The sequence below is a fragment of the Burkholderia sp. HAN2018 genome (assembly GCF_024704855.1).
Classification (GTDB): domain Bacteria; phylum Pseudomonadota; class Gammaproteobacteria; order Burkholderiales; family Burkholderiaceae; genus Burkholderia; species Burkholderia cepacia.
This window is the reverse complement of sequence record NZ_QOBB01000027.1, coordinates 1-57489: the sequence shown is the minus strand read 5'-3', so window position 1 is coordinate 57489 and position 57489 is coordinate 1. Positions and strand designations below refer to the sequence as shown.

At 62.5% G+C, this 57489-nt stretch carries 51 protein-coding genes and 2 pseudogenes (1 of these 53 only partly in view); 32 read left to right on the top strand and 21 right to left on the bottom strand.

What is annotated here, in order from left to right; translation table 11 throughout:
- Positions 1-716 carry the 3' portion of a cation diffusion facilitator family transporter gene (locus DPV74_RS09435; RefSeq protein WP_308355534.1) on the top strand. 307 nt of this gene lie to the left of the window's left edge, so the window shows 716 of its 1023 coding nt (coding positions 308-1023); its start codon lies beyond the left edge, outside the window; it ends in the stop codon at positions 714-716.
- Here DPV74_RS09435 and DPV74_RS09430 read toward each other — a convergent pair.
- Together DPV74_RS09430 and DPV74_RS09425 are read right to left on the bottom strand one after the other, a co-directional pair.
- On the bottom strand, positions 682-1299 hold the full coding sequence (locus DPV74_RS09430) for a hypothetical protein (RefSeq protein ID WP_091925804.1): 618 nt from the start codon (positions 1297-1299) through the stop codon (positions 682-684). The two genes, DPV74_RS09435 and DPV74_RS09430, sit on opposite strands and share 35 nt — an antisense overlap.
- 32 nt (positions 1300-1331) lie before the next feature.
- Entirely contained in the window at positions 1332-1529 is a 198-nt protein-coding gene (locus tag DPV74_RS09425) for a hypothetical protein (RefSeq protein ID WP_091925807.1), read from the bottom strand.
- Between DPV74_RS09425 and DPV74_RS09420 the strand changes: the two genes are divergently transcribed.
- Positions 1528-3819, top strand: a complete 2292-nt coding sequence (locus tag DPV74_RS09420) for a heavy metal translocating P-type ATPase (protein WP_119337066.1) — start codon at positions 1528-1530, stop codon at positions 3817-3819. The two genes, DPV74_RS09425 and DPV74_RS09420, sit on opposite strands and share 2 nt — an antisense overlap.
- Before the next feature lie 12 nt (positions 3820-3831).
- Here DPV74_RS09420 and DPV74_RS09415 read toward each other — a convergent pair whose 3' ends face one another.
- Positions 3832-4782, bottom strand: a complete 951-nt coding sequence (locus DPV74_RS09415; protein WP_119337055.1) for a universal stress protein — start codon at positions 4780-4782, stop codon at positions 3832-3834.
- Here DPV74_RS09415 and DPV74_RS09410 point away from each other — a divergent pair.
- Positions 4781-4993: a hypothetical protein gene (locus DPV74_RS09410; protein WP_119337054.1), complete on the top strand. Its 213-nt coding sequence runs from the start codon at positions 4781-4783 to the stop codon at positions 4991-4993. The genes DPV74_RS09415 and DPV74_RS09410 overlap by 2 nt on opposite strands.
- Positions 4994-5108: 115 nt before the next feature.
- A complete protein-coding gene (locus DPV74_RS09405; protein WP_162923001.1) occupies positions 5109-5585 on the top strand; it encodes a hypothetical protein in 477 nt (158 codons plus the stop codon).
- A 52-nt stretch (positions 5586-5637) separates the two neighbouring features.
- On the opposite strand, the gene DPV74_RS09400 is transcribed toward DPV74_RS09405, so the two are convergent.
- The 3 genes from DPV74_RS09400 to DPV74_RS09390 form a co-directional block, all read right to left on the bottom strand.
- Positions 5638-6063 (bottom strand): NUDIX hydrolase, encoded by a 426-nt coding sequence (locus DPV74_RS09400; RefSeq protein WP_091925813.1) that lies wholly within the window; start codon positions 6061-6063, stop codon positions 5638-5640.
- A 204-nt stretch (positions 6064-6267) separates the two neighbouring features.
- Positions 6268-6834, bottom strand: a complete 567-nt coding sequence (locus DPV74_RS09395; protein ID WP_091925816.1) for a cytochrome b — start codon at positions 6832-6834, stop codon at positions 6268-6270.
- 43 nt (positions 6835-6877) lie between these two features.
- Positions 6878-7252 (bottom strand): cytochrome b562, encoded by a 375-nt coding sequence (locus DPV74_RS09390; protein ID WP_091925819.1) that lies wholly within the window; start codon positions 7250-7252, stop codon positions 6878-6880.
- Positions 7253-7415: 163 nt separating this feature from the next.
- On the opposite strand from DPV74_RS09390, the gene DPV74_RS09385 reads away from it, so the two are divergent.
- Positions 7416-8078: a response regulator transcription factor gene (locus tag DPV74_RS09385; protein ID WP_091925822.1), complete on the top strand. Its 663-nt coding sequence runs from the start codon at positions 7416-7418 to the stop codon at positions 8076-8078.
- Entirely contained in the window at positions 8078-9427 is a 1350-nt protein-coding gene (locus tag DPV74_RS09380) for an ATP-binding protein (RefSeq protein WP_091925825.1), read from the top strand. Before DPV74_RS09385 ends, DPV74_RS09380 begins: the two co-directional genes overlap by 1 nt.
- Before the next feature lie 113 nt (positions 9428-9540).
- On the opposite strand, the gene DPV74_RS09375 is transcribed toward DPV74_RS09380, so the two are convergent.
- A protein-coding gene (locus DPV74_RS09375) for an IS5 family transposase (protein WP_119337052.1) occupies positions 9541-10358 on the bottom strand; the annotation gives its coding sequence in 2 pieces (ribosomal slippage) (positions 9541-10010 and positions 10010-10358; 819 coding nt in all).
- Positions 10359-11315: 957 nt separating this feature from the next.
- On the opposite strand from DPV74_RS09375, the gene DPV74_RS09370 reads away from it, so the two are divergent.
- From DPV74_RS09370 to DPV74_RS09355, 4 genes are all read left to right on the top strand, one after another.
- A complete protein-coding gene (locus tag DPV74_RS09370) occupies positions 11316-12587 on the top strand; it encodes a nucleotidyltransferase (RefSeq protein WP_111017224.1) in 1272 nt (423 codons plus the stop codon).
- Positions 12588-13138: 551 nt separating this feature from the next.
- Positions 13139-14002 carry a nucleotidyltransferase gene (locus DPV74_RS09365; RefSeq protein ID WP_162631657.1) on the top strand — a complete coding sequence of 288 codons (864 nt, stop codon included), beginning with the start codon at positions 13139-13141 and terminating at the stop codon, positions 14000-14002.
- Positions 13995-14762, top strand: coding sequence for a hypothetical protein (locus tag DPV74_RS09360; RefSeq protein ID WP_162923000.1), 768 nt, complete (start codon positions 13995-13997; stop codon positions 14760-14762). Before DPV74_RS09365 ends, DPV74_RS09360 begins: the two co-directional genes overlap by 8 nt.
- Positions 14763-15093: 331 nt before the next feature.
- A complete protein-coding gene (locus DPV74_RS09355; RefSeq protein ID WP_119337051.1) occupies positions 15094-15870 on the top strand; it encodes a nucleotidyltransferase in 777 nt (258 codons plus the stop codon).
- A gap of 144 nt (positions 15871-16014) precedes the next feature.
- Here the strand turns inward: DPV74_RS09355 and DPV74_RS09350 are convergent, their stop codons facing one another.
- A complete protein-coding gene (locus tag DPV74_RS09350) occupies positions 16015-17415 on the bottom strand; it encodes a site-specific integrase (RefSeq protein WP_162631655.1) in 1401 nt (466 codons plus the stop codon).
- 348 nt (positions 17416-17763) lie between these two features.
- Between DPV74_RS09350 and DPV74_RS09345 the strand changes: the two genes are divergently transcribed.
- The 6 genes from DPV74_RS09345 (at position 17764) to DPV74_RS09320 (ending at position 22314) form a co-directional block, all read left to right on the top strand.
- Positions 17764-17928 (top strand): hypothetical protein, encoded by a 165-nt coding sequence (locus DPV74_RS09345; protein ID WP_162922999.1) that lies wholly within the window; start codon positions 17764-17766, stop codon positions 17926-17928.
- Positions 17929-18098: 170 nt separating this feature from the next.
- A complete protein-coding gene (locus tag DPV74_RS09340; RefSeq protein ID WP_155639102.1) occupies positions 18099-18335 on the top strand; it encodes a hypothetical protein in 237 nt (78 codons plus the stop codon).
- A gap of 192 nt (positions 18336-18527) precedes the next feature.
- Positions 18528-19571, top strand: coding sequence for a hypothetical protein (locus DPV74_RS09335; protein ID WP_162922998.1), 1044 nt, complete (start codon positions 18528-18530; stop codon positions 19569-19571).
- Between the two features lie 18 nt (positions 19572-19589).
- On the top strand, positions 19590-19874 hold the full coding sequence (locus DPV74_RS09330) for a PAAR domain-containing protein (protein WP_081066340.1): 285 nt from the start codon (positions 19590-19592) through the stop codon (positions 19872-19874).
- A 416-nt stretch (positions 19875-20290) separates the two neighbouring features.
- Positions 20291-21499, top strand: coding sequence for an outer membrane protein assembly factor BamC (gene bamC / locus DPV74_RS09325; RefSeq protein ID WP_059700059.1), 1209 nt, complete (start codon positions 20291-20293; stop codon positions 21497-21499).
- Positions 21500-22023: 524 nt separating this feature from the next.
- The gene (locus DPV74_RS09320; protein WP_027787696.1) at positions 22024-22314 is read left to right on the top strand and encodes a putative quinol monooxygenase; all 291 of its coding nucleotides are present in this window, start codon (positions 22024-22026) and stop codon (positions 22312-22314) included.
- 40 nt (positions 22315-22354) lie between these two features.
- Here the strand turns inward: DPV74_RS09320 and DPV74_RS09315 are convergent, their stop codons facing one another.
- From DPV74_RS09315 to DPV74_RS09305, 3 genes are all read right to left on the bottom strand, one after another.
- Positions 22355-22612 (bottom strand): hypothetical protein, encoded by a 258-nt coding sequence (locus DPV74_RS09315; RefSeq protein WP_021162409.1) that lies wholly within the window; start codon positions 22610-22612, stop codon positions 22355-22357.
- 135 nt (positions 22613-22747) lie between these two features.
- Positions 22748-23026 (bottom strand): hypothetical protein, encoded by a 279-nt coding sequence (locus tag DPV74_RS09310; RefSeq protein WP_011351789.1) that lies wholly within the window; start codon positions 23024-23026, stop codon positions 22748-22750.
- A gap of 224 nt (positions 23027-23250) precedes the next feature.
- The gene (locus tag DPV74_RS09305; protein WP_119337049.1) at positions 23251-23967 is read right to left on the bottom strand and encodes a YdcF family protein; all 717 of its coding nucleotides are present in this window, start codon (positions 23965-23967) and stop codon (positions 23251-23253) included.
- Between the two features lie 157 nt (positions 23968-24124).
- Here DPV74_RS09305 and DPV74_RS09300 point away from each other — a divergent pair, with 157 nt between their 5' ends.
- A complete protein-coding gene (locus DPV74_RS09300; RefSeq protein ID WP_011351791.1) occupies positions 24125-24442 on the top strand; it encodes a hypothetical protein in 318 nt (105 codons plus the stop codon).
- Positions 24443-24635: 193 nt separating this feature from the next.
- Here the strand turns inward: DPV74_RS09300 and DPV74_RS09295 are convergent, their stop codons facing one another.
- Positions 24636-24887 (bottom strand): hypothetical protein, encoded by a 252-nt coding sequence (locus DPV74_RS09295; RefSeq protein WP_027787693.1) that lies wholly within the window; start codon positions 24885-24887, stop codon positions 24636-24638.
- A gap of 197 nt (positions 24888-25084) precedes the next feature.
- Positions 25085-25480: pseudogene (locus DPV74_RS09290) on the bottom strand (transposase); the annotation flags it as partial.
- 430 nt (positions 25481-25910) lie between these two features.
- On the opposite strand from DPV74_RS09290, the gene DPV74_RS09285 reads away from it, so the two are divergent.
- From DPV74_RS09285 to truB, 9 genes are all read left to right on the top strand, one after another.
- Positions 25911-26813, top strand: coding sequence for a LysR family transcriptional regulator (locus DPV74_RS09285; protein WP_119337048.1), 903 nt, complete (start codon positions 25911-25913; stop codon positions 26811-26813).
- A gap of 74 nt (positions 26814-26887) precedes the next feature.
- Complete coding sequence (locus DPV74_RS09280; RefSeq protein ID WP_119337047.1) at positions 26888-28090, top strand: pyridoxal phosphate-dependent aminotransferase; 1203 nt, start codon at positions 26888-26890, stop codon at positions 28088-28090.
- A 272-nt stretch (positions 28091-28362) separates the two neighbouring features.
- Entirely contained in the window at positions 28363-29394 is a 1032-nt protein-coding gene (gene scpB / locus DPV74_RS09275; RefSeq protein ID WP_060196552.1) for an SMC-Scp complex subunit ScpB, read from the top strand.
- A gap of 60 nt (positions 29395-29454) precedes the next feature.
- Entirely contained in the window at positions 29455-31233 is a 1779-nt protein-coding gene (gene rluB, locus DPV74_RS09270) for a 23S rRNA pseudouridine(2605) synthase RluB (protein ID WP_119337046.1), read from the top strand.
- A 459-nt stretch (positions 31234-31692) separates the two neighbouring features.
- Positions 31693-32151, top strand: a complete 459-nt coding sequence (gene rimP, locus DPV74_RS09265; protein ID WP_014897219.1) for a ribosome maturation factor RimP — start codon at positions 31693-31695, stop codon at positions 32149-32151.
- A complete protein-coding gene (gene nusA, locus DPV74_RS09260) occupies positions 32151-33626 on the top strand; it encodes a transcription termination factor NusA (protein ID WP_006476166.1) in 1476 nt (491 codons plus the stop codon). The genes rimP and nusA overlap by 1 nt, the downstream gene beginning before the upstream one ends.
- Positions 33627-33717: 91 nt before the next feature.
- Entirely contained in the window at positions 33718-36645 is a 2928-nt protein-coding gene (gene infB / locus DPV74_RS09255; protein WP_027787688.1) for a translation initiation factor IF-2, read from the top strand.
- A 114-nt stretch (positions 36646-36759) separates the two neighbouring features.
- Positions 36760-37158 carry a 30S ribosome-binding factor RbfA gene (rbfA, locus tag DPV74_RS09250; protein ID WP_119337045.1) on the top strand — a complete coding sequence of 133 codons (399 nt, stop codon included), beginning with the start codon at positions 36760-36762 and terminating at the stop codon, positions 37156-37158.
- A gap of 13 nt (positions 37159-37171) precedes the next feature.
- The gene (gene truB / locus DPV74_RS09245; protein WP_059700075.1) at positions 37172-38104 is read left to right on the top strand and encodes a tRNA pseudouridine(55) synthase TruB; all 933 of its coding nucleotides are present in this window, start codon (positions 37172-37174) and stop codon (positions 38102-38104) included.
- Positions 38105-38189: 85 nt separating this feature from the next.
- Here truB and DPV74_RS09240 read toward each other — a convergent pair whose 3' ends face one another.
- The 4 genes from DPV74_RS09240 to DPV74_RS09225 all read right to left on the bottom strand — a co-directional run bounded on the left by DPV74_RS09240 (position 38190) and on the right by DPV74_RS09225 (position 43120).
- Complete coding sequence (locus DPV74_RS09240) at positions 38190-39749, bottom strand: DHA2 family efflux MFS transporter permease subunit (RefSeq protein ID WP_021162400.1); 1560 nt, start codon at positions 39747-39749, stop codon at positions 38190-38192.
- Between the two features lie 28 nt (positions 39750-39777).
- On the bottom strand, positions 39778-40992 hold the full coding sequence (locus tag DPV74_RS09235; RefSeq protein ID WP_060205595.1) for an efflux RND transporter periplasmic adaptor subunit: 1215 nt from the start codon (positions 40990-40992) through the stop codon (positions 39778-39780).
- A 52-nt stretch (positions 40993-41044) separates the two neighbouring features.
- On the bottom strand, positions 41045-42541 hold the full coding sequence (locus tag DPV74_RS09230; RefSeq protein ID WP_060084789.1) for an efflux transporter outer membrane subunit: 1497 nt from the start codon (positions 42539-42541) through the stop codon (positions 41045-41047).
- 87 nt (positions 42542-42628) lie between these two features.
- Positions 42629-43120, bottom strand: coding sequence for a MarR family winged helix-turn-helix transcriptional regulator (locus DPV74_RS09225; RefSeq protein ID WP_027787684.1), 492 nt, complete (start codon positions 43118-43120; stop codon positions 42629-42631).
- 326 nt (positions 43121-43446) lie between these two features.
- On the opposite strand from DPV74_RS09225, the gene typA reads away from it, so the two are divergent.
- The 6 genes from typA to DPV74_RS09195 all read left to right on the top strand — a co-directional run bounded on the left by typA (position 43447) and on the right by DPV74_RS09195 (position 53128).
- Positions 43447-45273 carry a translational GTPase TypA gene (typA, locus tag DPV74_RS09220; protein ID WP_027787683.1) on the top strand — a complete coding sequence of 609 codons (1827 nt, stop codon included), beginning with the start codon at positions 43447-43449 and terminating at the stop codon, positions 45271-45273.
- Between the two features lie 317 nt (positions 45274-45590).
- Positions 45591-48455: a 2-oxoglutarate dehydrogenase E1 component gene (locus DPV74_RS09215; protein ID WP_027787682.1), complete on the top strand. Its 2865-nt coding sequence runs from the start codon at positions 45591-45593 to the stop codon at positions 48453-48455.
- Positions 48456-48590: 135 nt separating this feature from the next.
- A complete protein-coding gene (gene odhB / locus DPV74_RS09210) occupies positions 48591-49865 on the top strand; it encodes a 2-oxoglutarate dehydrogenase complex dihydrolipoyllysine-residue succinyltransferase (protein ID WP_042977010.1) in 1275 nt (424 codons plus the stop codon).
- An 81-nt stretch (positions 49866-49946) separates the two neighbouring features.
- Complete coding sequence (gene lpdA / locus DPV74_RS09205; RefSeq protein ID WP_048020748.1) at positions 49947-51377, top strand: dihydrolipoyl dehydrogenase; 1431 nt, start codon at positions 49947-49949, stop codon at positions 51375-51377.
- Between the two features lie 98 nt (positions 51378-51475).
- The gene (gene zapE / locus DPV74_RS09200) at positions 51476-52573 is read left to right on the top strand and encodes a cell division protein ZapE (RefSeq protein WP_027787679.1); all 1098 of its coding nucleotides are present in this window, start codon (positions 51476-51478) and stop codon (positions 52571-52573) included.
- 144 nt (positions 52574-52717) lie between these two features.
- Entirely contained in the window at positions 52718-53128 is a 411-nt protein-coding gene (locus tag DPV74_RS09195; RefSeq protein ID WP_060084791.1) for a transposase, read from the top strand.
- Between the two features lie 116 nt (positions 53129-53244).
- On the opposite strand, the gene DPV74_RS09190 is transcribed toward DPV74_RS09195, so the two are convergent.
- The 4 genes and pseudogenes from DPV74_RS09190 to DPV74_RS09175 form a co-directional block, all read right to left on the bottom strand.
- Positions 53245-53706, bottom strand: a complete 462-nt coding sequence (locus DPV74_RS09190; RefSeq protein WP_119337044.1) for a DUF2147 domain-containing protein — start codon at positions 53704-53706, stop codon at positions 53245-53247.
- 166 nt (positions 53707-53872) lie between these two features.
- Complete coding sequence (locus DPV74_RS09185; protein WP_119337043.1) at positions 53873-55561, bottom strand: ShlB/FhaC/HecB family hemolysin secretion/activation protein; 1689 nt, start codon at positions 55559-55561, stop codon at positions 53873-53875.
- A gap of 145 nt (positions 55562-55706) precedes the next feature.
- Positions 55707-57128 carry a collagen-like triple helix repeat-containing protein gene (locus DPV74_RS09180; protein WP_119337042.1) on the bottom strand — a complete coding sequence of 474 codons (1422 nt, stop codon included), beginning with the start codon at positions 57126-57128 and terminating at the stop codon, positions 55707-55709.
- 40 nt (positions 57129-57168) lie between these two features.
- Positions 57169-57489, bottom strand: a pseudogene (locus tag DPV74_RS09175) (collagen-like triple helix repeat-containing lipoprotein); the annotation flags it as partial.

Sequence of the window (57489 nt, the reverse complement as noted above, 5' to 3'; positions counted from 1 at the left end):
CAATCCTGCTGGTGGTGGGGGGCGGGATGCTGTGGTCCGCGATCCAGAAGCTCGAGCATCCGGAGACGATCGCGCGCGTCCATGTCACGGCGCTATGGGTGGCGATCCTTGCGCTCGTCGCGAAGGAGAGTCTGTTCCGTTACATGCTAGCGGTCGCAACGCGGGTGAAGTCGAGCATGCTGGTCGCAAATGCATGGCACGCGCGTTCCGATGCCGCATCTTCGCTGGTGGTTGCGTGCGGCATCGTCGGCAACCTGTTCGGCTACCCGCTGCTCGATCCCGTCGCCGCGCTGATCGTCGGCGGGATGATTGTGAAAATGGGCGCCACGTTCGGCTGGGACGCATTGCATGATCTGATGGACCGGGCGGCCGACGCTGAAGAAGTGCAGGCGATCCGGGCAACGCTGGTTGCGACACGGGGCGTGCTCGACGTGCATGACCTGCGCACGCGCAAGACCGGCGATTTGATCCTCGTGGACGTGCATCTCGACATCGACGCCGATCTCACTGTCGCGCAAGGGCACGACATCGCGGTGGACGCGCGTGCGCGCGTGATGAAGCATCACCGTGTCCTGAATGTCATGACCCACGTCGATCCACGGAGCCGCGAGAGCCTCCCCGCGGTCGCATCCGGGATCGGCTGGCCGATGCACCCGATCGAAAGATCGCGTGCGCCGTGTGTCAATCGGAGCCGCGCGGATGATGGCCGCGTCTGAACGTCAGCCGGCGTTCGTTGACGAGCGCACGCCAATCGAGCTTCATCAACGCGAAGACGAGGCCGAGCAGGACCAGTTGCGTGACGACGAAGTAGCCGCCGAGATACGTGCCTTCGAGTTCCGATTCCACGTCCAGCCGGGTCGATGCAAAGCGACCGAGATGTGCCCAGATCGCATAGGTCGTTGCACGGCCGATAAAGAATGCCACCGCGATGATTCTGAGTGGCAACCCGGAAAGCCCGTATGCAATGAAGAGGTAGTTCGACGGCAGCGGGCTCAAGGCATAGAAGAAGAACGCGCCGGCGGTGAGCGTCCGATGCTGTCGCAGCCAGCGCGTGGCGACGTCGATATTTTCGCGGTCGGATTCCCGCATCCAGCGGGAGCGGACGAGCGATCTCGCGAAGGTTGCCAGAATGACACGGCCGGTCGTCGCCGCGCCGGCCGCCACAACGGCAAAGATGAACGGATTGCCGTCGGGCAGGTTGAACCCGACCCATGACATCGCCATCCATGTGGGTGGGGCGAACGCCGGCATGAGATTCAGCAGAAGAATCAGCACGAAGAGTACAGCCAGCGTCAGCACGATATCGACTCCAGGCCATCCGGTGTCACGGCTCAATTTTGCTGAGGAAAGGGGCCGATGGCTTGACTCACGTCAAGCAACGCGGCGTGCCGGTCGTTCACGGGAGGCACGCCGTCCTGACCCATGTCAATGCTCAAAGCGCGGCGCTTCTTAGACTGATGCCACGCCGTCCGCAACCGAAACCGGATGCGGCGAACACCACCATGCACGGCGATCGGAGCAATGGCCATGTCCCGAGTCCCCTGGTCGATCGATCTCGTGTTGCTGATTCTGGCGGCCGCCACGCTCGCCGGCGGCGGCGTATGCGTGGCGTTCGGCCAGCCGTCGCTCGCACGATTCGCCTGGCTGCTGGGGACGTTGCCGGTCCTGCTCGCGTTGACGGTCTCGCTGGTCAAGGCCGTGATGAGGCGGCAGGCCGGCATTGACGTGCTCGCGTGGCTCGCGATCGCGCTGGCGGTCGTGCTCGACGAGACGCTTGCGGCGGCGGTGATTGCGTTGATGCTGGCGAGCGGACGGACGCTGGAGCGGTATGCGCAGGATCGCGCGCAACGCGAGATGAGCGCACTGCTCGGCCGCGCCCCCCGGCAGGCAACCCGTTTCGAGAACGGGGAATGGCGCTCGGTTGCGCCGGACACCCTAGTCCCCGGCGACAGGCTGCTGGTGCGGAGCGGCGAGTTCGTGCCCGTCGACGGCACATTGACCGGCGACGCGGAACTGGACGAGTCCATGCTGACGGGCGAATCGTCCACCCTGCGACGCCGTTCCGGGGAAAACGCATGCAGCGGCGTGGTCAACGCAGGCGCCCCGTTCGAAATGATTGCCCGCACGACGGCGAGCGACAGCACGTTTGCCGGCATCGTCCGTATGGTCGAGCGTGCGCAACGCGAGCGCAGCCCGTCCGTGCGTCTCGCGGATCGCTACGCCGCATTCTTCGTGCTCGCATCGCTGCTCGCCGCGGGAATCGCATGGCTGTTGACCGGCGACGTCACACGTGCGCTTGCCGTGCTCGTCGTGGCCTCGCCGTGTCCATTGATCCTCGCCGTGCCGGTCGCCATCGTATCCGGCATGTCGCGTTGTTCGAAACGCGGCATTCTGGTCAAAGGCGGGGGTGCGCTGGAGCGTCTTGCACAAGCGACAACTCTGTTCTTCGACAAGACCGGAACGTTGACGGGAGGACGGGCACGCATCGTTGCGATCGAGTGCGGCGCGGACGTCGCAGCGGACGATGTGTTGCGTTTCGCTGCGTCGTTGGCCCAAGCGTCGGGCCACGTCATCTCGGACGCGCTGACGGTCGCGGCGCACGAACGTTGCATCGACCTGTCGCTGCCGTCGGCCGTCATCGAAACGGCCGGCGAAGGCGTGACGGGCCGGGTCGACAACAGGACCGTTGCGATCGGCAAGTTCGAATACGTGTCAGCATTCGCGACGAATGCGCCGTGGAGCGGCGCATTCCTGGCACGCGTCGTCAGCGAGGGCGGGGCTGCCGTATTCGTCGGCGTGGATGGCGTCATGATCGGCGCGATTCAAATGGCCGACCAGGTGCGGCTGGAAACACCGCGGGCATTGCGGCTGCTCAAGCGCGAAGGCGTCGAGCGCCTCGTCATGCTGACCGGCGACCGGCGCGATATTGCCCAGGCCGTCGGTGAACTGCTGGGTGTCACCGACGTGCGTGCCGAGCAGACGCCCACGGACAAGCTCGTCGCGATTCAGGCCGCGCGCAAGGAGGGCGTGACGATCATGGTCGGCGACGGCGTGAACGACGCGCCGGCGCTGGCTGCAGCCGACGTCGGCATCGCGATGGGTGCGCGGGGAGCGGCCGCGTCATCCGAAGCCGCCGACGTGGTCTTGCTGGTCGATCGGCTGGATCGACTCGTGGACGCGATACGTATCGCGCGTCGATCGCGCCGGATCGCGCTCGAGAGCGTGGTGATCGGCATGTCGTTGTCGGTCGTCGCGATGACGATTGCGGCGGCGGGATTCCTGCCGCCGATTGCCGGCGCGGTGATTCAGGAAGTCGTCGACGTCGTCGTCATCGTCAATGCGCTGCGCGTGTTGATGATGCGCCCGAGGCCGACGGGCGCCGGGTTGGCGGATATCGACGTCGAGCAACTCAGGCGCGAGCACACGGCATTGTCACCGTTGCTGGACCAGATCAGGGATCTCGCGGATCGTCTGCCGGGACTATCTGGGGCCGCCATCGCCAGCGAGCTGGTCCACATGATCGATTCGCTCGACGAACGGCTGCTGCCGCACGAACGGGCTGACGATCTGGAGGTCTATGCGCGTCTTGCGCCGCTGCTCGGCGGTGAAGATCCGCTGGCGGCGATGAGCGGCGCACACCGAGAGATCTTCAGGATGGTCCGATCGCTCAGGCAGATGGTCGCCGACCTGCCGCGCGACGGAACGAACACCATGCAGGTTCAGGCGATACAACGCCTGCTGTACGGGCTGGAGGCGATCGTGCGCCTGCATTGCGCCCAGGAGGAGGAGCTGTTCCACGCCGTGGGTGCGGATGCGTGACGACGAAGCGCGTCACGCACGCGACGCATGGACGAGCAGGACCGGCGTCTTCGTGATGCGCGCCACGCGCCCGGCCACGCTGCCGACGAGCCAGCCCGTGACGCCTCGCCGCCCGTGAGTGCCCATGACGATCATGTCCGCATTCCATTCGAGTGCGTCGCGCACGATCAGATGGGAAACGTCCCCGCCGGTTCGATCTGCGTGAATGAGTTGCGACTGCGCATGTCTGGCCGTGCGTTCGAGTATGGCCGTGGCACCCTGGAGCACATGATTTCCTTCGCCGATCAATGCTTCTTCCAGTGCCCCGCCAAGGACGAAGTCGCCCAGCATTGGGGGGGGATCAACCACGTATATCGCACGGAATTCGGTGTCGGCCCGCGAGAATGTCAACCCTGTCCGCAATGCGTCGAGTGCAATCTCGCTTCCGTCGACGGCGAACAGCATCCGCCGTGGCAGATGCTCGGCAACCGACGCGAAACCTTCCGGAACAATGAGCAGCGGGCATCCGATGAGTTTGCCGAGCGGGCCGGAAACCGTCCCTTCGACCCATCCGAGCAAGCCATGATGCTGACGTGCGCCGACGATCAGGAGTTCGGCCTGCCAGGTTTGCGCGCTGTCGGCCAGTGCATTCACGACATCCCCGCCTCGTGTGGCGAGGTCGATGACTTCCGTGTCGATGACGAGATCGTCGCGATCCATTGCGGCTTTGGCGCGCGACACCGCATCAGATGCATCCCTGAGCAACTCGACGCGCGCGGATTCGAGGAACGCCATGGTTTTCGATCCGAGCGGGACGAGCGTTCTCGGATTATCCGCAACGCTGATGATGTGCACCGCCGCATTCGATGGGAGGAACGCTTTGGCATACGCGAGTGCATGCACGGATGCGGTCGAACCGTCGACGGCGACCAGCACCCGCCGCAGAGCGGGGACGGCCTGGACGGGTGAAGTGGTGGTGCTCATGAATGTCCCCCAGTGGCAACCGACGATCTCGTACACGGCAATTTTTCGCGCGGTCAGCATTTACCTGGTTGACCTTCGTCAACTACGTTCCCTTCTCGATGCCGGGCGAGAAGGCGGCTCGATCGCGATATGCCAGTTCCAGTTCGTCGACCAACAGGAGACGTTCGTTCGCAGGCCGCTCGATCGCATGGCCGCCGCCGCGTTGACATGAGTCAAACGGGGGACGGCCGGACGGCAGCAGCATTCAAGCGAGGCTGCGACGTTCGGGAAAGGCTTGGCGTCTGCACAACCGCAATGCGTTCCGCTACCTGAAGGGAGAAATGATCATGCGAAAGCTGGCAATGTTGATCGTGCTTGCGCAGATGTTGTTCGCCGCAACGACGAGTGTGGCGGCCGCCGACTCGTCCAGCCGGAGCGTGACGACGCACGGCCTGACCGTTCACTTCGGCATCGTGCCAGCAGAGAAGGCACCGCGCGTGCCGGAAGAGGGGAGTGCTCCAGGAGATACTAAAGCCGCACAGAATCTGGCCAGCTATCACCTCGTGGTTGCACTGTTCGACGCCAGGACCGGCGCGCGTATCGACAACGCGATGGTCATCGCCAGGATGACCGCACCGGCATCGAAGGCCAGGCCGAAGATTCAGGTCAAGCGTTTGCCGGTGTTGAAGGTCAACGGCATGGCGACGTACGGCAACTACTTCGATATGCCGTGGGCGGGCCAGTATCACATCGATCTGTCGGTAAGACGCCGAGACAGTGCCGACACGGTTCACGTTCGACTGAATTACGAGCACACATCCTGAATACGTTTGGTGAACTGCTATCGCACGAATTCGTCTGGTGATGAATTCCGGGTTAAATGCCGCTTGCAAGCGAATCGGTCGCGTTCGCGCAAGAATGGTAATAGAGACGTTCGACAATCTTTGGCGTGGGCGTGCTGGTTGGAAGTGACTGGACGTCGACATACCGGAACCACTGACACAAATTGATTTCTTTGCTAGGCCGCGGATCGGATTGAGTGGGAACGTCGGTGACGAAGACATGATGAAGCTTCGACGACCCAACGAACTGAAAAGCGTAGGTCAGCTTCAACCCGATCAAGCCGGTTTCTTCCTCGAGTTCACGACTCGCCGCCTCCGCAGGGGATTCGTCTGACTTGATAATGCCGCCCGGCAGCGTCCATCGTGATGCAGTTCGTGCTACCAGCAATACGCTTTCCTGGGAGCGACAAATAATGGTGGCACGTTCCGTGATGCCAGCGGAGTTCAATCGGGGACGCATTAAGTCGGGTAGCGTTGACCAGTATGAATGTAAGGGTGGCCGCCGAGCGTATCTCAGGTCTTGGGAAGATTTCGCGTGAATGGCTCACCTTTTGCAAAACAAGCGGAAATATCGACACTGCCGCATGCATTTGCGCAATGCATGTGCGAATGATGTCGCTTGCTACGACGTGCGTGAGCATCCGCTGACCGTTGTGTATGTCGCTCAGTTGCGGTCACCAGAAGAAAGCGTGTGTCGCGCGGCGCGCGTGGGCAAGGGCAGAATGCGCGACAACACGTTCTCGGACTTGAAAAGCTTGTGTGCGAGCGCGCCTAGCACGTGCAAGCCAACCAGTGCAGCCAGGCCGTAAGCCGTCAGCGCGTGCAGTTCTCCCAACCAGTGCGACAGTTCGTGGCTTTTGGGTACCAGCGTCGGCAGCGAGACGAGTCCGAAGCAACTGGCGGTGTGTCCAGCCGCATTTGTCTTCATCCACCCGAGCACGGGAATGGCGAGCATCAGCACATAGAGCAATCCGTGGACGCAGCGTTCTGCAAGATGATTCAGTGTGCCGGCCGGATTGACCGACGGCGGCAGCTGGCGACGCATGCGCAGGCGATTCACGATGCGAACCGCCACGAGTACGAGAATGGCGACGCCGATCGACTTGTGCAGGCCGACGAGGTCCTCGTTGTCGTCCAGCAGCAAGCCGATGATCAGGTTGCCGATCAGCGCGGCGGCCAGCAGCCAGTGCAGCAGGCTGATCGACAGCGGATAACGGGTAGCGGTGTTCATGACGGGAATGCCTGTTGAGTGTCGAAAGCGTGCCAGGCCCAGGTTAGCCGAGCAGGTCGTGATAGTGTTTTTTCGAACCGTTGATTCGCCGCAACGCTTGCTTTGCGTCCGGTAGATCATTTGCTTCGATGGCCCGGTCGACGACGGTCAGTTCATCGCGTAACGTGCGCATGCCTTCATCGTAGGTCGGCTGGTCATTGCGATAGTGCTGGCGGCTCGCCTGTTGCACATCGCTTTCTAGCCGGGTCACGTAGCCGGACATTTCCGGAATCGTCCGACTGTTCATCGCACCCTGCATCGCATGCTTCATGTCCCGCATCAGCGTCTTGATTTCGCCGGCGTGGGCGGGGGCGGCTGCCACGGAAAGCAGCACGCCCAGCGTTGCGCAGAAACGGAGTCTGAATGACAGGCTGTTCATGGTTGTCGGCTCGATTGCGTATGTTGATGACCGCGACCTTATGGCGCCGACGTTAACGGATTCTTAAGGGCCTGATTTTTCCCGCCCCGCTTGATGCGGGCCCGCGCCTGCGGTTATCGTGCGGCAATGGACGTCATGTCCGGACCAACAGGAATGCAACGTCATGCGGGTGTTACTCGTGGAAGACAATAAGCTGATCGGAAGCGGGGTGGAGGACGGCCTAATTGAGGCCGGCATGGCGGTTGACTGGGCGCACGATGGCAGGCATGCGCAACTCGCGCTCGAAACCACGCCGTACGACCTCGTCGTGCTCGATCTTGGCCTGCCGCGCATGTCCGGAACCGAACTGCTCAAGTGGATTCGCAAGCGCCGCGACCATACGCCGGTGCTGGTGATGACGGCCCGCGACACGGTGGCTGACCGTGTGAGCGGCTTGAGTGCGGGCGCCGACGACTACCTCGGCAAGCCGTTCGACCTGACCGAGCTGATTGCCCGCTGCTGTGCGCTCGTACGGCGCTCGCAGGGCCGCGGCACAGACACAATCGAATACGGCGACTTGTCGGTCGATCCCGCGCTGATGACGGCCACGCGCGGCACCGACCGGATCGCACTGACGTCGCGAGAATGCGCGTTGCTGGTCGAGTTGCTGGCGAACCAGGGCCGTCCGCTCTCTCGCGCACAGCTCCAGGATTGCCTCTATGGCTGGAATGAAGAGATCGAAAGCAACGCGATCGAAGTACACGTGTCGAATCTGCGCAAGAAGCTAGGCGCCGACCTGATCCGGACGATTCGTGGCGTCGGGTACGTGGTGGAGAAGGAATCGTGATGCGTTCGATCCGACAACGGCTCACCTTGCTCGTACTGTCGGGTGTCGTGGTGATCTGGGCTTACTCGCTGGTGTCGAGCTACCGTCAGGCAATTCACGAAGCGGAGGAGTGGGACGAGACCCGCATCCAGCAGATCGCCCGGGCGTTCGCCGCGCTCAATGCTTCCGATCTCCCGGCCTTTGCGGACATCGCGCTCGGTTCGTCAGAAGACGACGATGGCGACGACGATGCCTCGCCGCGGATGCTGTATCAGGTCAGCGACGCCGGCGGACGAATCCTGGCCGCGAGTCCCGGGCTGGCCTCGCTCGATCTGCCGGTGTTGCCGGCTGCGGCATCGAGCCCGATCCGACTTGGCAATCCGAAGTGGCACGCCTACGTGCTGACCGATGCCGCGCGTGGCCGTACGGTGCGCATCTTTGAGCAACGTACGCGTCGTTCGGATCTGTCCGCCGAGGTCGCGCGTCGCGTCGCACGGCCGCTCGCATTCGCGTTGCCCGTGCTGGCAGTACTGATCTGGCTGGCCATTGGCCGCAGCCTGACGCCGCTGCGCACGTTGTCTGAAGCGATCGACGCACGTTCGCCCGGCAGCCTCGACGCCATCGGCACGATCGGCATTCCCGACGAAGTGCGGCCGTTGGTCGCCGCGCTCAACACGTTGTTGCAGCGTTTGCGTGACTCGATCGATCGCGAACGCGCGTTCACCAGCGACGCAGCGCACGAGCTCAAGACCCCGCTCGCCGCGCTCAAGGTCCAGGCGCAGGTTGCCCTCACGGCACGCGATCCGGATCGGCAGCGACGCGCGATGCAACGGGTCGTCGAGGGCGTTGACCGCAGCACGCATCTGGCGGACCAGTTGCTCGCCCTGGCGCGACTCGACGAGACCGTGCAGTTGCCCAGCGAGGACGTCGATCTCGCGCGCGTGGTGCAGACCTGCCTTGACGACTACCAGACGCGTGCAGACCACAAGCGGATGTCGCTGATATCCGTCGTCGACGGTCCGGTCGTCGCCCATGCACCGCCGACGTTGGTCCGCGTATTGCTCGATAACCTCGTCGAGAATGCGATCAAGTACGGTTGTGAACAGGGCACCGTCGAAATCGCATCGTGGCAGGGTGCCGGCTCGGTTAGCCTTCAGGTGCGGGACGACGGCCCTGGCGTCCCGGATGAAGATCTGTGCCGACTGCAGGATCGCTTCTTTCGCGGCGCGGACCACGATGAAAGCGGCAGCGGCTTGGGCCTGTCCATCGTCGCGCGCATCGTGGCAAAACTGGGCGGGAGCCTGAGATATACCGGCGGGTTGAACGGCGGAGGGTTCGGCGTTCGTGTCACGTTACCTGTGTCGGCTTGACCTGAGTTTGCCGTCACTCGGCGTGGACGATCGAAAGTTGATTCGCGCCATCCGCGCTATCTCCCATGTATTAGATTCGCATGCGACGTTCAAGGCATCCCTTAGAGGCCAGTTCAAAAAGGCTGCTCGATACGCCTGAGGATGTTCCAACAGACAAGCGAGCAACCGAGTTTGAGGAATGCTTCGTGAATGTCAGAGCGTCGCTCGAAGCGAGTACGTAGGCGACGGAAATTGTGGAGCCAGGAGTGCGTGCGTTCGACCACCCAACGATACTGGCCAAGTCCGCTACCGTGTTCGGCGCGGCGCTTTGCGATCATCGGCTGGATGCCGCGATTGCGCAGGGCTTGGCGATGCCGCTCGGAGTCGTAGCCGCGATCGGCGTAAACCACGCGAGGCCGTTGAATCGGGTGGCCGCGCAGGCCGCGAATCGGCGGAATCGCGTCGATCAGCGGCAGCAACTGCGTCACATCGTTGACGTTCGCGGCAGTCAGGATCGCGGCCAGAGGTGTGCCGTTGGCGTCGGTGACGATGTGGTGCTTGGAGCCAGGTCGCGCGCGATCCGTGGCGTTCGGGCCAGTTTTTGGCCCGCCCCAACAGCCCGTACCGATGATGAGTCGACGGCCGCACGTGAGAAATCGATCTGGTCGGCCGCCCGCAATTTGGCGAGCAATAGTTCGTGGAGGCGATCCCACACGCCGACTTCGTGCCAGTCGCGAAGTCGGCGCCAACAGGTCGCCCCCGAACCGAAGCCGAGCTGGGTTGGCAGATGGTTCCATCGAATACCGGTCTTGAGCACGAACAGGATGCCGTTCAATGCTGCCCGGTCCGGAACCGGAAACCGCCCTGGATTCTTCGAGCGTCGCGGTTTCGGCGGCGGGAGCAATGATTCGATGAGTACCAACAATTCGTCATCAACGATCGGCGCTTGCATTCCTCATGATCCGGTTGCTCAGATGCTTGAGGTTAACAGCTCGCCGGTGAAGTTAACAGCCCCTCGAGGGCCTTTTTGAACTGGCCTCTTAAGTAAAAACTCAATATATTCGGATTTCGAATTAATTTTACATAATTAACACTGGCGTATTTTTTAATGTCATACCCGGATTCATATGCCGTACCGTCTGGAGCGCACCAGCAGTACCGGAATGGACGCCGGGAAGCCCTCCACGTTGATCCGTTCACATTGAAATCCAGCACGAATGAGCTGAAATCGAACACTTCGCGGTGATCGCCGCGAACGGCGGAAGGGAAAATATGTCCGGCCGGACAGCAATTCAACGGCCTTCTAGCCGTCGATACACGGGCTGAGCGGCTCCATCAAGCTGTTGCATCGACCGGTTGAATTCGCAGCCATGAGGCACCGGTCGCCTATGCCGGCACCCAAGCGCTTATATATCTTGACGGTTACTGCAAATCAGGTGCAGCTCTTGTCGCTGCTGCCGCTTCGTCGCCTGCTGCTTTGGATGCGATAGCTGCCCAATCATGCTGCTATCTTTGCGTGCCGGGAATGTCTTGTGACGGACCACTTGCCCGGTGCCATTTTGGTCAGCCTGACGGACATCGTCAGCGGCCTCCTTTTCACTCTGCTTCCGGGTTACTAGCCTCGCTGACGCTTAGCCCCTGTTCCGCAAAGGAATTGGATTTTTGTTCGCCCGGAGAGACAAAGATCAATCTGGAAATGGAGGCTTCCGGTGCTGCTCCGAACAAGAAAATACGCGCTACCATGCGCAAACGATTGCGTGTTGTTTTGTTACAAAAAAGTCTGATGCTCGTGTTTGGTTGGATTGGTGTCACGTAAAAATGGCACTACACTTGGGGTGAATCAGCCTAGTCGACACTATATCTAGTATTTCGTTTGGGTGCCGGCTCTTTTTAAGCAAATGGGGAAAAGATGGCCGAACCTACTGCAATTCCCGATCCGTTGACGGCGCGATTTCGCCGCCCCTCGACGTCTGATCTGTCCCGTCGCTTTTTCTTTCTGGTTGATGCGATCGCACGTGATCATGAGCCCACCGCCACCCAGCTTGAGCGATTGGCGTCTTCTTATGAGGGTACCGCCGACTTCCTCGCGAATCGGAAGGAATTTGCCGACCTGCTCATCAAAATCCATCCGCATGGTTCTCGACAGCTCGGCACTATGGTGCGTCCGCTGCGAACCTCGACCGATGGTTTCGACGTCGATCTGATCGCGTTGCTGAGTTCGGAGGCTCGTGGTCACTACATGACGCACGGCGGCGCTGCTGCACTCATCAACGACTTTTACTGGGCCTTAAAAGGATATGCCGACTACCATGGCCTGAGTATTCGGCGGTGGGAGCGGTGTGTCACGTTGGGATACGCGGACGGCATGAGCGCAGATATCGCACCGGTGATTGAGGCGCCGCTTTTGTCGGCACCGTTTGGCGAAACTCATGCACTGATCCCGGATCGTGCGGTGATGACGTTCGAATCGACGAATCCGCTGGGATATGCCAAACATTTCGATCGAGCCGCAGCGGTTTCGCCAGTTTTCCGCGAGCGCATCGTGGTCGCGAAAGCAATGGACGCCGCCGATCGCGCTGAGGTTGTGCCGTTGGCAGATGCCGATGAAGTGTTCAATCGCCTGCTTTGTCGCTTTGTGCAACTGCTCAAGCTGCACCGGAACAGCAAATTCTCGGTCAGCGAAGCGCTAAAGAAGCTTGCCCCGACCTCGGTCTTCGTCACGACCTTGGCGGCGTTGGCCTATGCTCGGCTTGCGCCGATTCAGCACGATAGTCCGCTGGACCTGCTCGCCGATATGGTTAAGTTGATGCCGAGTTTGGTTCATCGAACCATGTTGCCGAGTGGTTTGGAGGAATGGAATTTGCCGAATCCGTCGGCCCCTAAGGACAACTTGGCGAGTGCCATGAACGAGGAAGGCAGGCAAGAGGCGTTCGAAGGTTGGATTGGCGTTCTGGCGCGCGATCTTGGCAAGCTGCAAGAGGCGGTCGAACACAACTTGGGCAACGATGTGCTGATCAGCATCGTCGAGGGCGCGTTCGGCGCGCGGTCTGCGAGCACGTTGAAAGTGGAGCTGTCGAATACGCGCGAGAGCAATCGCGCTGCTAGTCGGGTTGCTCTGGTGACGTCGACGGCCGCGACGAGGACGTTGCCGGCGCGCGCTCACAATTTCCATGGTGATTGATGCGACCAGGACAGGTGATTATCCCGACGCTTCCCCAGAGGCAACTGGAGCTTGAGCGGCTTGCGTTGCCGGGAGCGGTCGCCAGAATTTTTTCCGGGCGAGAATTGAGATACAGCTTTTCGGTTGCGCCGGGCGATTTTTCACGACTCTATCAGTGTTTGCTGAAGGTTCGGAAGGGGTATGTTGCGCCGGACGTCTTCGTGTTGCATCCGGATTTGTCGATCTTGGCTTCGGGGCGACGGTTACCCCACACCTATCGACACAAAGGTCACGGTACCCATCTATGTCTGTTTTCGCCGCAGTACCGCGAATGGGCGCCTCAGATGGACTTGGTCGGATCTCAACTTGCGTGGACGGTAGAGTGGCTTGGATATTTCGAAGATTGGCTGCTGACAGGGGAGTGGAGCGGCGGAGGTACCCATCCGGATAGAACTACGCACTCTCGACAAATATGCGCGCGCTTATCGATCGATCGCGAGTGGCGTATGCGGGCGGCATCGAGTGGGCGGTCATAGCGGAAATGTGTGTGATCAGACCAAGATGGGGAAAGCGTGGCATACACGGTTGACAGTGCGTTTTTGGAGTTCTATCAGAGAATCAATCTTTCTGGTGATTTCCGTGCATTGGCAGCGATTCGACGAAACCACATTGTCGGATTGCTTGGAAATCGGTTTGATGTGATTGATGGCTTCGCGGGCGGATCGATTCCAAAATTCACGTCTTTAAAAACGGCGGATCTTGACATATTCGTTGTGCTCCACTTCGGAAAACACTGCTGCAACAAGCCGCCGTCACAGGTTCTTCTTGCGGTTCGTCAGGCATTGAATGCAAAACCTAGCGTTCGGCGAAACGGTCAGGCGGTTACGCTGAAATATAGCTCGTTTCCTGATGTCGACGTGGTGCCGGTATTCTTTACCAGCCATGATGGGGTGAGATACGATGAGGCTTTGTTCCTAAATGTTCCGGATATGAACACCGAAACATGGATAAGATCTCGTCCAAAGGATCACGTTGGTGCCATCGATACGCAGGCAGCGGTTTGTGGGCCAAATTTTAGAAAGGTTATAAAAATTCTAAAGCATTGGAACTCTCTTCACGGGAACCTGCTTCGTAATTATCATATTGAGTGCGTAGCACTGCAGCAACTTACGTCTGTCGACGTTGCGGCGCTGCCACAGGCGGTGTTTGTTTTCTTTCGCGTGCTGGCGAGTGCTGTTCTGGGGCCGTATTCTTACGATGGCGATCAAGTCGATAACTATCTCGCTGTAGGGGAACGGTTGACTCTATACAGAAAGCTTGTGCAGGCTCGGGATGCTGCCAATACCGCTTGGTTTATGGGCATGTTGGGGGCTGGCGAGCAAGCAATAAATCAATGGCGTGGTATTTTTGGAAATCAATTTCCATCGTATGGCTAACGTAAATAGGCATGATCCCATTCGGGAGCGATATTATAGTCCTCTGGAAGCGGCGGAGTTTTGGGGGAATGTGATATTTATTGTGGCGACTGGAATTTCGGTTTTTCTCGTCACGGTAAGTCGAGAGAGTAGTGTGAAGCTATACAATTTTCTTCAGTTGGCACTCGTAGTTTTGGCATTTGTCAGTTTTGCGATTGGTGTGGTTGCAAGGCTTTATTTGTTTCCTCGGGCGACACAGGCGCGAGCAGCAGATCAGCTTTCGAATAGCTTCGGGGTGCCGCTGGCCCAGCATGCAACCAAGGGGTATTACAATAATCCTCTACCTAATGGGCATAGTAGATTGGCGGCAACTACGCTTGAGAATTGTTTCTTTAGTATGGAAATTGCGAAGGAGATGTGTCTTTGGACGCGAATCCAGGCTTTGCTGGCAATTATCGTTTTTATTTTTATGCTCCGAGAGGAAGATTTGGCTTTCGCGGCGATTGCAGCGGCCACCATCTTTGGTGAGCAGATCGTCGTTCGTTGTATTCGACTTGAGTATTTCAGATCTCGATGCGAATCGGTCTATGAGCGGCTTTATTCTCTATTTTTGAATAAGCCTGAAGAGATGATTTTTAACGCATCCGCGGTGGAGCAATTTAGCGTGTACGAGTCGACGAAGGCTGTTGCGGCGATTACTCTTTCCAGTCGAATCTTCAAAAAGAAGAACGATGATTTGACGAATGAATGGGATGAGAGGCGGCGGGCTCTGAATATTTAATGTTTCAAGGTGCGTTGCCGTGCATAAGGACAGCGAACAGTGCGATGATCAGAGTGACAACAGACGCAGCTTCCGTTGGCGGGGTGGTCGTCTCCGAGCGGGCCTCACTCAAGAGCGACGTCGCCTCCAGTGGTGTGGATAATGCTCGCGACCTGAGAGGCAAGATTGTGCCATCCCTGCGCACGAAGTTCCTTAGCTAGCGGGGTTAAACCGCTATCTCAGGGCGACGAACAGAGCAGCTGATGTGTCGAGCACTTCCGCAGGTGAGACGGCGCCAAGCAGTTAAATCGACCACACATCGGCGTAAGGCCTTTATATCGAGGTTTCTTAGATGTCAGTGCTGAGCTTTTTGAACGACACCGCCAGCAAGGCCGTGCTTTCGCCGAGAGAGCTATCATCAATTTCTACTTCTATTTCGACTCTGAAGTCCAGGCTGGCCACTCATTTTGAGGGCGAGGTAATCAAGAAGCATTTTTGCTTCGGCTCTTCGACGCGAGGGACAATCTTGCCACGGTCAATGGATAGAAAATCTGACATTGACTACATGGTTGTCTTCGGTGATGGTGGATTTCTTCCGCAGACTTACTTGAACCGTTTGAAAATTTTCGTCGAAGACAATTACCGTACCTCTGAAATTTTCCAGTCTTCTCCGACGATTGTTCTCGAGCTCAACCATATCAAGTTCGATCTGGTGCCTGCGACGCTGAGTTGGCTCGGCGGGCTGCGTATCCCGCATGGGCCTGGTCACTGGCAGAGTACCTATCCCAACGACTTCAACCGTACTCTTGAGACCCGGAACAAGGATCATTGTTCGTTGATCAAACCTACAATCCGATTGTTCAAGTATTGGAATGCCACTAGTGGGTATCCTTTCCCGTCGTTTTCTATGGAGAAATGGGTGTGTCAGCAGGGTTTCTGGTGGAGAACTGGTCTAAAGGATTACTTCTTTTCCGTCATTGACAGTCTGAGCACAAGTTCGTCACAGCCGAAATGGGTTAATGACGAAATCAAGCGTGCGAAGAAGATCGTTGCTAACACGAAGTATTACGAGCTGGGCGCAATGGGGCAGGAAGCCGAAACCGAAATCAGAAGGCTCTTTCGGCTGTAGACGCTTCCGTGAGTAAGGCGGGCATCGAGCGGGATTCTTGCGCGAGGTAAGCGCATCTGTGCAGGCTAGACAGGGCAGTGGGTTCCGCCGGCGGGGCCGAGGCTAGCCCAAATTTCCGTCCCAGTCTTAGCTGGAAAATCCCGACTACCCCCCCGGCTCCGATGTCGAGACGTCGATCGCGGCAGTCTGCATGGCGTGTTCCCTCATTTCCGTGCCCCCGTTATGCTCAATTCGCTCAGCAGATCGATCCAGAGCCGTCAGTTGTTCCAGTCGTGCCCCCAGCAGGTGCCATGCGGCGCGCTTCTCGACCGTATATGGATACCGCTGATAGATGCGTTTCATGCGGTTCTGCTCGCGGTGGTTCATACATTTGTCGATCACGGTGGGCAATACTCCCATCGACTGCATCAAGGTGGCGGCTGTTCGGCGTAGGTCGTGCGGAGTCCATTTCTCGTCGCCGAGAACGAGGGAGTTCGCTTTAGCGGTTCGGTTCGAATGTGCGCCACGCTTGTAGAAGACTAGCTGGCGGTCAGCTACTTGCTTGGTGATATTTTTAAGGTCAATGTGCGTTTCCGGTTTGTCCTTGTGCCGGCGGGCCGGTAGCAGCCATTCCTTACTGTTGGACAGTTGGAGGAGTGCGCTCATGTGCGTTGTGGCGTAGTCAGACAAAAATATAACGTGTGCATCCCCGTTCTTCGCGTTCTCAACCGGGACGCGCCAAGTCCGAAGTTCAAGGTTGATGTCGCGCTTGCGTGCCTTAATGATCTCGCCCACGCGTGCGTTGGTCGCCAAGATCAACATCAATACGTGCTTTGTCATCTCCGGCACGTTCGCGGACTCCAGTGCTTTCGGAAAGGCGCCGATCTCGTGATCGGAAAGGGTTCGTTCTCGTTCGGCGTCTGTCCCGCCGACATCCTTCTTTGAGACCATCATCAGAGGATTGGCGGAAACGTACTCCCGCGCCTGGCACCATTTGATGAATTGTTTGAGATCGGTGAGAGTCCGATTGGCGAGCCGGTTCGCGCCTCGCGCGACAATCGCGTCCAGTGACGACATGATGTCAGAGCGGCGGACGTCTTCCATCGCGATGTCGCCGATCAATGGAAGGACATCCTTTTTGAATGCTCGACGGACTTCTTGTCCGTTGTCTGCCCGCTTCCGCAGGGCGGAGTCGGCCCACTCGTTGAATCGCTGTTTGAACGTCCTACGCGCGAGCTTGTCCTCGAGGGTGCGGACTTCTGCGCTCACGTCGACTAGTCTTTTCAGCCTTTCGATGCGTCTCTGTTCCAGCGGATCTTCTCCGGAACTAATGCGTGCACGCGCACGGTCGCGGGCATCTCTGATCTGGCGCAGGCTCGCCTTCGGAAACGTACCGAGACGGATCTCGCGGACGCCGCCGCTCGCTCGATAGCGCAATGAAAATTGAACCGATATGCCCTTCACCCCGGCACGGACCACACCAAAAACACCGTGTCCATCGGACAGACGACGGCCATTGTCAGCCGGGATTAGCCCTTGCAATTCCTTCGTGGTGAGCGTGCTCATTGCAGCCTCCGGGGAAAATTGCCCCCACATTTGCCCCCACAGATCAGGAAGCTTGGGTCGTATTGTAATGGAATTGCCAGGGCAAGTTTTTGCATAAATATCCATTAAAATCAATGAATTATGGTGTTTCCGCGGACGCCAGGGGAACTCGACGGAAGCAACAAAAACGTGCATGGGGTGCAGGTGGTCGGAGGTTCAAATCCTCTCGCCCCGACCAGGAATCAAGGCCTGGAAGGCTTGTCAGTAAAGGGTTTCCTTATCTGGCGTAGCTTTCCAGGCCTTTCCTTTTTCCGGGTGTGTCAATTTGGTGTGTCGATCCCGCCGTGCAGCTATGCGGAGATGACTGACTTGGCAACGCTTCCCACTGGCGTCTATTTGCGCCCCGGCTCGTCCGTGTTCCACCTCCGGATCGGCGTGCCCAAAGACCTGCAACAACACGTCCGCAATCCCAAGACCGGTACGCCCAAGACCGACGCATTCCGGGGGAAGCCTCAGGACAAGCAATCGAGCTGAGGCGGCACGAGGGCGCACGAGATCATTGCGGATTGGCAGCGGCGGTTTGAGGCTCTCGGGGCCAAGAACAAGCCCGCCCCATTCGTGACGCTTAGCCGTCAGTTTGCCTCCGCCGTGCAGAACATTTGATGCGGCAGCAGTGGGGCGCAGAAGTCGTCCCGAAGTGTCCCGTGTATATCGAAGCCAGTGCCAACATGGACGATGCCGGCTTAGGCAAACCCATCGCCCCAGGCTCTCAAGGCCATGGCTACTTTCAATGGACGCCCCGGGTAGCCAGCGGATTCGATCTCGTGAAGCAGTGGGAAGAGGCAACAAATGAAAAGAAGAAGGCATCGCTTGCATTCAATCATCTTTGGATGATGGCTCAACATGAGCAGGGTGAGGTGCTGCAAGATTTTGATCTATAACGACAAGGCCTTTATTTGTCGCCTTCAGGTTCAACGTTTCTCTGGTGCGGATCACTGATCCCGATCGATGGTGGAACTACCCACTGCATCCGTTCAATGCCATGATTCCGCCATTGCAACTGAGCTTTGTCTCGAAGAACGAAACTTCTGATATGTGGTATCGATCGAATGCTCCAAAGGATCTTATTCTTGATGACTATCCTCAGCGGATGGCGTGGATTAAGAGGGCTGGAAAATTATTTCACTTTTAATGCAAAAAAGCGTGAATATATGCTTGGTGGGTTGAGGCGGATTGCTGCGATGGGGGTGATTAAGTCAATGTGGGTCACGGTAAAATCGAGTAAATTACTCTGGTCGTTTTTCGCGGCGATCGCTCTGTGCGCTGCGTTTCTCGCGTTACGGACCAAGCAATACGAGAGAAATGAGAAAATGTCGGCTCAAGTCGTAACGATAAAGTTCGGAGCCGAAGGTAAGTCAGATGCCGCGGCTCAGGGGTTTTCCTTGATGAATCATCCATCTGGTGTATATGCATATAAGACTCATTGGGATGATCCGCATAAGCTTGGGTTGGTGAAATACGTGCAAGGAAAATATTCTTTCGACCTAGGCAATGCCCTGATCGTGACAGGTCTAGGGGATAAGGATGGTACCGAGAGTGGGGTTGATAATTGGGATGTTAGTTTTAATCCATCTTCATCGCGAATAATCTCATATGAAGAGGCTCGAGATAAGATCGCTACCCTGCTTGGTAAATTGCGATCCGCGGGGTGGGTGCGATACATAGACACTTCAGATCCTCGTCTGATCGGAAAGGAGGCTATGTCTTACGCATTAACAAAGTCTGGTTCTCTTTACTCGATAGATTCAACCTATACGCCAAGCATTGAGGAATGGAAGGGTTTGGTGGCTGTTGAGCCGAGGTGGTGTTTTTATGCGGATGGTATATTTCTAACCTTGTCGGTGTCATATCAGTCATCCGGGGCTGATGGTATGGGGTATTATTTGTCTGATCTTCAGGTTAGTACCGCATCCGACAATTACAGCCCATATTTTTCAGACAGTATTGAACGCAGAAGGCACTGGGAAAAATATCTGTCCGATGAACTGAAGTCGGCGGTAGAAGAGCGATCGAAGCGCGAGGCTGAACTGAAGGCCCAGGGCTACACGATCGACACGACGTATCAGGCTCCGCCGTTCGAGGCTCCGGACTTCTCGGCTAAGGCTGCTGCTCATTGATCTGGGGGGGGGCAATCGATGCAACGAGCAAACTTGCACGGGCGGGCGCAAATTGTGGTTGGTGATGCGACGAGCCACGGCGGCAAAGTGATTTCGGGTAGTCCGTCTTCAACCTGGGGCACGGCGAAGGTTCCAATTGCCCGCAAGGGGGATCAAGTGACTTGCCCACTTTGTGCGCCGCGTCTGTTTGAAATTGCTGAAGGGATGGACGGGTGTCAGGATTTTGGGCAGCCGATGGCGCTGGAGGGTCATAAAACAACTTGCGGTGCGGTCCTGATCGCGCAGCCAGCGCCGAACGATTGACGGTCTTCAGTTTGGTTTGCACACGTAGTGGCCCTGTTTTTCTCGACATTGTTTGCGCTTGGGGACTCTTAGGGGGGGGCAGGAGCGGGACGCCGCGCCCTTGAGATGGCGAACACTCTGAAACGCGCAAGGTGGCCGTCACGGTTTTATGTGCTTGCTCGTGCCACACTGCCTCGAATTGTGTCAATCGGCACGGCGGTTTTGACCTACACGCTACCCCGGAAAGCCTTATTCCACCGTGGGCTCGAAGAGGTTCAAATCCTCTCGCCCCGACCAGACAAGAACCCGCGTCAGCTTGGGCTGACGCGGGTTTTTTCTTGCCGGTCGCTTTTTTGCACATCGCGGCGCGGCCCCGGTAAAATGCAAGGTTGATCCACGGAAAGCGCCGTGATTTAGCGGAAGAGGATTCCCCGAACATGACTGATCTTCGTCTTACCATGCGGTTCGCTGCAGTGCTCGCCACCGGCGCGCTCGTCGCCGGTTGCGGTACGTCGTCGCCCACGAAAGTGGACTACAAGAGCGATTCGAAATCGAAGGAAGCGTCGCTCGCAGTGCCGCCCAACATGCTCGACGAGACGGCCGATCAGCGTTCGCTGCCGCCCCAGGGCGGCGCGACTTCCCTGTCCGCGCTTCAGCAGGTCCAGCAGGCGGCGCCTGCGCTGGACACCGTTGCTCCGGCCGTGGCCGGCATGCATATCCAGCGCGACGGCACCGAGAGCTGGCTCGTGATCGACGGCAAGCAGCCGGCCGACGTCTGGACGCAGGTCCGCCGCTTCTGGCAGGAGCAGGGTTTCCTGCTCGTCGTCGACCAGCGCGACAAGGGCGTGATGGAAACCGACTGGAACGAAACCCATCCGCAGATCAACGACGGCCTGATCCGCAGCGTGATCTCGAAGGCGATGGGCAACTCGTACGTGACGGCCGAGCGCAACAAGTACCGTACGCGTCTCGATGCGGCGCCGAATGGCGGCACCTACGTGTTCATCAGCCAGAAGGGGATGCGCGAAGCGATCACGGGCGCGAACAACGATTCGAGCAAGTGGGAACCGAAGCCGAACGATCCGGCGCTCGAGACCGAATACCTGAAGCGGTTGATGGCCGTGCTCGCACAGAACGAGCAGCGCGCGAAGAACGGCGAGCCGCCGATCGCGAACATCAAGGACAACACGATCCCGAAGGACAAGAAGGCGGACACCGACGCGTCGTCGAAGGCGGCTGCCGCGATTGCCGCGCAAAACGTCTCCCGCACGTCGGCGCAAGGCAACGATGCGGCCGACGCGGCCGTGCCGTCGGAAGTCACGCTTGGCGAGCCGTACGACCGGTCGTGGTTGCACGTCGGTCTCGCGCTCGATCGTGCGAACTTCACGGTCGATGATCGCGATCGCACGAAGGGCCTGTATTTCGTGCGTTATGTCGATCCGAAGGATCTGACTTCGGCCGAGCAGGGCTTCTGGAGCCAGCTGTTCCACGGCAAGAAGGAAAAGCAGGCGAAGCAGTACCGTGTCAACGTGAAGGCGCTCACGGCCGACCAGACGCGCGTGGCGGTCGTTGACGATTCGGGTGCGATCGACACATCGTCGCCGGCTCGCCAGATCATGGGGTTGCTCGTGAATCAGCTCCGCTGATTTCCGCGGTTTCTCCGCACCGATGAAAAGCCCGCCACTTGGCGGGCTTTTTCATGGCCGCTCGCCGGCGCACACATGAGAGAGGTGTTCGGTCCCTTCTCGTGACGTTACGTAACATCCGCGCGTTACGGCGGCAGAACACATACCGTATTGTCGTCTGCAAAAATTTTGTCCTTATAAATCAACGAGGTGGTTCGCATGTGATGGCTGGCACGCAACCTGCTTTATATGTTGGAATCGTTGAAACAGGGAGGATGGCGTCAGATACCGGGGGTGCGCTGCGAGCGCCCGATCAACGGTATCGACGTCTTCGAATGCCGATGCGACAAGTGTCGGCGCAACTGATGATGATCCGCGCCAGCGTGCGGATCCCGATGGCCCCGTCGCCTATCCTCGTAGGGCGACGGTTTCGCCCGCGCTTCTCTGAAGCGCGGGCTATTTTTTTGGCCGTCGTGCGGGGCCGTGCCGGCGCAGCCGATACACGATTCGCGTATTCTCGGACTTTTCGAGATGAGGGGGAAGGAATGGCGGAAATTGCAGTCGTGGCGCTGATCGTGGCGAAACCGGGCGCCGAGGAGAAGTTGCGCGTCCAGCTCGAAGGGATCGTCGAGCCGACCCGCAACGAAGCAGGCGCGCTGCAGTACGACCTGCATCGGGATCTGAAGGAGCCCGCGCGGTTCGTATTCGTCGAGCGTTGGGAAAGCGAGGAGGCGCTTGCTGCCCATGCGCGTTCCGCGCACATTCTTGCTTATCGCGAAGCGGCCGCGGACTGGATCGAGCGTTCCGAAATCCGCGTGCTGTCGAAGCTCGTCTGAGCCGGGTGGGGCGACCGGACGTGTCCGGTCGCGGGGTGCGTCAGTGCGACGTGTTGGGGACGTCGAGGATCAGGATGATCGTCCAGTCGGCGTCGCCGTCGTGATGATACTGGCGCTCGGCGACGATGAACGGTTGCTGTTTGCCTTGCGGGCCGAGGAAGAGCACGTCGCCCTCCATCGGCAGGCACTCGATCGGCGGCAGCGCGAGGAATGCGTCGGCCGAGCCGCGGGGCATCAGTTGCTTGATCTGGCGAGTGGCGGCTTCGGTCCACTCGATGTCGAGTTGAATGTTGCTCATGCTGTCCTCCGCACCGGGGTGCGCACGGGTGGAAAAATTCGGTGCGCGACTTTAGCACAGCGCACGCGTGCCGCAATCAAAAAAGCCGAACCCGGTTGCCCGGATTCGGCTTTTTCTTGTGCGGTACCGCCGAACTTACTGGCTGGCAGCGTCTGCGGCCTTGGCAGCCTTCTTGCCGGCCTTCTTCGCGGCAGCCTTGTGGTGAGCAGCCTTCTTGCCGTGGTGATGCTCTTCCTGCATCGCCGGCTGTGCGGCTTCGGCCGCTTGCTGCTGCTGCAGCGCCTGTGCGCGCTGCTCGATCTCGGAGATCTTGGCCGGATCGGTAATCGTCTTGATTTCCGTGCTCTCTTGCGCATACGCTGCGCCAGTCAGCGCCGACATCGCTACCAGGATAGCCAGGGACGTCTTCTTCATTGCTTTACCTCCGCTAAGTGGTGATGAACCCGAGTGTTGCCGTTTTGTCTGGCGACTGCAATCGAGTGCGTGTCGAGTGTAACAAAAGTGACGGATCAATGTGCATCGGATCGTGGCGGGACGCAAGGCCCCGTTGAAGTCGCGCAACACTTCGCACACTTCGTCACGCGCCTGCCATCATCGCCGCCGCATTCATTCCCGCTCGGGTTTCCCGCAGCCGTCAGTCAGAACCACCCGAGCCATCGATAGACGTGGAACTGCGCGATGCCGACCAGTTCATGCAGCGCCTGTTCGGCGTTGGCCAGGTTGCGCCAGCGCGGCAGCCAGCCGGTTTGCGCGCGCCGGCGATTCGCATAAACGGCCTGCGGGTCGATCCCGAAGTGGCGGAAATCGAGCAATGCGCGGCGCATCTGATATGACGAAGTGACGAGAATGCGCGCGTCGTCATGCTGTGAGCGTAGTATAGGCGCAGTGAATTTCGCGTTTTCGTAGGTTGTGCGGCTATCTGGTTCCAGAACGAGGTCCGCGGGAGCAATGCCTTCCGCGACGAGCTGGCGTCCGTAGACGGCCGCTTCGGTTTCTCCGTGATGCTGCGGGTCGCCGCCCGACATCACCACGGTGCAGTGTGCGGCCTGCTGCCGGCACGCGTGGTAGAGCGCCGCGACCTTGTGGATGCGGGCGGCTCCGTCAGGAGGGGGCTGCAGCCCGGCGTCGGTGCGCCGTGTCCCGGCGCCGATGAGAATCAGTGTGATCCGCCCATGCATGTCCGGGTGCTCGACAGGTACGACTCCCGCCTCGGTCCACGCGATCAGCGGCGCGGTGAGCCAGCCTGTCGCGAGCAGCCAGAACAGCGCAGCGGCGGCCATCGAGATGATTTGCCGCCGCTTGCGGCAGAGCATGAAACAGATGAAGAGAAGTACAAATGAATCGAACAGAATCAATTTGATTGGGGTATGGTGTCTTTTTATGGACGGCTGACGATCCAGCCCTGACGCGACGCCGAACGTCGGCCTCCAGAATCGGTGGCGGTATCGGTGGGTGGAGACCCCGCCCGGCGCGCCGCTTCGCATTGTCGCTGCACTTTAAGAAAGAATCGAGATGGCCACGTATTCCAACGAAGCGGTGCTCGACGCATTGAGACGAGTGCAGTACCGCCAGGTACCGTGGGCGCGCCGCCCGGGCGTGTTCGAGTATCTCCGTTCGCTTGGGCTGATGGACACGGTCAGGCAGAAAACCGTTGCCCCCGCGCCGGGCTTTCACGCACCGGTCGACATTGCCGTGCTGACCGAAAGCGGCCGAGCCGAGTTCTCGCGCCTCGAGCGCGACGAGAAATTACTTTCCTGGACCGATCGCCGCATGGCCGACTACGCATTGAGCGAAGCGAGTGCCGTGGCGATTCTCGAAAGCCGCCTGTAGCGGCCGATCATTTCTCCAAACGCATCGCCGAGCGGCAGGTGATGCAAAAAAAAGCCCGTATCGCGAGGATACGGGCGTACCGGATACTTTTGCTGTTGCCACGCTGTGCTCATGGCAACGTTGTGACTCGCCGCATGCGGCGCAGTTCCCGGCAGCGGGCATTTTCTTTGGTGAAATCCTGAAATTGGCAGGACTACGGATGACGCGGTACGTCCGACGGCTGCGAGCCGATGCGCGCTCGCGCATTGCTGGCGATGTCGCCGCGCAGGTCGCCGCGCGGCACGGTCTGCCGGCCGGACGCGTTGGCGGAGGGTGGCTGGCGGAGCGTGTTCCGGTGATCCTGCTGGCGATGGGGCGGCTTCGCGCGATCGTCGGCGCGGGCTGGAGCGGACAACGCCAGGGAAATGACAATGCCGCATGCAACGAGCAGTGACATTGGTTTCATGGCGGGGCTCCCCTCAAGCCACGCGGCTTGTTGATATGTCGCTAAGGTAAGCGCGGGAGTGCAGGCTTGCTGTAAATATTGGTAAATAGATGTATCGCGCCACGACAACGGTAATCGACGGCACCGCAGGCGTCGCGAACAGATCGAGTTGCGGAAAGAAACCGGGCGGCCGAAGCCGCCCGATCGAGCATTCGTTACGCCATCTTGACGGGCGCGCGCCAGGATTCCGGATTGGTCCAGAAGGCGCCGCGCAGCCGGTCGCGGCTCGGCGGGGCGGGCGGCTTCGCAGCACTCGCGCCGATGCGCCCGCGCAGGGAGATCTGCCGGCCGCTCGTGCCGAGTCGCTTCACGATTTCGGCGAGCGTGCCGTCTGCCTGCCATTCGTCGAAGCGGCGGCGGCAAGTCGGCGGCGACGGATAGCGGCCTGGCAGCTTCGACCAGCCTTCGCCCGTCGACAGCACCCACAGCACGGCGTTCACCACCGAGCGGGCTTCCACGCGGGGGCGGCCGCGCCGCTCACTCCGTGCGGGTTCCGAGCAAAACAGACCTTCGACCAGCGCCCACTCGTTATCTCTCAAATCGTCGAACAGCATCATGTCCTCACCTCAGCGAAGCTAACTCCGGTGCGCTGCCCTGCGCCGCGCACTCTTCAAGCACTCGATCGTCGAGTGCCGGGTGGGGGCGTCCGGTTGGCCGGCAGCGGCGTTTCTGCTCTTCCGTCCGACGAAACCTGCGCCCTGTGCGCCAGGTGATGCACGAAGCGTGCCATGTCGGAGGTAATTCCCTCGAGAGCCGCTTGGCAGCGAGCTAACGGCTAAGTCAGCTAGGGGCGTATAAGACGCCAAAATAACCCGCCAGCAAATCGGGACAATCACCAATCTTGTGCAGTTCGCCCGCACCGCGTGCGTTCGCGTAGGTATTGCACCGCAGCGAAACATGGGGGCAAGCGCCTGATTCGTACATCGACGCCGGAATCGCGCATTAAAATCGCGCATCGATATCGACGATTGATGAGGTCAGGAAATGAACGTCACGCTGCGCCAGCTTCGCGTCTTCATCGAGGTAGCGCGGCTCAGTAGCTTCAGTCGCGCGGGCGACGAAATCGGGCTCACGCAGTCCGCGGTCAGCCGCTGCGTGCGCGAGCTCGAGGCCGAGCTCGGGTTGAAGCTGATCGACCGCACGACGCGCGACGTGCAGTTGACCGATGTCGGCGCGAACCTGATCGCGAGTGTGTCTCGCCTGCTCGACGATCTCGACGACACGCTGCGCGAGATTCGCGAAATCGGCGAGCAGCGCCGGGGTCGCGTGATCGTCGCGGCCAGCCCGACGATCGCATGCCGGCTGATGCCGCGCGTGGTTGCGTCGTGCGAGCGCCAGTTCCCGTTCGTGACGCTGGGCTTGCGCGACGACGTGCAGAGCGATGTGTTGCGCAAGGTGAAGTCGAGCGAGGTCGATTTCGGCGTCGTGATCGGGCCGCTCACGGTTGGCGATCTCGTCTGCGAACCGCTGATGACCGATTCGTTCTGCCTTGTCGCGCGCGCCGACCATCCGCTCGCGGCGCGCGCCGAGGTGCCCTGGACGGCGCTGGACGGCGAGCGCCTCGTGCTCCTCGATCATGCGTCGGGAAGCCGGCCGCTGATCGATGCCGCGCTGGCCGCCCATCGTGTCAACGCGACGGTCATGCAGGAGCTCGGGCATTCGGCGACCGTGTTCGGCCTCGTCGAGGCCGGCGTCGGTGTGAGTGTGCAGCCGTGGCTGTCGCTGCCGCTGCCGGCCGGCTCGACGCTCGTTGCGCGGCCGCTCACGCCGCGCACCGAACGCACGGTCGAGCTGGTGCGCCGCCGCGACAGGTCGTTGTCGCCTGCCGCTCAGGCGATCTGGGAGCTTGTGCAGCAGATGCCGGCGAGGGCGGAGGACCTCGACTGACGCGTGCCGACGTGCGTCGATCCGGCTTGGGGCCGGTACACTACGCGGATCGTGTTCCTCGATGGTGGTGCTCGATGGCGCATTCTGCAGGTTCTCTTTCGGTGTCTGGCGCGCTGGCGGCGCGCGATGTGGTGCACGTGCTGCGTCCGTCGCTGATCCGGGAAGTGGCAAACGCCGGCTTCGGCGTGCCGGACATGCTGCCGTTCTGGTTCGGCGAATCCGATCGCGTGACGCCGGACTTCATCCGCGACGCCGCGGCGGCGGCGCTGCGCGACGGCGAAACCTTCTACACGCACAACCTCGGTACCGCGCCGTTGCGCGACGCGATCGCGGCCTACGTCAGCGCCCGTCACGGTGCGACCGCGGCCGACACCGTGGCCGTGACGAGTTCGGGCGTGAGTGCGCTGATGCTGGCCGCGCAGCTGCTGGTCGGTCCGGGCGAGCGCGTCGTCGCGGTCACGCCACTGTGGCCGAATCTCGTCGAGATTCCGAAGATTCTTGGGGCGCGGGTCGAATGCGTACCGCTCGGCTATGGCGAGGCAGGCTGGCAGCTCGAGATCGGGCGGCTGCTTGCGGCGCTGACACCCGATACGCGGATGCTGCTGATCAACTCGCCGAACAATCCGACCGGCTGGACGATGTCGCGTGACGACCAGCGGGCCGTGCTCGCCCATTGCCGCCGCCACGGCATCTGGCTGGTTGCCGACGAGGTGTACGAGCGGCTCGCGTTCGGCGCGGACGGCGCGCCGTCGTTCCTCGACATCGCGTCGCGCGAAGAGCGGGTCGTTGTCGTGAATTCGTTTTCGAAAGCGTGGGCGATGACGGGCTGGCGCCTGGGATGGCTCATCGCGCCGGCAGCGGTGATGGGCGACCTGTCGAAGCTCGTCGAATACAACACGTCGTGCGCGCCGGGTTTCGTGCAGGCCGCGGGTGAGGTCGCACTGCGCGATGGCGAGCTGTTCGTGCGGTCGTTCGTCGCGGCGCTGCGTGACGCGCGCGATCACCTGGTTGCCGCGCTGCGCACGCTGCCGGGCGTCGAGGTGCCGCCGCCACCGGGCGCGATGTACTTGTTCCTGCGCCTGCCGGGCGCGGCCGACAGTCTGGCGTTCTGCAAGACGCTGGTGCGTGAAGCAGGGCTCGGCCTTGCGCCCGGGCGTGCATTCGGCCCGGAAGGCGAAGGGTTCGTGCGCTGGTGCTACGCATGCGATCCGGCACGACTCGACGCGGGCGTCGAGCGGTTGCGCAGCTTCCTCGCGCGCGGAGCGGCCACCCGCTGAAGCGGGGCCGGAGCGGATTCGGCGCGTTGGCGGCAGCCGGTTCGGCTCATCTTTACGCACCGGGCAATTTTGCGTAATATGGCGCTCAGTCACGCGGTTCCGTCGTTGAGCCGTGCTGTTCCGTCCGGTTTGGGCCTGGCCTGAAGTTGGTTCGCCGCCCCCGGTTCGTGCTCCCATCAATATGACCGATCAGAATCGGGCGAGCGCGTCTTCCGTTCCTTTCGTCTGTTTGTTGATCCGGTTCGTTTGACCACAGGGTCTGGCCTAGCTGCATGAATACCCAAGAGGCGAAGATCGTCCTCGAGACTGCTTTGATCTGCGCGCAGGAACCGCTGAAGCTCGGCGATTTGCGCAAGCTCTTTGCCGACGGCGTGTCGGCTGACACGGTCCGCACGTTGCTCGAAGATCTGAAACAGGATTGGTCCGGCCGCGGCGTCGAACTGGTGGCGCTGGCGACCGGATGGCGCTTCCAGAGCAAGCCGGCGATGCGTCACTATCTGGATCGCCTGCATCCCGAGAAGCCGCCGAAATATTCGCGCGCGGTGCTCGAGACGCTCGCGATCATCGCGTACCGGCAACCCGTCACGCGCGGCGACATCGAAGAGATTCGCGGTGTCACGGTCAATACGCAGGTGGTCAAGCAACTCGAGGATCGCGGCTGGATCGAAGTGATCGGTCATCGTGACGTGCCGGGGCGCCCGGCGCTGTATGCGACGACCAAGCAGTTTCTCGACGACCTCGGCCTGAAGGCGCTCGATGATCTGCCGGCGCTCGAAGAGCCGGCCGCGAACATCGAGGCTGCGCTGCTGGCGCAGCAGGCGATGGATTTCGACGGAGACGTGTCGATTGCCGACGACGCTGCGGGCGACGCCCCGCAGGCGGACGAGGCATCCGCCGGCCAGCCGGCGGGATTGCCGGGCGATTCCGCGGTGGACGTCGTGCCGACGCAGGAAATCGCGAGCCGCGATACGCTCGAAGCTGATCGCGGGCAAGCGGAACAACTGGAACAGGCTGGCGCCGAAGTAGTGCCGGCCGGTGTGCAGCCCGAGCCGCTGCGCGCGGATTGGAGCGAGGAAGATCGCAAGCCGGCCGCCGAAGCGGTTGCCGGAGACGGAACGGAAGCGGCCGGCGACATGCCCGGCGAGGCTGGTCAGGCCGACGCCTCCCGTTCCCGTCCCGCGGACGGCGAGATGCTGGACGACACGTCCGACAGTCTCGCCGATGCCGTACGAAGCGCCAGTGCACCCATCGGTGTCGACGCGCTGCCGGACGACGAAGCAGAACCCGAACAGCGTCGCGCCTGAACGCGGCCAACTTCTTGCCGCGCCCGCGCCGGGCGCGAGACCTGACATTTTGAGGTTGTTTTGACAGATATCCACGATATTGAATCGTCCGCGCCTGCCGTGCAGGCAGCGCGTGCCGACGATGCACCGGAGCAGGGCGCTCCGGCCGAGGGTGGCGACGAGCGTCCCCGCCGCGGTCTGCGGCGAGGCCCGCGCAGCCTGATCGCGCGACGTCGCGCGGCGGCCAAGTCGAAGGGCGCCGAAGGCGAGCCGCAGGGTGGCGAAGACGCTGACGCTCAGCCGGCCGAAGCCGCCGAAGCGCAGCAGCCGGCGCGTGCGCCGCGCAAGGAAGGCGCGGCCAAGGGCGGTCGCAAGCCGGCCGGCAAGCGCGAAAGCGCGGCCAAGGCCCAGGGCGGTCAGGGCCGTCGCGGCGGCGCATCGAAGGCTGAAGGTGGTGCGGCGAAGACGGAAGGCGATGCGTCCCAGGACGAACTGTTTGCCTACGTGACGTCGCCGGCATTCGACGCCGACAATTCCGCGGGCGGTAGCGGCGTGCGTGCGCCGATGCTGCGTCGTGGCCGCAACCAGCCGGCGAACAAGCGCGTGCTGTCGCCGGACGACGACGCGCCGAAGCTTCACAAGGTGCTGGCGGAAGCGGGCATGGGCTCGCGCCGTGAGATGGAAGAGCTGATCGTCGCCGGCCGCGTGTCGGTGAACGGCGAGCCTGCACACATCGGCCAGCGCATCATGCCGACCGACCAGGTGCGGATCAACGGCAAGCCGGTCAAGCGCAAGCTGCCGAACAAGCCGCCGCGGGTGCTGCTGTACCACAAGCCGACGGGCGAGATCGTCAGTCACGCGGATCCGGAGGGCCGTCCGTCGGTGTTCGACCGACTGCCGCCGATGAAGACGGCGAAGTGGCTCGCGGTCGGCCGCCTCGACTTCAATACCGAAGGTCTGCTGATGCTGACGACTTCGGGCGACCTCGCAAACCGCTTCATGCATCCGCGCTACAGCGTCGAGCGCGAATACGCGGTGCGCGTCGTCGGCGAACTGGCCGAAGGCATGCGTCAGAAGCTGCTGCATGGTGTCGAGCTCGATGACGGCCCGGCAAACTTCCTGCGCATCCGCGACGGCGGCGGCGAGGGTACGAACCACTGGTATCACGTCGCGCTGGCCGAAGGCCGCAACCGCGAAGTGCGCCGGATGTTCGAGGCGGTCGGCCTGATGGTGAGCCGCCTGATCCGTACGCGTCACGGTCCGATTCCGCTGCCGCGCGGTCTGAAGCGCGGCCGCTGGGAGGAGCTCGACGACACGCAGGTGCGCAAGCTGATGGCGACCGTCGGCCTGAAGGCGCCGTCCGAGGAGAAGGGCAAGCGCGGCGGTGCCGGCCAGGCCGAGCGTCGCCAGCCCGATCCGATGCAGACATCGATGGGCTTCATCAGCCGCGAGCCGGTGCTGACGGCTCACGGGCAGCTGGATCAGCCGCGTCGCGGCGGCGGTCGGCGCGGCGGGCCGGGTTTGCCGGGCCTGAGCGGCTACGGCAGCCTGCCGGTTGCGCCGTCGGGTTACGGCAATCGTGCCGGCGGCGGCCGCGATGGCAACCGCGCGGGCGGTGGTCGCGACGGCAATCGAGCGGGTGGCGGCCGTGATGTCGACGGCAACCGTGCGTCGTACGGCGCGGGCCCCAAGCGCGAAGGCGCGGGCCCCAAGCGCGAAGGCGCGGGCGCCAAGCGCGGCGGCAGCAAGGGTGGCGGCAATCGCAATCCGAACGGCAACCGGGCTGACGGTGCCGGCAACGGCGGCGGTCCGCGCGGCGGCGGCCAGCGTCAGCAGCGCAGTCGTACGCGCAGCCGCTAAACACATGTTGGCGCACGGCGGCGCAAAGCCGCCGGCGTGCCGGCCCGATCGGCATCCCGCCGATTTTGCCGGCACGGCGTATTGCGCCGATCGCTTTCGACTGTATATATATTGCGTGCCGCTGCGTCGCAGCCGGCATGACCGATCTCCGGCCTGGCAGGATGGTGCTGGCTGATCGGATAACCCGATTTCGCATTTTTGGGTCGGTAAAGGCGGGCGACACGCTGCTTTTACCGGCTGGCTTGGCGTTTGCGCCAAAAATCGCTATAATCGCGGAGTCGCTGGGCGTACGGATTCAATGTGCGGCTCAGGTGCGACCACCAGTAAGAAGATGGGCGTTCCGCCCATTTTTTTTTGCTGAAACGGTTAGGCATCTCGGGTAGCGCTTCCTGCGCCGGCTAAGGCGCGCGCCCGCGGGTGAATTCGCGAGCGGCGGGCGCGAACACCTGAGAGGACACTGTGCAACTGACGGAACTGATAGAAACCACGGTCACCGGGCTCGGTTACGAGCTGGTGGATCTCGAGCGCACTGGGCGCGGCATGCTTTGCATCTATATCGATCAGCCTGCCGGCATCTCGCTCGAAGATTGCGAAAAGGTCACGCGTCAGCTCCAGCACGTCTTGACGGTCGAAAACATCGATTACGAACGGCTCGAAGTCTCGTCCCCGGGGCTCGACCGCCCGTTGAAGAAGCTGGCCGACTTCGAGCGCTTCGCCGGCAGCGAAGTTTCCGTGACCTTGAAAAAGCCGCTGGACGGGCGCAAGACGTACCGGGGCATTCTGCACGCGCCGAATGGCGAAACGATCGGTTTGGAATTTGAGAGGAAGAAGGGCGAGGCGGCCATGCTGGATTTCACGCTGGCCGATATCGACAAAGCCCGCCTGATTCCGCAAGTTGACTTTAGGAGCCGCAAATAATGAGTCGCGAAGTGTTGATGCTGGTGGATGCGCTGGCGCGCGAGAAAAACGTCGACAAGGATGTGGTGCTGGGCGCCCTCGAGGCCGCGCTCGCATCTGCTTCCAAGAAGCTGTTCGACGAAGGCGCCGAAATCCGCGTCCATATCGATCGCGAAAGCGGCGAGCACGAAACCTTCCGTCGCTGGCTCGTCGTGCCCGACGAGGCAGGCTTGCAGGAGCCGGATCGCGAGATCCTGCTGTTCGAAGCGCGTGAGCAGAAGCCCGACGTCGAAGTCGGCGAATATGTCGAGGAACCCGTTCCGTCGATCGAGTTCGGTCGCATCGGCGCGCAGGCCGCGAAGCAGGTGATCCTGCAGAAGGTGCGCGACGCCGAGCGCGAGCAGATCCTGAACGATTACCTCGAACGTGGCGAAAAGATCATGACGGGTACGGTGAAGCGCCTCGACAAGGGCAACTTCATCGTCGAATCGGGCCGTGTCGAGGCGCTGCTGCGCCGCGATCAGCTGATCCCGAAGGAAAACCTGCGCGTGGGCGACCGCGTGCGTGCGTACATCGCGAAGGTCGACCGCACCGCGCGCGGCCCGCAGATCGAACTGTCGCGTACGGCGCCCGAGTTCCTGATGAAGCTGTTCGAGATGGAAGTGCCGGAAATCGAGCAGGGCCTGCTCGAGATCAAGGCGGCTGCCCGCGACCCGGGCGTGCGCGCCAAGATCGGCGTCATCGCGTACGACAAGCGGATCGATCCGATCGGCACCTGCGTCGGTATCCGCGGTTCCCGAGTGCAGGCCGTGCGCAACGAGCTCGGTGGCGAAAACATCGACATCGTGCTATGGTCGGAGGATCCCGCCCAGTTCGTGATCGGCGCGCTCGCGCCGGCAGCTGTCCAGTCGATTGTCGTCGATGAAGAAAAGCACTCGATGGACGTCGTCGTCGACGAGAACGAGCTGGCTGTCGCGATCGGCCGCAGCGGTCAGAACGTTCGTCTTGCTGGCGAACTGACCGGCTGGCAGATCAACATCATGACGCCGGACGAATCCGCCCTGAAGCAGGGGGAAGAGCGCGACCGGCTGCGTGCGCTGTTCATGGCGCGTCTCGACGTCGACGAAGAAGTTGCCGACATCCTGATCGACGAAGGCTTCACGAGTCTGGAAGAGATCGCGTACGTGCCGCTCAACGAAATGCTCGAAATCGAGGCGTTCGACGAGGACACCGTGCACGAACTGCGCAACCGCGCACGCGACGCGCTGTTGACGATGGCGATCGCGAACGAAGAAAAGGTCGAGAACGCAGCGCTGGATCTCAAGAGCCTCGACGGCATTACGCCGGAGCTGCTCGCGAAGCTGGCCGAACACGGCGTGCAGACGCGCGACGATCTCGCCGAGCTGGCTGTGGATGAACTGGTCGACATGACCGGGATGGAAGAGGATGCCGCTAAGGCGTTGATCATGAAAGCACGTGAACACTGGTTCCAGTGAGAAATGACCATGGCGCACTGATTTGATGGCGGCCGTATGGCCTGACCCGATGCTAACCGCAAGGAATCGGTCCTTGCACTAAGAGGAATGAATGGCGAGTAACAACGTAGCCCAATTTGCCGCGGAACTGAAAATGCCTGCTGGTGTGCTGCTCGAACAGCTGCAGGCAGCGGGCGTCCAGAAAGCGAGTGAAGACGATGCGCTGTCCGAAACGGACAAGGCGCGTCTGCTCGATCATTTGCGCAAGTCGCACGGCGCAACCGACGGCGACAAGCGCAAGATCACGCTGACCCGCAAGCATACGTCGGAGATCAAGCAATCTGACGCGACGGGCAAGGCTCGCACCATTCAGGTCGAGGTCCGCAAGAAGCGTACGTTCGTCAAGCGCGACGACGTGGCCGAAGGTGCGGAACAGGGTCAGGCGCAGGTCGCCGAAGCGGACGACGATGCAGAACTGAAGCGTCGCGAGGAAGAAGCGCGCCGCGAGGCCGAGCTGCTCGAGAAGCAGGCGCAGGAACTGCGCGAGCGTCAGGAGCGCCTCGAGCGCGAGGAAGCGGAACGTCGTGCCCGCGAGGAAGCGGCCGAAGCCGAGCGTCGTCGCGCCGAGGAAGAAGCGGCGGCGAAGCGTGCCGCGGCCGAAGCTGCGGCGGCACAGCAGCAGGCAGCCGCACAGCAGGCTGCTGCAGCCGAACAGGAAGCGGAGACTCCGCAATCGGCGCAGTCCGCGCAGGACGAGGCGCGCGCAGCCGCCGAACGTGCGGCGCAGCGCGAAGCGGCGAAGAAGGCTGAAGACGCTGCCCGCGAGGCAGCGGACAAGGCGCGCGCCGAGCAGGAAGAGATCAGCAAGCGCCGTGCGGCGGCAGAAGCCGAAGCACGTGCGATTCGCGAGATGATGAACACGCCGCGCAAGGCCGTCGTCAAGGCAGTCGAGCCGCCGAAGCCGGTCGAGCCGCCGAAGCCGGCCGAAGCGAAGGGCACGCTGCACAAGCCGGCAAAGCCGGAAGGTGCGCAGGCGCGTCCGGCCGTGAAGAAGCCGGCCGGTGCGGCACCGGCAACGACGCAGGCGCCGGCAGGCGCGGGCGACCGCAACAAGAAGCCGGGCGCAGGCAAGGGCGGCTGGCAGGACGACGCGTCGAAGCGTCGCGGCATCAAGACGCGCGGCGATTCGAGCGGCGGCGTCGACCGCGGCTGGCGCGGCGGCCCGAAGGGCCGTGGCCGTCACCAGGACAGTGCATCGTCCTTCCAGGCGCCGACCGAGCCGATCGTCCGTGAAGTGCACGTGCCGGAAACCGTGTCGGTTGCCGATCTCGCGCACAAGATGTCGATCAAGGCCTCCGAAGTCATCAAGGTGATGATGAAGATGGGCCAGATGGTCACGATCAACCAGGTGCTGGACCAGGAAACGGCGATGATCGTCGTCGAGGAACTGGGCCACCGCGCGGTTGCCGCGAAGCTGGACGATCCGGAAGCGCTGCTCGTCGAAGGCGAAACCGGTACCGACGCCGAGCAACTGCCGCGTCCGCCGGTCGTCACGGTGATGGGTCACGTCGACCACGGCAAGACCTCGCTGCTCGACCACATCCGCCGCGCGAAGGTTGCCGCAGGCGAAGCGGGCGGCATTACGCAGCACATCGGCGCGTATCACGTCGATACGCCGCGTGGCGTCATCACGTTCCTCGATACGCCGGGTCACGAAGCGTTCACGGCAATGCGTGCACGCGGCGCGAAGGCGACCGACATCGTGGTGCTGGTGGTGGCAGCCGACGACGGCGTGATGCCGCAGACGAAGGAAGCCATTGCCCACGCGAAGGCGGGTGGTGTGCCGATCGTCGTCGCGATCAACAAGATCGACAAACCGGAAGCGAACCCCGATCGCGTCAAGCAGGAACTGGTCGCGGAAGGCGTCGTGCCGGAAGAATACGGTGGCGATTCGCCGTTCGTGCCGGTGTCGGCAAAGACGGGCGCGGGCATCGACGATCTGCTCGAGAACGTGCTGCTGCAAGCGGAAGTGCTGGAGCTGAAGGCACCGGTCGAAGCGCCGGCCAAGGGTATCGTGATCGAAGCGAAGCTCGACAAGGGCAAGGGTCCGGTCGCGACGATCCTCGTGCAGTCCGGTACGCTGAACCGCGGCGACATCGTGCTGGCGGGTACGGCCTACGGCCGCGTGCGCGCGATGCTCGACGAAAACGGCAAGCCGACGAAGGAAGCCGGCCCGTCGATCCCGGTCGAAATCCAGGGTCTGTCGGAAGTGCCGGGCGCGGGCGAGGAAGTGATCGTGCTGCCGGACGAGCGCAAGGCGCGTGAAATCGCATTGTTCCGTCAGGGCAAGTTCCGCGACGTGAAGCTGGCGAAGCAGCAGGCCGCGAAGCTGGAAAGCATGCTCGAGCAGATGGGCGAAGGCGAAGTGCAGAACCTGCCGCTCATCATCAAGGCGGACGTGCAGGGCTCGCAGGAAGCGCTCGTGCAGTCGCTGCTCAAGCTGTCGACCGACGAAGTGCGCGTGCAGATCGTGCACAGCGCGGTGGGTGGCATCAGCGAAAACGACGTCAACCTCGCAACGGCATCGAAGGCTGTCATCATCGGCTTCAACACGCGTGCGGATGCACAGGCGCGCAAGCTGGCCGAAGCGAACGGCATCGACATCCGCTACTACAACATCATCTACGACGCAGTGGATGAGGTGAAGGCGGCAATGTCGGGCATGCTGGCGCCGGAGAAGCGCGAAGTCGTCACCGGCATGGTCGAGGTGCGCCAGGTGTTCAAGGTGCCGAAGGTCGGCACGGTCGCCGGCTGTATGGTCACGGACGGTATCGTCAAGCGCTCGTCGTCGGTTCGCGTGCTGCGCAACAACGTCGTGATCTTCACGGGCGAACTCGAATCGCTGAAGCGCTTCAAGGACGACGTGAAGGAAGTGAAGCAAGGCTTCGAGTGCGGTATGTCGGTGAAGAACTTCAACGACGTCATCGAAGGCGACCAGTTCGAAGTCTTCGAAGTGACCGAAGTCGCGCGTACGCTGTAATCCTCGCGCATCGGCTCATGGGCGGGGCAGGCTTGGGCCTGTCCCGCCCATTTTCATGGTGGCGCGCCAACACTGGCCGCCGCTTCATCCTGATAAACGGATCACGGATCGATCATGTCCAGGAAACGTACTTCCCCCAATCGCAACGTGCAGATCGCTGACCAGATTCAGCGCGATCTGTCCGAACTCATCATGCGCGAGGTCAAAGACCCGCGCATCGGCATCGTGACCATCCAGAGCGTCGAACTCACGCCGGATTATGCGCACGCGAAGGTCTACTTCACCGCGTTGATCGGCGATCCGGCCAAGACGCAGGAAGCGCTGAACCACGCGTCGGGTCACTTGCACAACCTGTTGTTCAAGCGCCTGCACATCCATACGGTGCCGACGCTGCATTTCCACTACGACCAGACGATCGAGAAGGCCGTGGAAATGTCGCGCCTGATCAAGGAAGCGAACTCGACGCGCGCGAAAGACGACGACGAGGCCGACACGGCTAACAAGGACGATTGAGCTCGACCGGCCTATGACGACTGCAGCATCCCAACGTCCGCGCGTGCCCCGGCGCGTGCTGGACGGCGTCCTCCTGCTCGACAAGCCGGTCGGCCTTTCGAGCAACGATGCACTGATTCGCGCGAAGCGGCTGCTGCTCGCGAAGAAAGCCGGTCACACCGGTACGCTCGATCCCCTGGCTTCGGGTTTGCTGCCGCTGTGTTTCGGCGAGGCGACGAAGTTCTCGCAGGATCTGCTCGAAGCGGACAAAACCTACGAAGCGACGATGCGTCTCGGCCAGCGTACGGCTACCGGCGACGCGGAAGGCGAGGTGATCGACACGCGCCCCGTCGAATGCGACCGTGCGGCGGTGGAAGCCGCGCTGGTGCGCTTCACCGGCGAGATCGTGCAAGTGCCGCCGATGTATTCGGCGCTCAAGCGCGATGGCAAACCGCTGTATGAATATGCGCGCGCGGGGCAAACCGTCGAGCGCGAGGGCCGCAACGTGACGATCCTCGCCCTCGACCTGCTCGCGTGCGACCTGCCTGACGTGACGTTTCGCGTGACCTGCAGCAAGGGCACTTATGTGCGCACGCTGGCAGAGGATATCGGCGAGGCGCTCGGTTGCGGTGCGCATCTGACGATGCTGCGGCGCACGGGCGTCGGCGCGCTGACGCTCGAGCATGCGGTAACGCTCGATGCGCTGTCCGATGCCGACGAAGCGGCACGTGATGCGTGGCTCCAGCCGGTCGATGCGTTGCTGTCGACGTTTCCGCTGGTTCGTCTCGATGAAACCAGCGCGAAGCGGTTCCTGCACGGGCAGCGTTTGCCGCTGTCGTCGCTCGACCCGATCGACGCGACCGAAGGCGGGCGTGTGCGCGTCTACGACGCGACCCGCCTGCTCGGCGTGGCCCGCAAGGCAAACGGCGTATTGGCGCCGGAGCGGCTCGTCGTCACGGCAGCCTGACGCAGCCGCGCGAACGCGCGCCCGTCGGAATGAAAAAGCCCCGCTTCACGAAGCGGGGCTTTTTGTTTGCGTCCAGGCAGCGTATTCAGTGTGCAGCCGATGCCGCGGCACCTGCATCGCCGCCGCCCGAGCGCTCGGGCTTCGTGATCCAGATCAGCCCGATCAGCAGCACGAAGATCGCCGCCGAGATGTAGAACAGGTCGTTCACGCCGAGCTGCGCGGCCTGCTGCGTGGCCAGATTGTTGATCAGCCCGTGTGCCTGGTCCCGCGTCAGCCCGAGGTTGCCCATCTGCGTGACGGCCTGGTTGAACGTCGGGTTGTAGACGTTCGCCTGCTCGACCAGTTGCGCGTGATGGAAGTTGTTGCGATGGTCCCAGGCCGTCTGGAAGATCGACGTGCCGATGCCGCCGCACATGATCCGCACGAAGTTGGACAGGCCCGATGCCGCGGGAATGCGGTGGCCGGGCAGGCCCGACAGCGTGATCGATACCAGCGGGATGAAGAAGCCGGCCATTGCGATGCCCTGTACGAGCGTCGGCAGCGTCAGCGACCATTCGTCGACCCCCGTCGTGTAGCGCGACCGCATCCAGAAGCACAGCGCAAACGTCAGGAACGACGCCGTCGAGATAAAGCGCGGATCGGTGCGCGGCAGGTACTTCCCGGTGAGTGGCGACAGCAGGATCGCGAACAGCCCGACCGGCGCCATCACGAGACCGGCGTCGGTCGCCGTGTAGCCGATCTGCGTCTGCAGCCACAGCGGCAACAGCACGAGGTTGCCGAAGTACAGGCCGTACCCGATCGACAGCGCGACGGTGCCGCCGGTGAAGTTCCGCATGCGGAACAGCGACAGGTCGACGACCGGGTGCTCGGCAGTCAGTTCCCAGATGACGAAGAACGCGAACGCGATGACGGCGGTCAGCGCGAGCACGATGATGGTCGTCGACGCGAACCAGTCGAGATCCTTGCCCTTGTCGAGCATGATCTGCAGCGAGCCGACCCAGACGACCAGCAGCGCGAGGCCCACGCCGTCGATCGGGGCGCGGCGCACGGCCGATTCCCGATTGCGGTAGATCGCCCACGTCGCGGCGGCGGCGGCGATGCCGACCGGGATGTTGACGTAGAAGATCCACGGCCACGAGTAGTTGTCCGAGATCCAGCCGCCGAGAATCGGGCCGGCAACGGGCGCGATCAGCGTCGTCATCGCCCATAGCGCGAGCGCCATCGGCGCCTTGGCGCGCGGATAACTCGACAGCAGGAGCGCTTGCGACAGCGGAATCATCGGGCCTGCCACCGCGCCTTGCAGCACGCGCGACGCAAGCAGGAACGGCAGGTTGGGCGAGAGCCCGCACATCCACGACGAAATCACGAACAGGATGATCGACGCGAGGAACAGGCGAACCTGCCCGAAGCGGTCGGTCAGCCAGCCGGTGAGCGGCACGGAGATCGCGTTCGCGACTGCGAACGACGTGATGACCCACGTGCCCTGGTCGGACGACACGCCGAGGTCGCCCGAGATGGTCGGGATCGCGACGTTCGCGATGGACGTGTCGAGCACGTTCATGAACACCGCGAGCGATACCGCGATCGTCCCGATCACGAGCTGCCCGCCCTGCAAGGGCGGGTGAGAGACAGGTGCCTGTGCCATGTCGGTTGTCTTTCCGGAGTCGGAGCAGTTACATCATCTTCGCGACGGCATTCGACTTCGCCGCAGCCGGCGCCGGTGCGTTGCCGCCGGCATTCTCGGCGATGATGCGGGCGATTTCGGCATCGGCTTCGTCGCCGTACTTCGCGAACACATTGGTCTCGTAGACGGTATTCGGTGCGTTTACGAGCTGGTCGCCGCGTTCGTCCTTGATGTCCACGTCGACCTGCATCGACAGGCCGATGCGCAGCGGGTGCTTGGCGAGATCCTTCGGATCGAGTTCGATCCGCACCGGCAGGCGCTGCACGACCTTGATCCAGTTACCCGTCGCGTTCTGCGCCGGCAGCAGCGAGAACGCCGAGCCCGTACCTGCCGAGAAGCCGACCACCTTGCCGTGGTAAACCGCCGACGAGCCGTAGATGTCGGCCGTCAGTTCGACCGGCTGGCCAATGCGCATGTGCTTGAGCTGGACTTCCTTGAAGTTCGCATCGACCCACACTGCGTTCAGCGGCACCACCGACATCAGCGGCGTGCCCGGCGACACGCGCTGGCCGACCTGCACCGAGCGCTTCGCGACATAGCCGGTGACCGGTGCGGGCAGCACGTTACGCGCGTTCGCCAGGTACGCGTCGCGAACCTTCGCGGCTGCGGCCATCACGTTCGGATGCGATGCGATCGTCGTGTTTGCGGTCAGCGCGCGGTTCGACGCGAGTTGTTGCTGCGAGGCGTCGAGCGATGCCTGGGCGGCGCGCACGGCGTCGCGTGCGTGCGAGATTTCTTCCTGCGACACGGCGCCCGTCTGCGCGACGGCCACGCGGCGACGGAGGTCGTCCTCGGCCTTCGACAGGTCGGACTGGCGCAGTGCGACTTGCGCGCGATACTGGTCGTCGTTGACGAACAGGCCGCGCACCTGGCGCACCGTCTGCGCGAGATTGGCTTCGGCCTGCTGCAGCGCGACCTGCGAGTCGGCCGGGTCGAGCACGACGAGCGGATCGCCGGCCTTCACCGTCTGCGTGTCGTCGGCCTTCACCGCGATCACGGTGCCGGTGACCTGCGGCGTGATCTGCACGACGTTGCCGTTCACGTACGCGTCGTCGGTCCCTTCATGGAAGCGGGCGACGAGGAAGTAGTACAGGCCATACGCGATGGCCGCGATCACGATGACCGCGACGAGCAGCGTCATCATCCGTTTGCGCTTGCCGTTGTTCTGCGGCTGCGCGCTGGCGGCGTTTTGTTGGTCGCTCATGGCGATTTTCTCCGTCCGTTATTTCGAGTGTCTGCGTAGTGGTGGCGCCGGATCAGTTGGCGGCCTGTTTTGTCGGCTTGTCGGCATCGGGCGCGGCAAGCGGCGTGCCGGTCGCGTCGAACCCGCCGCCGAGCGCCTTGATCAGTGCAAGCTGCATGTCGCGCCGGCGCATCTTCAGGTTGGTCACCGTCTGCTCCGATGCGAGGCGGTTGCTGTCCGCGGTCAGCACCTGCAGCTGCGGCGACAGGCCGGCCTTGTAGCGGATGACCGCGAGGTCGTATGCGCGCGTCGATGCGTCGAGGGCGCGTTGCGCATCGCCCATCTGGCGATCGACTGCGCGGATCGACGCGACCTGCGTCGCGACGTCGTTCAGCGCGCTGATCAGCGTCTGGTTGTAGTTCGCCACCGACAGGTCGAAGTCCGCGTAGCGGCCCTTGAGCTGCGCGCGCAGCGCGCCGGCGTCGAAAATCGGCAGGTGGATCGCCGGGCCGAATTGCGCCTGGCGGCTCGCGAAGTTCAGGAATTTGCCCCAGCCGAACGCATCGAAGCCGAAACCGGCCGCAAGGTTCACGTCGGGGTAGAACTCGGCCTTCGCTTCCTTCACGTCGTGCATCGCGGCTTCGACCTGCCAGCGCGCGGCGACGATGTCGGGGCGGCGCGAGACGAGATCGGCCGGCAGATTGCCGGGCAGTGCGACATCGCCGCTCGGGTTCATCACGGGCGCCGCGATCTGCAGCCCGCGATCCGGGCCCTTGCCGAGCAGTGCCGCGAGCTGGTAGCGCACCGTCGTGATCTGCCCATCGAGATCGGACAGCGAAGCCTGGGTCGTCGCGATATTGCCGCGGGCCGTCTGGCGTTCGACGTTGGTGTCGAGGCCGGCCGACACGCGGCCGTCGGTGATCTTGCCGACCGTCTCGCGGTTGGCGATCTCGCGTTGGGCGATATCGCGCAGCGCATAGAGCTGCGCGAGCGAGTTGTAGGTACGTGCGACCGACGACGCGAGCGTGATGCGTGCCTGCTGCATGTCGGCTTCGGCCGCCTTTTCCTGCGACACGGCGGTGTGCAGGCGCTCGCGGTTCTTGCCCCACAGGTCGAGTTCCCACGACGCGCTCGCGAGCGCGTTGTTCTCGCTGTACCACTGGCCGCCGTACGGCGGCGGGAACAGCGCGTTCGACGAATACAGCTCACGCGTCCACGAATAGCTGGCTTCCGCCTTGGGCATCAGGTTCGAACGCGACGATTCGATGTACGACGACGCCTTTGCGATGCGCGCCTGTGCCTGCGCGATCGACGGATTGCCCTGCAGGGCTTCGTCGATCAGCTTCGGCAACTGCGGATCGCCGAACTGGCTGGCCCAGTCGAGCGCCGGCCACTGGCCGCCCTGGGCCGGCAGGCTCTGGGCGGATTCGAATTGCGACGCGGGGGCGATCTGCTTGTCGCTCTTGATGCCGATGTAGTTCGCGCAGCCCGCCAGCGCCAGTGCGGCGACCGCGACGGCGACGGCGGTGCGGCACGACCCGGCGCGCACGGACAACGGGGAGGATTTCATCGCGCTGATCCCTGACTCGGAATGAATGATGGACACTGCAAGGATTTCCTTACATTAATCTGTCAAAAGTAATTGTTATGGCAACTATTACGTGATGCTGCCGCCGGCGGTCTCGCAATAGTTGCTGAGAATGCGGCGCAGCATGCTCTTCAGGAACCCGACTTCTTCCGGCGTGAACCCGTCCAGCACCTGGTCGAGCACGCTGCGGAAAATCGGCGGCAGCCGTTCGGCGAGCGCACGGCCTTCGTCGGTCAGCTCGAGGCGCACGACACGTCGATCCTCGATGCTGCGGACACGGGACAGCAGGCCGCGCTTCTCGACCCGGTCGAGCAGGCGCGTGACTGCGCTCGCGTCGATCCCGTACTCGCGGGCAAGCTCGGCGGCCGTCGAGCACTTGCCGACCGCGATCATGAACAGCATGCTCGCCTGCGTGCCCGTGATGCCGAGCTCTTCCTGCGTGCGTTGCGTGACGAGGTTGGTCATCACCGACTTCACGCGCGACATCAGATAACCGACGCTGTCGTTCATCTGGTACGAGGACAGCGGCGAAACGGGGGATGGGGTAGAAGAATCCGACATAAAACCCTGAAGCTGCAATAGTTGACTAGGCAGCAGTATAGGCACAGTTGCTTGCCGCGGCAAATGTTAATCGAACGGCAAGGGGCGCGCTTTGCGTCTCAAAAATCCCTCATATCAATAAGGTTTTTGTGCCCGACGGCGACACGGGTTTCGACGGATTGGTGCGTTCGAGAGGAGGGTGCGCCGGCCTGCCTGCTGCGTTGCAACGTGCCCGTCGGTTGCCGACATTCTCACGTGCTATAATTTGCGGCTTTCCAAGCTGCAATGCGCGCGCCCGTGAAAAACGAGCGGGCGCTTTTGCGCGTTCAAACGATTTCCAGGTTTCTATGACCCGCGCCCTTCGCAATATCGCCATCATCGCCCACGTCGACCACGGCAAGACCACGCTCGTCGACCAACTGCTCCGCCAGTCCGGCACCTTCCGCGAGAACCAGCAGGTTGCGGAGCGGGTGATGGACTCGAACGACATCGAAAAAGAGCGCGGGATCACGATTCTCGCGAAGAACTGCGCGGTCGAGTACGAAGGCACGCACATCAACATCGTCGACACGCCGGGGCACGCGGACTTCGGCGGCGAGGTGGAGCGCGTGCTGTCGATGGTCGACTCGGTGCTGCTGCTCGTCGACGCGGTCGAGGGCCCGATGCCGCAGACGCGCTTCGTCACGAAGAAGGCGCTGGCGCTCGGCCTGAAGCCGATCGTCATCGTCAACAAGATCGACCGTCCGGGTGCGCGGATCGACTGGGTCATCAACCAGACCTTCGACCTGTTCGACAAGCTCGGCGCAACCGAAGAGCAGCTCGATTTTCCGATCGTCTACGCATCGGGCCTGAACGGCTATGCGTCGCTCGACCCGGCCGCGCGCGAAGGCGACATGCGCCCGCTGTTCGAGGCAGTCCTCGAGCACGTGCCGGTCCGTCCGGCGGATCCGGACGCGCCGCTGCAGCTGCAGATCACGTCGCTCGACTATTCGACGTACGTCGGCCGGATCGGCGTCGGCCGCATCACGCGCGGTCGCATCAAGCCGGGACAGCCGGTCGCGATGCGCTTTGGCCCGGAAGGCGAAGTGCTGAACCGCAAGATCAACCAGGTGCTGTCGTTCACGGGCCTCGAGCGCGTGCAGGTCGAATCCGCCGAAGCGGGCGACATCGTGCTGATCAACGGTATTGAAGACGTCGGCATCGGCGCGACGATCTGCGCGGTCGATACGCCGGAAGCGCTGCCGATGATCACCGTCGACGAGCCGACGCTGACGATGAACTTCCTCGTCAATTCGTCGCCGCTCGCCGGCCGCGAAGGCAAGTTCGTCACGAGCCGCCAGATCCGCGACCGCCTGATGAAGGAGCTGAACCACAACGTCGCGCTGCGCGTGAAGGACACCGGCGACGAAACGGTGTTCGAAGTGTCGGGCCGCGGCGAACTGCACCTGACGATTCTCGTTGAGAACATGCGCCGTGAAGGCTATGAGCTGGCCGTGTCGCGTCCGCGCGTCGTGATGCAGGAAATCGACGGCGTGCGTCACGAGCCGTACGAACTGCTGACCGTCGACGTCGAGGACGAGCACCAGGGTGGCGTGATGGAAGAGCTCGGCCGCCGCAAGGGCGAGATGCTCGACATGGCATCGGACGGCCGTGGCCGCACGCGTCTGGAGTACAAGATCTCGGCGCGTGGCCTGATCGGCTTCCAGAGCGAATTCCTGACGCTCACGCGCGGCACGGGCCTGATGAGCCACATCTTCGACTCGTACGCACCGGTCAAGGACGGTTCGGTCTTCGAGCGCCGCAACGGCGTGTTGATCTCTCAGGACGACGGCGCTGCCGTGGCCTACGCACTGTGGAAGCTGCAGGATCGCGGCCGCATGTTCGTGAAGCCGGGCGATGCGCTCTATGAGGGCATGATCATCGGCATCCACAGCCGTGACAACGACCTCGTCGTGAACCCGATCAAGGGCAAGCAGCTGACCAACGTGCGCGCGTCGGGCACCGACGAAGCCGTGCGCCTGGTGCCGCCGGTCCAGATGTCGCTCGAGTACGCGGTCGAATTCATCGACGACGACGAGCTTGTCGAAGTGACGCCGCAGTCGATCCGCCTGCGCAAGCGCTTCCTGAAGGAGCACGAGCGTCGTCGCGCGAGCCGCGAAGGCGCGGTCGACTAAGCATCGATCGTTCCCGTGCAGGACGAGAAAGGCCGCCTTCGGGTGGCCTTTTTTGCATCTGCCCGATGTGCAATCGGGTGCGCTGCAAAACACTGTTCCCGCGGGTTGTGGCAATCCGGCAAAACCCCGTCGCGCGGTGCTTTCAGGCACATTTCGCCGTGAACTCCGGTATCGGTTCTGTGATATGCTGCGCGCACGCAAGTTTTAGGTCCTTCCAAGCAAGACTTGATTCGCAATCCGCTAAACGGTCAGGCCGTGTCGCGGAAGGTTGAGTAACCCGCTATTTCTCGAGAAGCTCGAAGAAAGGTGAGCGTAAAATGTCAGATGTAATGAAGCAGTTTCAGCTGAACTCCTATCTGTTCGGCGGCAATGCTTCGTACGTTGAAGAACTGTACGATGCATACCTCAACAATCCGGCATCGGTGCCGGAGAACTGGCGAGAGTATTTCGACGCGCTGCAGAACGTGCCTGCAACGGACGGCTCGAATGCCAATGACGTCGCTCATTTCCCGATCGTCGAATCGTTCGCCGAGCGTGCGAAGGCCAATGCCTTCATCCCGCGCGAAAGCAGCACCAACCTTGCTGCAGCGCGCAAGCAAGTGCACGTGCAGTCCCTCATCAGCGCTTATCGCTTCCTTGGCTCGCAATGGGCCAATCTCGATCCCCTGAAGCGTCGCGAACGTCCCGCCATTCCCGAACTCGAACCCGCGTTCTACGACTTCTCCGAAGGCGACCTCGACCAGACGTACAGCGCAAGCAACCTGTATTTCGGTTTCGACCAGGCTTCGTTGCGCGACATCGTCAAGGGCCTGCGTGACACGTACTGCGGCACGATCGGCGCCGAGTACATGTACATCAGCGACCCGGAACAGAAGCGCTGGTGGCAGGAGCGTCTGGAATCGACCCGTGCGACGCCGAACTTCTCGGCAGACGAGAAGAAGCACATCCTGAATCGCCTGACGGCCGCCGAAGGCCTCGAGCGTTACCTGCATACCAAGTACGTCGGCCAGAAGCGCTTCTCGCTCGAAGGCGGCGAAAGCTTCATCGCGGCGATGGACGAAGTCGTCCAGCACGCGGGCAAGCGCGGCGTGCAGGAAATCATTATCGGCATGGCGCACCGCGGCCGCCTGAACGTGCTGGTCAACACGCTCGGCAAGATGCCGGCCGACCTGTTCGCCGAATTCGAAGGCAAGCACGTCGACGACCTGCCGGCAGGTGACGTGAAGTACCACAAGGGCTTCTCGTCGGACGTGTCGACGGAAGGCGGCCCGGTCCACCTGTCGCTCGCGTTCAACCCGTCGCACCTCGAAATCGTGAACCCGGTGGTCGAAGGTTCCGCGAAGGCGCGGATGGACCGTCGCGGCGACGAAGACGGCCTGCAGGTGCTGCCGGTGCAGATCCACGGCGACGCGGCCTTCGCTGGCCAGGGCGTCGTGATGGAAACGCTGAACCTCGCGCAGACGCGCGGTTACGGCACGCACGGCACGCTGCACATCGTCATCAACAACCAGATCGGCTTCACGACGTCCGACCCGCGCGACGCGCGCTCGACGCTGTACTGTACCGACGTCGTCAAGATGATCGAGGCGCCGGTGCTGCACGTGAACGGCGACGATCCGGAAGCCGTGATCCTCGCGACGCAGATCGCGATCGACTACCGGATGCAGTTCCACAAGGATGTCGTGATCGACATCGTCTGCTTCCGCAAGCTGGGTCACAACGAGCAGGACACGCCGGCGGTCACGCAGCCGCTGATGTACAAGAAGATCGCACAGCACCCGGGCACCCGTGCGCTGTACGCCGAGAAGCTCGTGCAGCAGGGCGTGATCACCGCGGAAGACGCCGACAACTACGTGAAGGCGTACCGCAAGGCGATGGACGACGGTCACCACACGGTCGATCCGGTCCTGTCGAACTACAAGAGCAAGTACGCGGTCGACTGGGTTCCGTTCCTGAACCGCAAGTGGACGGATGCAGCCGACACGGCCGTGCCGCTCGCTGAACTGAAGCGCCTGGGCGAACGCATCACGACGGTCCCGGAAAACTTCAAGGTTCACCCGCTCGTCGAGCGCGTGATCAACGACCGCCGCAACATGGCGCGTGGCGACCAGCCGCTCGACTGGGGCATGGGTGAACACCTCGCGTTCGCGTCGCTCGTCGCATCGGGCTACTCGGTGCGCCTGACGGGCCAGGACTCGGGCCGCGGCACGTTCACGCACCGTCACGCGGTGCTGCACGACCAGAACCGCGAGCGCTGGAACGACGGCACGTACGTGCCGCTGCAGAACATCGCCGACGGTCAGGCGAAGTTCACGGTGATCGACTCGGTGCTGTCGGAAGAAGCGGTGCTGGGCTTCGAATACGGTTACTCGACCGCCGAGCCGAACACGCTCGTGCTGTGGGAAGCCCAGTTCGGCGACTTCGTCAACGGTGCGCAGGTCGTGATCGACCAGTTCATCTCGTCGGGCGAAGTGAAGTGGGGTCGCGTGTCGGGTCTGACGATGCTGCTGCCGCACGGCTACGAAGGCCAGGGTCCGGAACACTCGTCGACGCGTATCGAGCGTTTCCTGCAGCTGTGTGCCGATCACAACATGCAGGTCGTTCAACCGACGACGCCGGCGCAGATTTTCCACCTGCTGCGTCGCCAGATGATCCGCCTGTTCCGCAAGCCGCTGATCGTCGCAACGCCGAAGTCGCTGCTGCGCCACAAGGAAGCCGTGTCGGACCTGTCGGAGCTCGCGAAGGGTTCGTTCCAGCCGGTGCTGGGCGAAACCGACGGCGGCATCGACGCGAAGAAGGTCAAGCGTGTGCTGGCATGCTCGGGCCGCGTGTATTACGACCTCGTCGCACATCGCCGCGAAGCGAAGGCGAACGACGTCGCGATCATCCGTATCGAGCAGCTGTATCCGTTCGCGCACAAGCAGTTCGAAGCCGAAATGAAGAAGTACGAGAACGCGACTGAAGTGGTCTGGGTGCAGGACGAGCCGCAGAACCAGGGCCCCTGGTTCTACGTCGAGCACCACCTGAAGGAAGGCATGAAGGAAGGGCAGAAGCTGGCATACAGCGGCCGTCCGGCTTCGGCCTCGCCGGCGGTTGGCTACTACGCGAAGCACTACGAGCAGCAGAAGGCCCTCATCGAAGGTGCTTTCGGCCGCCTGAAGAGCGCATCGATCGCGAAATAACCGACGGAAGCGAAACGGGAAGGCGCAGCGCGCTTTCCCGTCTCCTTTGGCCCGCCGGGCGCGCTGCGCGCCGCACCGGCCGAAGGAATCGCACGAACCTCGTCACACCCCAGATTAAGCATCCAGGAAAATCACATGGCTATCGTAGAAGTCAAAGTCCCCCAGCTTTCGGAGTCGGTTTCGGAAGCCACCATGCTGCAGTGGAAGAAGAAGCCGGGCGAAGCAGTCGCGCAGGACGAAATCCTGATCGAACTCGAGACCGACAAGGTCGTGCTCGAAGTGCCGGCACCGGCCGCGGGCGTGCTCGCGCAAGTGCTGCAGAACGACGGTGACACCGTCGTTGCCGATCAACTGATCGCTACGATCGATACGGAAGCGAAGGCAGGTGCAGCCGAAGCCGCGGCGGGCGCGGCCGAAGTCAAGCCGGCCGCAGCGCCTGCTGCAGCCGCACCGGCAGCACAGCCGGCTACCGCAACGGCATCGAGCTCGGCTACGGCATCGCCGGCCGCATCGAAGCTGCTGGCCGAGAAGGGCCTGTCGGCAGGCGACGTCGCAGGTTCGGGCCGCGACGGCCGCGTCACGAAGGGCGACGCGCTGGCCGCAGGCAGCGCACCGAAGGCCGCTCCGGCTGCCGCACCGGCAAAGGCCGCGGCGAAGCCGTCGCTGCCGGAAGTGAAGGTGCCGGCGTCGGCGACGACGTGGCTCAACGACCGTCCGGAACAGCGCGTGCCGATGTCGCGTCTGCGTGCGCGTATCGCCGAGCGTCTGCTCGAATCGCAGCAGACCAACGCGATCCTGACGACGTTCAACGAAGTCAACATGGCTCCGGTCATGGAGCTGCGCAACAAGTACAAGGACAAGTTCGAGAAGGAACACGGCGTGAAGCTCGGCTTCATGTCGTTTTTCGTGAAGGCCGCTGTCCACGCACTGAAGAAGTTCCCGCTCGTGAACGCGTCGATCGACGGTAACGACATCGTCTACCACGGCTACTTCGACATCGGTATCGCTGTCGGCTCGCCGCGTGGCCTGGTCGTGCCGATCCTGCGCAACGCGGATCAGCTGAGCCTCGCCGAGATCGAGAAGAAGATCGCCGAATTCGGCCAGAAGGCCAAGGACGGCAAGCTGTCGATCGAGGAAATGACGGGCGGTACGTTCTCGATCTCGAACGGCGGCGTGTTCGGCTCGATGCTGTCGACTCCGATCATCAACCCGCCGCAATCGGCAATCCTCGGCGTGCACGCGACGAAGGAGCGTCCGGTCGTTGAAAACGGCCAGATCGTGATCCGTCCGATCAACTACCTCGCGCTGTCGTACGACCACCGCATCATCGACGGCCGCGAAGCCGTGCTGTCGCTCGTCGCGATGAAGGATGCGCTGGAAGATCCGGCACGCCTGCTGCTCGACCTGTAAGCCGAGTCTCACTGCATCGACCCGTTCTGCACGTTCGCGCCCGCGCGCGAACGTGCAGGCGTACAAGTAGAAAGGATTGTCATGTCCAAGGAATTTGACGTCGTCGTGATCGGCGCCGGCCCCGGCGGCTACATCGCCGCGATTCGCGCCGCGCAGCTCGGCAAGACCGTTGCCTGTATCGAGAAGTGGAAGAACCCGGCCGGCGCGCTGAAGCTCGGCGGCACCTGCCTGAACGTCGGCTGCATCCCGTCGAAGGCGCTGCTCGCGTCGTCGGAAGAGTTCGAGAACGCGTCGCATCACCTGACCGACCACGGCATCACGGTCGACGGCGTGAAGATCGACGTCGCGAAGATGCTCGGCCGCAAGGACGCGATCGTCGAGAAGATGACGAGCGGGATCGAGTTCCTGTTCAAGAAGAACAAGATCACCTGGCTGAAGGGCCATGGCAAGTTCACCGGCAAGACCGACGCCGGCGTGCAGATCGAAGTGAGCGGCGAGGGTGAAACCGAAGTCGTCACCGCGAAGAACGTGATCATCGCGACGGGCTCGAAGGCGCGTCACCTGCCGGGCATCCCGGTCGACAACAAGATCGTGTCGGACAACGAAGGTGCGCTGACGTTCGACTCGGTGCCGAAGAAGCTCGCCGTGATCGGCGCAGGCGTGATCGGCCTCGAGCTCGGCTCGGTGTGGCGTCGCCTGGGTGCCGAAGTGACGGTGCTCGAAGCGCTGCCGGCATTCCTCGGCGCAGCCGACGAAGCGCTCGCGAAGGAAGCGGCCAAGCTGTTCAAGAAGCAGGGCCTCGACATCCATCTCGGCGTGAAGATCGGCGAAGTGAAGACGACCGCCGACGGCGTGTCGATCGCTTACACGGACAAGGACGGCAACGCGCAGACGCTCGACGCCGACCGCCTGATCGTGTCGGTCGGCCGCGTGCCGAACACCGACAACCTCGGCCTCGAGGCAATCGGCCTGAAGGCGAACGAGCGCGGCTTCATCGACGTGGACGACCACTGCCGCACGGCGGTGCCGAACGTCTACGCGATCGGCGACGTGGTGCGCGGCCCGATGCTCGCGCACAAGGCGGAAGACGAAGGCGTGCTGGTCGCGGAAGTGATCGACGGCCAGAAGCCGCACATCGACTACAACTGCATTCCGTGGGTGATCTACACGTACCCGGAAATCGCATGGGTCGGCAAGACGGAGCAGCAGTTGAAGGCGGAAGGCCGCGAGATCAAGTCGGGCAAGTTCCCGTTCTCGATCAACGGCCGCGCGCTCGGCATGAACGCGCCGGACGGTTTCGTGAAGATGATCGCGGATGCGAAGACCGACGAACTGCTCGGCGTGCACGTGATCGGCGCGAACGCGTCGGACCTGATCGCGGAAGCCGTGGTGGCGATGGAATTCAAGGCGGCGTCGGAAGACATCGCCCGTATCTGCCATCCGCACCCGTCGATGTCGGAAGTGATGCGCGAAGCGGCGCTCGCCGTCGACAAGCGCTCGCTGAACAGCTGAGCGCGGTATAGCGCCGGCCGGCCATCGGCCGGCGCAGCCGTCTCATGACGAGGGCGGGCGGGGTTTCCCGTCCGCCTTCGTTTTTTCCGGTTTGCCCGATGAACGTCACCGAATACTACACGCGCGAGCTGACCACGCGCGGCTATCAGTCCGATCCCGCGCAGCGCGCGGCCGTCGATCGCCTGCAGCAATGTTTCGACGAGTGGGTCGAGTACAAGGCGCGCCGCTCGAACGCATTCAAGAAGCTCATCAATCATCCCGACCTCCCGCGCGGCGTCTACATGTGGGGCGGCGTCGGTCGCGGCAAGAGCTTCCTGATGGATAGCTTCTACGCGGTCGTGCCCGTGCAGCGCAAGACGCGCCTGCATTTCCACGAATTCATGCGCGAAGTACACCGCGAGCTCGAGGAACTGAAAGGGCAGGCCGATCCGCTCGACGAACTCGCGCGGCGTATCGCGAAGCGCTACCGTCTGATCTGCTTCGACGAGTTCCACGTGTCGGACATTGCCGATGCGATGATCCTGTACCGTCTGCTCGACCGCCTGTTCAACAACGGCGTGCAGTTCGTGATGACGTCCAACTATGATCCCGACGACCTGTATCCGGACGGTCTGCATCGCGACCGCATGCTGCCGGCGATTGCGCTGATCAAGGACAAGCTCGACGTACTGAACGTCGACGCGGGCGTGGATTATCGCCAGCGCACGCTCGCGCAGGTGAAGATGTATCACACGCCGCTCGGCGCGGACGCCGATCGCGAACTGCGCCATGCGTTCGGCAAGCTCGCGGCGGTACCCGATGAAAGCCCGCTCCTGCATATCGAGAAGCGCGAGCTGAAGGCGCTGCGCAAGGCGGACGGCGTCGTGTGGTTCGATTTCGCGACGCTGTGCGGCGGCCCGCGCTCGCAGAACGACTATCTCGAACTCGCGAGCCGGTTCCACGCGATCGTGCTGTCCGAGGTGCCGCAGATGTCGCCGCGGATGGCGTCCGAGGCGCGCCGCTTCACGTGGCTGATCGACGTGCTGTACGACCACAAGGTCAAGCTGCTGATGTCCGCGGCGGTGCCGGCGGAGCAGTTGTACGTCGAAGGTCCGATGGCCAACGAGTTTGCGCGTACGGTCTCGCGCATCGTCGAGATGCAGTCGAAGGAGTATCTCGAAACACCGCGCCGCATCGTCGATACGTCGCTGACCTGAGTGCGATTTCCGGCAATTGGCGGTATTCAAACGTCAATTCCGGTCAAATTCAGGCGATCTCGGGGTATTTTCGGACTTGTCTTATATTCACGGTTGAGGTGAGCCGATATCGTTGTGTCATGGTTACCAAGGCTGGAGATGTCCATGACACCGTATCGCGATCTGACCGACCACGAGTGGCGCCGCGTCGCGCCGCTTCTGCCCGAAATGCAGCCTCGCACCGAGTTGCGCGGCCGGCCGCTAGCCAATACCCGTGCCGTGATGAACGGCGTGCTCTGGGTCATCTACAGCGGCGCAACGTGGTCGGCGATGCCGCGCCGTTACCCTTCGTATCAGACGTGCCATCGCCGCTTCAAGGTCTGGCATGAGACGGGCACGCTGATGAGCGTGATGCGTGAACTCTACGGCGACTCGGGCGTGAACCTGTGCAACGAATTGTCGGTGCGGATGCGCAAGCATACGCAATCGAAGGCGGCGGAGGCGCGTAGCGGCGTGGTACCCGTGGGTCGCACACCAGGCGGTTATGCGCCGGATGCGATGAAGCACGCAGCCTGATGTCCGCTGTTTACTGCGTTGATTGCGCCAACGCGCGCACCAAAAGAAAACCGGCCTGACGAATTCATCGTCAGGCCGGTTTTTTCATTAAGCCGCGCGTTTCAGCGCGCGCCGCGTTATTGTTGGCGAACCCAGGTCTGAGAACGGCCGAGCAGCGATACGCCGATATAGCCGCGCACGACGAGTTTCTGGCCGCCGTCTTCAAGCGTCATCTTGCACTTGTAGACCTTGCCGTTCTCCGGGTCGAGAATGTTGCCGCCGTCCCAGTGGTCGCCTTCCTTCTTCATCGCCTTGATGATCGTCATGCCCTTGATCAGCTGATCCTTGCGCTCGTCCGTGCAGGCGGTACAGCGGCGATCAGGCGTATCGTTCGCGCCGAGGCCCTTGACGACCTTGCCGGTCAGCGCACCGTCGCCGTCCTCGGCGATCTGCACGAGTGCCTTCGGCTGATGGGTGTTGTCGTCGATCGTCTGCCACATGCCGATGGGGCTGTCTGCCTGTGCGAACGTGGGGGTGGCGCAAGCCAGCAGTGCGCCGGTGATGGCGATTGCACGCAACGGGCGGGTCAGTTGAATCATTGTCATCCTCCTTGTTTTGCATGTCGTGTTCGATTTGCCCGCACGACCGTCTGCATGGGGCGGGCATGTTGCGAGCTTCGCCAGAATACGTGAAACCGCGCGCCACGTTTGATAGAGGGGACTCTAATCGAAACAGCCCGCGTGGCGCGGGCTGTTTGGTGACCGATCAGTTGAGCTGATATGAGAATGCGGCGTTGATGCGCGGGCTGCGTGATGCGCTTTCGACTGGCGCGTCACCCACCGGCTTCGCGACGTTCAGGTCGAGGCTGTAGAAGCGGCTGTCCGTGAAACGCACACCGATGCCGACCGACGACATACGGTTGGGCGACGGCGTGCCTGAATGCAGGTACACACGCGCCATGTCGTAGGCGATGTACGGCGTCACGGACTTCATATACGTCCAGCCCGGCGTGAAGCCACGGTTGACCTCCAGCGACATCCCCCATCCCGAGTCGCCCGACGCTTCGCCCGGCTGATAGCCGAGCGCGTAGCGCGTCGAGCCGAACGAGATCTGCTCGGACGTCGGCAGTGAGTCAGGGCTGTATTGCCCGGTCAGCGAGACTGACGTGCCGATCCGGAACGGCCATTCGTTGGTTTGCGTGAAGGTCGCGCCGGTACGGACGAAGGTCAGCGACGTCGGGTCGGCGTATGTAAACCCCACACCGTTAACCACGCCAGTCTGCGATTTCGATGCACCGAGGATGTCGAATGCCTTGGCGACGTTGACGCTCAGTTTTCGCACCTGCTTCGGTTCGACGCTCGTGTAGTCGAGCTGCAATTGCATCACGCGGACCTGTGACCGGTTTTCGAGGGTATTGCCGTTGGTCTGGCTTTGGTAGCGGTCTTCGTTGTGTGCGGCATAACCCGACACAGTGCCGAGCAGGCTGCGCTGGTTGTTCAGCAGTATCGGATAGGATGCCGAAAGACCAAGCTTCTCGTTCTTGACGGTGCGTTGGACGGACGACGGCAGGCCCGGATTGTCAGTAGGCTTGCCGCGATAGGTGCTTGCATCGAGGCGCGTGATCAGGCCGCTGCTGCCGACGGGCACCGCGCCGCTGAACGCGAAGTAGGTCTGCTTGTCACGCCCCGGCGGCGCCAGTGCGGAGATGCTCAGCTGCTCGCCGAACTTCGTGAGGCCGTTTTCGGTCGCGGTGATGAGGCCCTGTACGCCCGGGTGGTTGAAATCGATACCGGTGCTGACGTTGAATGCCTTGCGGTCGACGGCAAGTTCGAGCGTCGTGGCGCCGTCGGTGGTTTGCGGCGGTGGTACGTTCGCCTTCACCGTGAGGCCGGGCAAGAGGCCGAACGTGTTCACGTAGCGCTCGAACGTTGCGCGGCGCAGCGGGCGATCGTCGGTGATATGCGCTGCGATCGCGCGAATCTTCGATTCCATTGCCCCGGGCTTGCCGGTGACCTTGACGTCCGACACATAGCCTTCAACAACCGTGATGCGCACGACACCGTTCTCGAACGTCTGCGCGGGAACAAACGCGAACGACAGCGCGTAACCGCGTTCCTGGTAAAGCTTCGTCACGCCGTTGGCGGTTTCGATCAGATCGCCGATCGTGATGTCCTTGCCGACGAGGGGGGTGAAGCGACGCGAGATTTCCTCGAACGGTACCGACTTTACGCCTTCGACCTGGAATGTCGTCGGTGTCAGGTGGCGCGACAGCAACTCCTGCAGTTGCGGCGCCTGGGGCGCGACCTGCACGGTTACGTTCGGGCCGGTTTTCGGCGCGTTGATCTGGGGCAGGGAGTCGAGCGGGTTACCGCCGACGCGCGTTTGTGCCTGTGCCGTGCTGGCTGCCGCGATGGCGGCGAGCAGCATCATCCATCTGTCGAGTCTGGATTTCATTGTTCTTCCTCGTAGGCCTTGCTTTTCGTCTTCTTTGTAATGCCGGCGCGCGACACCAGGGTGCCGCGCGCCGCGTGCCGCAATGCCGGTTGTGTTTGTACGGTCGTACCATCCGCTCCGGCTGCGAAGGTGCGACCGTCCTCCTTTACTTGCCAACGCTACCCAGCGTACCCAGCAACCCCGTTACCGGTGCCAGCAGGCCCGTCGAGCCGCCGCCCGACGTTGCCGTTCCCGTGACGCTGCCGACCAGCGACGTGACCGGCGCGAGCGGGCTCGCTCCCCCGGATCCCGCTGCGCCGCCAACTGCTCCGGTGACAGTATTCAGCAAACCGGTGACAGGCGCGAGAGGGTTTGCACTGCCTGCGCCACCCGCTGCGCCGCCGAGCGTGCCCGTCACCGTCGACACGAGATTCGTGACGGGGGCGAGCGGGCCGCCGCTACCGCCCGCCGCACCGCTCAGTGCGCCGGTAACGGTGGAGACGAGGCCCGTGACGGGCGCGAGCGGGCTGCTGCCCGAACCGCCGGTCGCGCCGCCGAGTGCACCCGTGAGCGAGCCGAGCGGCGTCGAGCCGAGACCCGACAGCAGGCCGCCGAGCGGATTCGTCGAGCCGGAACCCGACGATGTGCCGTTCTGCACGGTCGCCGTCGAGCCGCCGACGAGGCTCGTGATCAGGCCGGGGATCGGCGCCGCGCCGTTCGGGCCGTTCGGGTTGACGAGGCCGCCCGCGTTGGTCACGGTGTTGCCGACCGCCGTCACGAGCTGACCGACGTCGCCGACGAGCGGCTGGCTCGATGTGCCGCCAACCTGCTTGCCGGCCGAACTGATCGCGCCGCCGACCTGGCCGAGCAGGCCCGAGACGGGTTGGCCGAGGCCGGTCGTCGTGCCGACCTGTTGCGTGACCTGGCCCGCGGTGATCACGAGCGGCGTGATCGCCGAGCTGAGCGGCTGCGTCACTTGATGCACGGCGCCCGACGACAGCGTCGAGCCGATCGTCGTGCCGGCAGCCGTCAGGCCATTGGCCACCGTGTCGAGCACGGTACCGACCGGGGTCGTGACGGGCGCGAGCGGCGCGAGTTGCCCCGTGCCGAGCGCCTTGACCGTCGAGCTCAGGCCGGACACCGTGTTGCTCGTCGCGCCGACCACGTTGCCGAGGCCCGCGACGGTCGTGCCGACCGGATCCTTAGTCGTACCGATCTGTCCCAGCCCGTTGCTCACGGCATCGGCAGCTGCGCCGACGATCGTGCCCGTGCTGGAGAGCGTGCTGCCGACGCCCTTCGTCACACCGTCGCTGAGGCCGGGCACGGTGATGTTGCCGACCGTGCTGCCGAGGTCGGTGGCCGTCTGGCCAACCGTGCTGACGACGCCCTTGGTGCCGGTGGACGTGCCGCTGGTACCGCTCGTGCTCGGTGTACCGCTCGTGCTGCTGGGGTTGTTGTTGCTGCTGGTCGGCGGCGAACTCACGCCGCCGCCGCCGCAGGCGGCCAGCAGGCAGGCTGCGGCGAAGGCCGTGAGGGGCACGCGCCACTGGTGCAGGGCGGCTGTCGTGAGAGAACGTTGCTGGGACATGATTGACTCCTCGCTGTCTTGTCGATTGATGGATGTTGGTTTACTTGCCGTGCGTGCCACCGAGCAGGCCGCCGATCAGCGACGTGACCGGTGCGAGCGGATTCGACGCCGAGCCCGAGTTCGTGACGGCGCCCGTGCCGCCGGTCAATGCCGGGGCACCGACCGCGCTCGTTACCGTGGACGCGACGTTCGTCACCGGGGCGAGCGGGCTGCTGCCGCCGGCGCCGCCTGTTGCGCTGCCGAGGGCGCCCGTCACGGTACCGAGCAGACCCGTGACCGGGGCGAGCGGGCCGCCGCTGCCGCCTGCTGCGCCGCCGAGTGCGCCCGTGACCGTCGAGACGAGACCGGTGACCGGGGCGAG

Bases quoted from the DNA above. Each gene is read 5' to 3' on its own strand.
- DPV74_RS09420 (WP_119337066.1), top strand. From the start codon at position 1,528: ATGTCCCGAGTCCCCTGGTCGATCGATCTCGTGTTGCTGATTCTGGCG.
- DPV74_RS09425 (WP_091925807.1), bottom strand. From the start codon at position 1,529: ATGGCCATTGCTCCGATCGCCGTGCATGGTGGTGTTCGCCGCATCCGG.
- DPV74_RS09410 (WP_119337054.1), top strand. From the start codon at position 4,781: ATGAATGTCCCCCAGTGGCAACCGACGATCTCGTACACGGCAATTTTT.
- DPV74_RS09415 (WP_119337055.1), bottom strand. From the start codon at position 4,782: ATGAGCACCACCACTTCACCCGTCCAGGCCGTCCCCGCTCTGCGGCGG.
- DPV74_RS09405 (WP_162923001.1), top strand. From the start codon at position 5,109: ATGCGAAAGCTGGCAATGTTGATCGTGCTTGCGCAGATGTTGTTCGCC.
- DPV74_RS09400 (WP_091925813.1), bottom strand. From the start codon at position 6,063: ATGCGTCCCCGATTGAACTCCGCTGGCATCACGGAACGTGCCACCATT.
- DPV74_RS09395 (WP_091925816.1), bottom strand. From the start codon at position 6,834: ATGAACACCGCTACCCGTTATCCGCTGTCGATCAGCCTGCTGCACTGG.
- DPV74_RS09390 (WP_091925819.1), bottom strand. From the start codon at position 7,252: ATGAACAGCCTGTCATTCAGACTCCGTTTCTGCGCAACGCTGGGCGTG.
- DPV74_RS09385 (WP_091925822.1), top strand. From the start codon at position 7,416: ATGCGGGTGTTACTCGTGGAAGACAATAAGCTGATCGGAAGCGGGGTG.
- DPV74_RS09380 (WP_091925825.1), top strand. From the start codon at position 8,078: ATGCGTTCGATCCGACAACGGCTCACCTTGCTCGTACTGTCGGGTGTC.
- DPV74_RS09370 (WP_111017224.1), top strand. From the start codon at position 11,316: ATGGCCGAACCTACTGCAATTCCCGATCCGTTGACGGCGCGATTTCGC.
- DPV74_RS09360 (WP_162923000.1), top strand. From the start codon at position 13,995: ATGGCTAACGTAAATAGGCATGATCCCATTCGGGAGCGATATTATAGT.
- DPV74_RS09355 (WP_119337051.1), top strand. From the start codon at position 15,094: ATGTCAGTGCTGAGCTTTTTGAACGACACCGCCAGCAAGGCCGTGCTT.
- DPV74_RS09350 (WP_162631655.1), bottom strand. From the start codon at position 17,415: ATGAGCACGCTCACCACGAAGGAATTGCAAGGGCTAATCCCGGCTGAC.
- DPV74_RS09335 (WP_162922998.1), top strand. From the start codon at position 18,528: ATGACTATCCTCAGCGGATGGCGTGGATTAAGAGGGCTGGAAAATTAT.
- DPV74_RS09330 (WP_081066340.1), top strand. From the start codon at position 19,590: ATGCAACGAGCAAACTTGCACGGGCGGGCGCAAATTGTGGTTGGTGAT.
- bamC (WP_059700059.1), top strand. From the start codon at position 20,291: ATGACTGATCTTCGTCTTACCATGCGGTTCGCTGCAGTGCTCGCCACC.
- DPV74_RS09320 (WP_027787696.1), top strand. From the start codon at position 22,024: ATGGCGGAAATTGCAGTCGTGGCGCTGATCGTGGCGAAACCGGGCGCC.
- DPV74_RS09315 (WP_021162409.1), bottom strand. From the start codon at position 22,612: ATGAGCAACATTCAACTCGACATCGAGTGGACCGAAGCCGCCACTCGC.
- DPV74_RS09310 (WP_011351789.1), bottom strand. From the start codon at position 23,026: ATGAAGAAGACGTCCCTGGCTATCCTGGTAGCGATGTCGGCGCTGACT.
- DPV74_RS09300 (WP_011351791.1), top strand. From the start codon at position 24,125: ATGGCCACGTATTCCAACGAAGCGGTGCTCGACGCATTGAGACGAGTG.
- DPV74_RS09295 (WP_027787693.1), bottom strand. From the start codon at position 24,887: ATGAAACCAATGTCACTGCTCGTTGCATGCGGCATTGTCATTTCCCTG.
- DPV74_RS09285 (WP_119337048.1), top strand. From the start codon at position 25,911: ATGAACGTCACGCTGCGCCAGCTTCGCGTCTTCATCGAGGTAGCGCGG.
- DPV74_RS09280 (WP_119337047.1), top strand. From the start codon at position 26,888: ATGGCGCATTCTGCAGGTTCTCTTTCGGTGTCTGGCGCGCTGGCGGCG.
- scpB (WP_060196552.1), top strand. From the start codon at position 28,363: ATGAATACCCAAGAGGCGAAGATCGTCCTCGAGACTGCTTTGATCTGC.
- nusA (WP_006476166.1), top strand. From the start codon at position 32,151: ATGAGTCGCGAAGTGTTGATGCTGGTGGATGCGCTGGCGCGCGAGAAA.
- infB (WP_027787688.1), top strand. From the start codon at position 33,718: ATGGCGAGTAACAACGTAGCCCAATTTGCCGCGGAACTGAAAATGCCT.
- rbfA (WP_119337045.1), top strand. From the start codon at position 36,760: ATGTCCAGGAAACGTACTTCCCCCAATCGCAACGTGCAGATCGCTGAC.
- truB (WP_059700075.1), top strand. From the start codon at position 37,172: ATGACGACTGCAGCATCCCAACGTCCGCGCGTGCCCCGGCGCGTGCTG.
- DPV74_RS09240 (WP_021162400.1), bottom strand. From the start codon at position 39,749: ATGGCACAGGCACCTGTCTCTCACCCGCCCTTGCAGGGCGGGCAGCTC.
- DPV74_RS09235 (WP_060205595.1), bottom strand. From the start codon at position 40,992: ATGAGCGACCAACAAAACGCCGCCAGCGCGCAGCCGCAGAACAACGGC.
- DPV74_RS09230 (WP_060084789.1), bottom strand. From the start codon at position 42,541: ATGAAATCCTCCCCGTTGTCCGTGCGCGCCGGGTCGTGCCGCACCGCC.
- DPV74_RS09225 (WP_027787684.1), bottom strand. From the start codon at position 43,120: ATGTCGGATTCTTCTACCCCATCCCCCGTTTCGCCGCTGTCCTCGTAC.
- typA (WP_027787683.1), top strand. From the start codon at position 43,447: ATGACCCGCGCCCTTCGCAATATCGCCATCATCGCCCACGTCGACCAC.
- DPV74_RS09215 (WP_027787682.1), top strand. From the start codon at position 45,591: ATGTCAGATGTAATGAAGCAGTTTCAGCTGAACTCCTATCTGTTCGGC.
- odhB (WP_042977010.1), top strand. From the start codon at position 48,591: ATGGCTATCGTAGAAGTCAAAGTCCCCCAGCTTTCGGAGTCGGTTTCG.
- lpdA (WP_048020748.1), top strand. From the start codon at position 49,947: ATGTCCAAGGAATTTGACGTCGTCGTGATCGGCGCCGGCCCCGGCGGC.
- zapE (WP_027787679.1), top strand. From the start codon at position 51,476: ATGAACGTCACCGAATACTACACGCGCGAGCTGACCACGCGCGGCTAT.
- DPV74_RS09195 (WP_060084791.1), top strand. From the start codon at position 52,718: ATGACACCGTATCGCGATCTGACCGACCACGAGTGGCGCCGCGTCGCG.
- DPV74_RS09190 (WP_119337044.1), bottom strand. From the start codon at position 53,706: ATGATTCAACTGACCCGCCCGTTGCGTGCAATCGCCATCACCGGCGCA.
- DPV74_RS09185 (WP_119337043.1), bottom strand. From the start codon at position 55,561: ATGAAATCCAGACTCGACAGATGGATGATGCTGCTCGCCGCCATCGCG.
- DPV74_RS09180 (WP_119337042.1), bottom strand. From the start codon at position 57,128: ATGTCCCAGCAACGTTCTCTCACGACAGCCGCCCTGCACCAGTGGCGC.